Genomic DNA, 51,678 nt, shown 5'->3' with positions numbered 1-51,678 from the left:
ACCCTCGCAAAATCCTCATAACCCTTTTGCTTGAAGGACTTTACGTGTTACGGCTCAATGTAATCAATACTTTACGAACAGCCGGCACCGAAGTCCGGACCTAAGTCCTTTGTTCGAAGGACTTTGCACAAAAAGCGGGGGGAGGGGGTACCCCTAGATCGCAGGCAGATCGAGCTGCTCCGAGCTGTGCTCATCAAGGAAGGGACGGAAGTGAGCCCGGCAGCGAGCCTCGTAAAGCCCGGCCGCTCCGACGACCACCAGCTCCTGACTCTGCCCCAGCCGCTGCGTGTGAATCGCCGGAGCGCCGCACGTCATGCACACCGCCGAGAGCTTCGTAACCTCATCCGCAATCGCCATCAGGTCCGGCACCGGGCCGAAGGGTTCGGCAGCGAAGGTTGTGTCGAGCCCCGCCATGACGATCCGCTTGCCCTGATGCACCAGCTCGACCGCGAGCGCAAGAATTGCCTCATCGAAGAACTGCACCTCGTCGATGCCGATGACGTCCACCTCGTCCATCCGCGGCCACAGCTCAGCCTTCAGGTGAGCCGTCGTCGCCACCGTCGTCGCGTCGTGAGTCTGCTCGCTGTGGCTGGCAATCGCGGTGCGATGGTAGCGCAGGTCGATGTCCGGCTTGTAGCAGGCCACGCGCTGGCGAGCGATGCGCGCCCGCTTCAGCCGCCGGATCAGCTCCTCGGACTTGCCCGAGAACATCGGCCCGGTAATCATCTCAATTCTGCCTGGAGTCGTCATCCGCCCATGGTAGCCGCGCCGCCGGTGGATTTTCCCGTGGATTTCCAGCCGGTCACTGAATCGGCTCGACGACGACCGCCGTCCCGTAAGCCAGTACCTCGGTCACGCCCTTCATCACCTCGTTCGCATCGTAGCGGAAGCCGATCACAGCATTGGCCCCGAGCTGCGAGGCGTGCAAGGTCATCATGGCAAACGAGTCCTGCCTGGTCTTCTCACAGAGCTGCGTGAACAGTGTGATGTCGCCGCCGACCAGCGTCTGGAGCCCTGCGCCGATGGTTGCAAAGACATTCCGCGAGCGCACCACAATCCCGCGCACGACGCCCAGATTATGCACGATGCGGTAGCCCGGAAGCTCAAAGGCCGTGGTAGTAAACGCAGGGTTGATGGTCAGGGGCGGGGGCGGATAGGTAGACATAAGACGCACATCTCCTTCGGGTCTGGCGAGCACCCGGATTCTATCCTCTACGCGCCAGCGAGGCTATCAGTTCCGTGACCGCTCCCGAGTCGATCGTTCTTGCCGCGAGCGAGACGCCGTCTGCGAGGTCCGTCGCGAGGTCGGAGGCGACCAGCACAGCGGCAGCATTCAGCAGCACGATGTCGCGGCGCGCGCCCGGCTCGCCGCTGAAGACGGCAGTGAGAATCGCTGCATTGGTCCCGGCGTCGCCGCCCGTGAGTGCGTCGAGCGGCGCGCGCGTGAGCCCCGCCGCCTCCGGCGTGATGGTCGAGAGCGTGACTTTGCCGTTGCGAACTTCGGCAAGATGCGTGGGGCCGGAGATGGAGATCTCGTCGAGCCCCTGACCTGTCTCGCTCTGGCCGTGGACGACAAAAGCATGACGAGTCTCAAGCAGCGCCATCGCCTCCGCCACAAGCTGGACAACGTGCGGAGCGTAGACGCCCATCACCTGCGCCGGGGCCCCCGCAGGATTCGTCAGCGGACCGAGCAGGTTGAAGACCGTGCGAACGCCGAGTGCCCGGCGCACCGGCATCACAGCCTTCATTGCAGGATGCAGACTGGGCGCGTGCAGAAACGCAAAACGATGAGTGCGCAGCGCGGCGGAGGCTTCGGCTGGCGTGTGGCCAACCGGAATGCCGAGGGCTTCAAGCACATCGGCCGAGCCGCAGATGGAAGTGATGGCCCGGTTGCCGTGCTTGGCAACGGTGGCTCCGGCTGCTGCGGCGACGAGCGCGGCTGCGGTCGAGATGTTGAAGGTGCGGCTGTGATCGCCGCCGGTGCCGCAGGTATCGACCAGCTTCAAACGCTCGGCCGGTTCGAGCGGGATAGGAACGACGGCGGCGCGCATGACATCGACAAAGCCCGCAAGTTCCGCAGGAGTCTCGCCACGGGCGGCAAGCGCACCGACCAGCGCAGCGATCTCGATATCGGTCAGCTCACCCGCAACGATGCTCTGCATGAGCGCGCGGGCCTGGTCGCGCGTGAGCGCGGCGCGGCCTTCGATGATCTGTTTCAGATGAGGCTGAAGAGGCATTGTCACAAGGGTAGCAGGTGAGACACAGGATTCGGATTGAGTTGTCCGGAAGTGTTTATGAGACCGTCACAGAATTTTTATTCGAGCGCAACGATCGGCGCCTAGGGTGAACAGCAGTCAATCCAAATTTCAGTTCAGCGAGGATGGCATGTTCGTGTGCCGTTTCGGTATGAGCTCCATCTCGTCTGAAGAAGGAGCTTCAAGATGCGCCTGGTGCGCTATGCAATGGCCATGATGATGCTGTTCGCGATGGTTGCGCCGACGTGGGCGCAGACGGGTACGGGACTGCTTTCCGGCCTTATTACCGACACGCAGGGAAGGGCGTTACAAGGGGCGAAGGTGACAGCGGACCCGGGCGGGTCGATGGCATTGTCGGATGCGCAAGGCCAGTTCACGATGAACGGGCTGGGCGCGGGCAATTACACGGTCTCGATCACCTATGCGGGATTCACTCCGTACAAGAAGACGGTGACGGTGGAGGCGGGCCGGGCAGTCCGGCTGGACGCTTCGCTGAACGTGGCTTCGAGCGCGCAGCATGTTGAGGTGTACGCGGGGCGCGAGGGCGGCGAGGTGGAAGCGATCAATCGGACGTTCAATGCGGACAACATTATCAATGTGCTGCCTGCCGATGTAATCAAGAGCCTGCCGAATGCGAATGTCGCGGACGCGATTGGCCGCCTGCCGAGCGTGACGCTGGAGCGTGATGAGGGCGAGGGAAAGTATGTCCAGGTGCGCGGCACTGAACCGCGGCTGACAAATGTGACAATCGACGGTGTCAATATTGCGTCGGCGGAGACGGTGCGGCAGATCAAACTGGATATTATTCCGGCAGACCTGGTGGAGTCGGTGCAGATCAATAAGACGCTACAGGCGAATATGCCGGGCGATGGAATTGGCGGCTCGGTGGACCTGCGGACGAAGAGCGCGGGCGACAGGCCGACGGTGGCGCTGGAGTCGACGGGTGGATATACGCCGATTATCGGCGGCAGGCCGGCGTATCAGTTCGATGGGACGGTGGGCAGGCGGTTTCTGGAAGGCAACCGGCTGGGACTGCTGTTCGGCGCGTCCAATGATTGGAACGGGCGCGGGATCAATGACGTTGAACCAGGGCCGGTGCTTCTGGGCGGATACGATCAGCGGGATTATCAGTACTACCGCACGCGCAGAGGATTTGCGGGTACGGTGGACTACAAGTTCAGCGACACTTCCAACATTTATCTGAAGGGACTGTATTCGCGGTTCTATAACTACGGCAATGCGTGGGACTATAACCTGGCGACGGGGATGACGTCTGCAGGACAGCCGGATGGCACAGGAAGCGTTACGTTCGGGGCGCAGATCCGGCGTCCGATCCAGGATCTGGGAAGCCTGCAGGCAGGTGGGCGGCATGTGATCACGCGGTCGCTGCTGGCGTGGGACGTGGAGAGCTCGATTGGCAGGACGCGGGACAATGGTTATTCCAATGCCAAGTTCAATCCGGGAGCGAACTCGCCGTTGAATGGCGGAATACAGTTTGTGCTGGACACATCGAATCCGCTGATTCCGAAGCTGAAGGCGCAGAATGTCGCGAATATCTTCGACCCGACACAGCTCTTCTTTGCGGGACAGAGAATCAACAACTACTACAATCCCGAGGTGGATCTCGGATTTGGAGCGTCACTGGCAACGAGTTACACGGCCGGCGGTCATGCGGGCACGATAGAGTTCGGCGGCCGATTCCGGAACGCGCATAAATTCGCCAACCTAAACGAAGCGTTCACGGTGCCGACGGCGAGTGCAAACGATCCTTCGCTGGCGATGACGAACTTCCTGGGCGGGTTTACCGACCCGAACTACTATGGCGGCAGCTACAGGTTTGGGCCTGTTGTGGACTATGACAAGGTGAAGGCATTCCGGGCGGTCACATCGGACCCGAACAACCCGAATATTCAGACGAACAACTTCAACCTGATCGAGAAGGTTTCGGCAGGGTATCTGATGAACACGATCGACCTCAACAGGTTCCGGATTGTCGCGGGCCTGCGCTTTGAGAACACAAGCGAGAAGGACAATGGCACTACCGTGCCGGGTGCGCCGCCGGTGGCGAAGAGCGGATCGTACCTTGACGTGTTGCCGAGCGCGTCGGTGCGCTACACGATTACGCCGACGAGCGGCCTGCGGTTGGTGTATGGGCGAGGATTATCGCGGCCGGACTTTGCGGACCTGGTATCGTTTGCGACCGTCTCGCCGGGTGGCGTGCGGACGACGTCGAGCATCGGCAACCCGAACCTGAAGGCGGAGCACGCCGATAACGTTGACCTGCTGTATGAGCGGAATTTGAACCCGATTGGACTGCTACAGGCGGGCGTGTTCTACAAACACCTGAGCGACCCGATTATTCCACTGAATACGACGTTGTCAGATGGAACGATCCAGACCCAGCCGCAGAATGCCGGAAGTGCGTATGTGTATGGGTTCGAGATTGCGTTTCAGCAGCATTTTACGCGGCTGCCCGGGTTGTTGCGCGGCACCGGGCTTTCGGCGAACTATGGGTATAGTGCGTCGCAGTTGACCTTTCCGCCAGCGACCAATCCGGATGGCTCGGATTCTGGAGTTGGGCGGACGGACAGGCCAGACCTGCTGCGGCAGGCGCCTCATACGTGGAACATCAGCCCTACTTATGACAAGCGAAATCTGTCGGTGCGGTTGGGTTTGAGCTATAACGCGGCGAACATCTTTGCCTATAACTACAACGATGGCAATGCCGGTGCCTTCAATCCGGCGGATGGCTCAGGTGGCGGCATCAAGGGACCGAACGGCGATTTGTATCTGTATTCGCACCTGCAGGTGGACATGCAGGGCACCTACAGGCTGCCGAGGGGATTCTCTGTCGTGGGCTATGCGCTGAACCTCAACAATGAGGTCTTCGGCTTCTACCAGGGCAGCACGATTTATCCAATTCAGCGGGAGTTCTATCGGCAGACGGTTGGCGGCGGGATTCGGTGGTCGCCTTCGCGCGAGAGGTAGTGGCGAATCTTAATGAATTGGTATAGCCCGTAGCACTTACTCACGAAAGGGAAGAGGCGCCGGAGACGTGCTCTGGCGCTTCTTCACGTGTGGGGCGGCCAGGGCGCAGGGTAGATGGGGCGTCGAGATTCCTTAGGAGTGGATGAAAGTTTCCTTACGATAAGCGATAACCGCACGGTTGTGCGGGATTTCATTGCGGGCGGTTGTTTTTGTTCGCTACACTTCTTGGGCAGCAGTTTTCCAAAAAAGATTATCCCCTATGAAAATTCACGAGTATCAGGCTAAAGAGATTCTGCGGAAGTATGGTGTGCCGGTTCCGGGCGGCGAGATGGTTTCGACGCTGGAGGAGGCCGACAGGGCCGCCAAGGACCTTTTCGATAAAGGCAATCCGGCGTTGGTGGTCAAGGCACAGATCCATGCGGGCGGGCGCGGCAAGGGCGGCGGCGTGAAGGTGACGAAGTCGCTGGCCGATGCGCAGGTCGCGGCGAAGGCGATTCTGGGGATGCAACTGGTGACGCACCAGACCGGGCCACAGGGCCAGAAGGTGCAGCGGCTCCTGATCGAGGAAGGCTCGGCGATTGACCGCGAGCTTTATCTGGGTATTGTGCTCGACCGCGCGGCGGCGAAGCTGGTGTTTATGGCCTCGCAGGCGGGCGGCATGGAGATCGAAGAGGTTGCCCATGCGACTCCCGAGAAGATTTACAAGGAATACATCGACCCGGCGGTCGGATTGCAGCCCTATCAGGCGCGCAAGCTCGCGTTCAAGCTGGGTCTGAAGCCGACGCAGATTAACGACGCCGTGAAGTTCATGATGGGACTGTATCGCGCGTTCATCGAGACGGACTCGACGCTGATGGAGATCAATCCCTTCATCACGACGAAGGACGACAAGCTGCTTGCGCTCGACTGCAAGATCAACTTCGACGACAACGCGATGTTCCGCCATAAAGACCTGAAGGAGCTGCGCGACCTGTCTGAAGAGGATCCGCTCGAGGTCGAGGCGTCGAAGTTTGCGCTGAACTACATCAAGCTGGATGGTTCGATCGCCTGCATGGTGAACGGCGCTGGTCTGGCCATGGCGACGATGGACATCATTCAGTACTCGGGCGGCGCTGCGGCGAACTTTCTGGACGTAGGTGGCGGCGCGAATCAGGAGCAGATTGAGAATGCCTTTGGCATTCTGCTGAGCGACCCGCACGTGAAGGCGATCTTCATCAACATCTTTGGCGGCATTCTGCGCGTGGATGTGCTGGCGACGGCAGTCGTCGCGGCGGCGAAGAAGCTGGGCGTGACGCTGCCAATCATTCTGCGTCTGGAAGGAACGAACGTCGAGGAAGGTCGCAAGATTCTTGCCGAATCGGGTTTGAAGTTTTTGGTCGGCGCAACGATGAAAGAAGCTGCCGATATGGCGGTCGCAGCCGCGAAAGGTGGTAAGTAATGGCAGTTTTGGTTGACAAGAATACGCGGCTGATTGTGCAGGGCATCACCGGGCGCGAGGGGACGTTTCACGCGAAGGGTTGCGCGGAGTATGGAACGAAGGTCGTGGGCGGTGTGACTCCCGGCAAGGGCGGCACGACGCATGAGGGCTGGCCTGTGTTCAACACAGTCGAGGAGGCGGTGAAAGAGACGGGCGCGAATGTGAGCGTGATCTTTGTGCCGCCGCCGTTTGCCGCCGATGGCATTCAGGAGGCCGTCGCCGCCGAGGTGCCGCTGGTCATCTGCATCACCGAGGGGATTCCTGTGCTGGACATGGTGAAGACCTGGGAGGTGGTGAAGGGCTCGAAGTCACGGCTGATTGGGCCGAACTGCCCGGGCGTCATCTCGCCGGGCAAGGCGAAGGTCGGGATTATGCCGGGACGGATTCACAAGGAAGGCTCGGTCGGGATTGTGTCGAAGTCCGGCACGCTGACCTACGAGGCGGTGTATCAGCTTACGCAGCGTGGGATCGGGCAGTCGACCGCGATTGGCATTGGCGGCGACCCGATCATCGGGACGACGCACATCGATGCGCTGAAGCTGCTGAACGAAGACCCGGAGACCGAGGCGATCATCATGATCGGCGAGATCGGCGGCTCGGCGGAAGAGGCCGCGGCGAAGTACATCCAACAGCATGTGAGGAAGCCGGTGGTCGGGTTCATCGCCGGACAGACGGCTCCTCCGGGACGCAGGATGGGACATGCGGGGGCCATTATCTCGGGCGGTGAAGGAACGGCTGCCGAGAAGATGAAGGCGATGGCTGCGGCTGGCATCACGGTGGTCAAATCGCCGGCGGAGATTGGCGACGCGATGGCGAAGGTGCTGGGGAAGACGTAGGTCGATCAGCGGCGCTGGGTGCGGTAGAAGAACCCGGCGGCGAGGAAGACCATGGCTACGCAGAAGGCCAGGCGAGCATGAAGCTGGTCATGGTAGCGAAGGCTGATGAAGCCATCGACCAGCCATGCCGCGCAGCCCACGAACCATATCCAAAGCGTCTTGCGCATCAGCCTGCCTGTCCCCACCGTAGAACGGCCCGGGCAAGTGGGAAAGGCCACTTAAGGGTCATTGTTCTACACTAGTAAGAAAGATTCTTACAGGGAGACATACGTTGTCACAACGCACATTCAGCATCATTAAGCCGGATGCGGTCCGGAAGGGCCATGCCGGGGCCATCCTCGCAGAGATTGAAAAGGCGGGGTTTAGGATCGTTGCCATCAAACGGGCTTCCATCTCAAAGGCGCAGGCCGAGGGCTTCTATCACGTTCACGCGGCGCGGCCGTTTTTCGGAGAACTGACTGAGTTCATGTCAAGCGGGCCCATCTTTCCGATGGTTCTGGAGAAGGAAAACGCCATCGCCGACCTGCGCAAGCTGATGGGCGCGACCAACCCGGCACAGGCCGAGGAAGGGACGATCCGCAAGAAGTTTGCGGCGTCGATTGGCGAGAACGCGATTCACGGTTCGGACGCCGAGGACACCGCGGCGTTTGAGATCGGGTACTTCTTCGCGGGTTACGAACTGAAGTAGCTCTGAGTAGTAGATAAACAGGGGCGGTCATGGCGGTTGGTCCTTACGGTCAACTTCATGTCTGCCCCTGTTGTGATTTCGTGGGAGGCATCGATGGCGGTTGATGTTGTGGCAAAACGTGCGGCGTTTCGGGCGCTGCATCGTGAAGGGTGCTTTGTGCTGCCGAATCCCTGGGACGTGGGCAGCGCGGTGCGGCTGGCGCGGATGGGGTTCAAGGCGCTGGCTTCGACCAGCTCCGGTGCTGCGTGGTCGATGGGGCGCGAGGATGGGGACTTGTTGCGGGACGAGGTGCTGGCACACCTGCGGACGCTCTGCGCGGCGACGGACCTGCCGGTGAATGCTGATTTTGAAGCGGGGTTTGCGGACGACCCGACGGGCGTGTCGGCGAATGTTTTGCTTGCGGTGGAGACCGGTGTGGCTGGGCTTTCGATTGAAGATCGCACCGGCAGCGAGCTTTACGAGCCTGCCCTGGCGATCGAGCGGATTCGCGCGGCGCGAGAGGCGATTGATGGATCGGGTGATGACGTTCTGCTGGTGGCGCGCACAGAAGGATTTTTGATTGGCCACACTCAACTGGATAGGACGATTGCCCGGCTAACTGCGTATGCCGAAGCGGGTGCGGATTGCCTGTATGCTCCGGGCGTCAACGACATTGCTGCGATTCGTGAGATTGTGACCGCCGTCGCGCCGAAGCCCGTGAACGTATTGCTCATTCGTCCGGAGATGCGAGTCGCGGAGTTGGCTGCTGCCGGAGTACGGAGGGTGAGCATTGGCGGCGGACTGGCGGCTGCGGCGTGGAAGGGGTTCGATCAGGCGGCAAAGATGCTGATTGAGGAAGGCCGGATACCGGCGCGAAATTGAAGAGCGGTGCCCACCCATCGTATGAAACCGCGATGGATGGGCACCGCGCAGTTGCGCCGATACAGGAGAAGCTGCAGATTTCTTCGACTTCGCTCAGAGTGCGGAATGGAAATGCAAAAAAGATACAGGCAATGACTACGAGGCAGGAGTTTCTTGCTCCTACCCCGTGCTCGTTCAAAGCGTGTCTATTTGGTGAAGAGCTTCAGGTCGATGGAGTCGCCCATCAGGTTGTAGCCGGAGTCGCCTGGGTGGAGATGATCGCTCGATCCTGCGGCCTCAGAGAAGACCTGCGGGTTTGCTGCGTCCTGCGTGACTTTGTCGAAGTCGATGAAGCCGTCAAGCACGTTCGTGGTGCGAATCCACTGGTTGACGGCCTCGCGCATCTTTTCTCCGGCGGGTGAGGAGTAGCCGCAGCCCATATATGGAGTGAGCGTTGCGCCGAAGACTTTGATGCCGTGAGTGTGCGCGCGGATAGCAAGTTGGGTCAGCCCGGCGATGAGGTCGTCGGCGCTGACAACGTCGTAGGGTCGGTGCGGGTCCTCGGCGTGGCCAATGTCGTTGATGCTTTCAAGGATGACGAGGTACTTGACGCCGGCCTGCGCAAGTACGTCGCGGTCGAAGCGTGCCAGCGCGCTGGGGCCAGTGTTGTCGTGCAGGACGCGGTTGCCGCCGATGCCTTCATTCAGCACGCCGAGGTCGGCGGTCTTCTTATCGGCCTGCAGGCGGCGGGCGAGCACATCGGGCCAGCGGTCGTTGCCGTCGCGGGTGCTGTGCGCTCCGTCGGTGATGCTGTCGCCGAAGGCCACGATGGCTGCGCTCTTCGCGCGTGCCATCACGTCAACGCCTTTGAGGAACGGCCACGAGTAGATTTTTTCGTTGGACTCAAGTGTCTTGTCGCTGACAGCGTTGCCTGGAGCTACAAAGCTGGTCTGGTCGGCGAAGGTGTGCAGCGAGACCTGGCGCATGGGCTGTTGCGGCACAAAGAGGCTGATGGCGAGATCGCTGAGCGCGGTGACTTTCAGGCTGACGGGATCGCTGACGGCCAGCGCGCCGGGAGGAATGGTGATGGAGGCGCGTCCGCTGAAGGTGAGAGGGCTGGCCGTGTCGATGGCGTCGCCGCCTTTGCTGGGCGCAATGCTGGCCGCGCCGATGGTGAGCGGATCAAGGCCGAACTCGTTGGTGACGATGATGCGCACCGATGGGCCTCCGACCGAGATGTGAACGATCTCGCGGAAGGTAGTGTCGGCTGAGCCGAATTTGTCGGCGCTGTTGCGCAGTGCGACCGGCGAGGTGGCCCAGGTGCCGACCCAGTGGTCAGGCTGCGAGGCGGCGAAGAGGCCGGGATTGAAGCAGAAGAGGCTGAGAAGTAGAAGTGCAAGGCAGGGAAGGGTTCTTGAACGCAGGCTCATGTCCATCCTTATGGCGATAATTTCGATGCACCATGGTATACGTTTTCGGCCTGGGCTTACAGTTGACGTATAGTGGCGGGGAAGCTCTTTCGCGCGCAATCCGGCAGTGAAGCGCGTTAGCGCCGCGCGAAGAAATGCCGAAAAGGACAGAGGAAAACATGACGATGCGATGGCTACAGGTTATGCTTCTTAGCATGACTACCGTGATTGCAGCACAAGGTTCCGTAACGAAGGCGCACTTTGGCACCACTCCTGATGGTAAGAACGTGGACATCTACACGTTGAAGGCGGAGGGCATCGAGGCGCGGATTATGACATATGGCGCGCGCGTGGTTTCGATTGAGACGCCGGACCGCAATGGAAAGATGGCGGATGTGGTGCTGGGCTACCACGGACTCGACGGCTATCTGGACGATGCGAAGGGCTCAAACACGTACTTCGGCGCGATCGTTGGACGCTATGGCAACCGCATTGCGCACGGCCAGTTCCGCATCGGCGGCAAGACCTACCAGGTGCCGAAGAATGATCACGGCATCAATGCGCTGCATGGCGGTACGGTGGGCTTCGACAAGCTGGTGTGGCAGGGCAAGGAGATTCCCGGCGGCGTCGAGATGACGCTGGTCAGCCCGGACGGCGATCAGGGTTTTCCCGGCACGCTGACGGCGCATGTGCGCTACACCGTGCATCACGACGCGCTGCGCATTGACTATAGCGTCTCTTCCGACAAGCCGACGGTCGTGAACCTGACGAACCACTCGTACTTCAATCTGGCCGGCGACCAGGGGACGATCCTCGATGAAGAGTTGATGATTCCTGCCGATCAGTTCACGCCCGTGGATTCGGGCTTGATTCCGACCGGCATGCTTGCTCCGGTCGAAGGAACGCCATTCGACTTCCGCAAGCCGACCGTGATTGGCGCGCGCATCAACGACGATAATGCGCAGTTGAAGATTGCTGGAGGGTATGACTTCAACTGGGTGCTGCGCGGCAAGACGGGCGAGATGAAGACTGCGGCGCGTGTCTACGACCCGACGAGCGGCCGCGTGCTGACCGTGACGACGACCGAGCCGGGCGTGCAGTTCTACACAGGCAACTTCCTGAATGGCTCGAAGTATGGAAAGGACCAGCAGGGGTATCCGAAGAATGGTGCGCTGTGCCTGGAAACGCAGCACTTCCCCGATTCGCCGAACCATGCCAACTTTCCTTCCACGGAGTTGATGCCGGGAATCACGAGGCACAGCACGACCACCTTTACTTTTTCTACCCGCGCGAAGTAAGGTGTTGCGCGGCGCAGCTTCGGTTGCGCCGCGCAAGGACTCTTCGGGATGAATAAGGTTGTTCACTCTGCCGATGAAGCGGTTGCCGACATTGCCCCCGGCTCGACGATCATGCTGGGCGGCTTCGGGTTGTGCGGGATTCCGGAGAACCTGATTGCGGCGCTGGTGAAGCGGCGCATCACGGGGCTCCATACCATCAGCAACAACATGGGCGTGGATGGCTTCGGCATGGGATTGATGCTCGAAGCCGGAATGATCGTCTCGCACATTGGCAGCTATGTGGGCGAGAACCGCAGGCTCGAACAGCTCGTGCTCAACAATCAACTGGACCTGACGCTGGTTCCGCAGGGGACGCTCGCTGAGCGAATTCGAGCGGGTGGTGCGGGGATTCCGGCGTTCTATACTCCGACCGGTCTCGGGACGGTGGTTGCCGATGGGAAAGAGACGCGAACGTTCGGCGACAGAACGTATGTGCTGGAGCAGGCACTGCGCGCCGATGCCGCGCTGATCAAGGCATGGCGCGGCGACCGCTACGGCAACCTCGTCTATCGCATGACGGCCAGGAACTTCAATCCGGCGATGGCGACTGCCGCCGACCTGACGATCGCCGAAGTTGAGGAACTGGTCGAGCCGGGTGAACTTGATCCGGATCGCATCGTCACGCCGGGAATTTATGTAGACCGTATCATTCAGGGTGAGAAGTATGTGAAGCCCATCGAGTCGAAGTTTATCCAGGCATTGAATCAAGCACGAGGCGGGGCATGAGCGGCAAAGAGCGCATCGCGCGGCGGATTGCGCGCGAGGTCAAGGACGGCTTCTACGTCAACCTGGGCATTGGCCTGCCGACGATGATTGCGGCCTACGTACCTGCAGGTGTGAACGTGATGTTTCAGTCGGAGAATGGAATGCTAGGTGTTGGGCCTCCGCCTGCCGAGGGCGAGGCTGACCCCGACCTGGTCAACGCAGGCAAGCAGCCGGTGACGAAGCTGCCGGGTTGCGCATTCTTTGCGAGCCACGAGTCGTTTGCGATGATTCGCGGGGGACACATGGACCTGAGCGTACTCGGCGCCATGCAGGTCGATGAGCAGGGCGATCTGGCGAACTGGACAATTCCCGGCAAGATGGTGAAGGGCATGGGTGGCGCGATGGACCTGGTGGCGGGCGCGCGGCGCGTAGTCGTCGCTATGGAACACCAGACGAAAGACGGCGGAGCGAAGATTCTGAAGCAATGCACGCTGCCTTTGACTGGAAGGCGAGTTGTACATGACATTGTGACGGAGTTTGGCTGGTTCCGCGTAACATCCGAGGGCTTGTTGCTGACGGAGATTGCCGAGGGGGTCTCCGTTGACGATGTGCGGTCGCGCACGGAGGCGTCATTCCGGGTTGCTCCCGATATGCGCATCATGGCGTAGTCATGTTTCGTTGAGGTACAAACTGGACGATATGCAAGGGGCACGTGAAGACGCGCTGGACATCTTTCTGTATGCACTCGAAGCATCGCGCGTTGGTCCGGCGATGGAGCGGCATGTGCGCTTTGGCAACGGTGTCATGGAGGTTGGCGAGCAAAGCTACAGGTTGGGCGAGTACGAGCGTCTGGCTCTGATTACGATTGGCAAAGCTGCCGGGTCGATGACGTCTGCATTTCTCCGGCAGGCCAGCACGGATGCGGAGCGGTTCGAGGGCATCGTTGCAGGGCAGGGGGGTGCAGGGCCGTTGCCTGCACGGTTTCGAGAATATTACGGCGGGCATCCTCGTCCGAATGAGGCGTCGCTAGCTGCTGCGGAGGATATGCTGCGAACGCTTCATGCACTGACCGAGCGTGACCTTGTCGTTTTTCTGATAAGCGGCGGCGGCTCCGCGATGGTCGAGCGATTTCTTCTGACCACTTCGCTGGACACGATTGCCGCAACACACCGTGCGCTGGTGGAAAGCGGCGCTCCGATTGCTGAGATCAATGCGGTCCGCAAGCATCTCTCGGCCGTGAAGGGTGGCAGGCTCGCTGCGGCAGCGGCACCGGCCGAGCAGGTGACGATCTTCGTCTCGGATGTCCCGGCGGGAGAACTGGACGCGCTCTCGTCGGGGCCGACGATGCCGGACCGCAGTACAACGTTCGATGTCGAGCGCATTGTGGAGAAGTACGACCTGTGCGCGGCTCTGCCTGCTGCGGTCACGGCAATGTTGACAACGGATGCATTGGTCGAAACGCCAAAGCCTGGCGATGCGGCCTTCGCGTGTTCGCAGTGGAGCGTGCTGCTGGACAGCATGTGGCTTGAAAATGCAGCTGCCATGCGCGCCAGAGAGCTTGGGTGGCATGTGGAGGTGGACAACACTTGCGACGACTGGCCTGCTGAACGCGCGGCTTCGCATCTGCTGCGCCGGGTAAGAGAGATGCGACGCGAACGCGGCAAGGCGTGCCTGATCTCGGCTGGCGAAGTTACGGTTCGCGTGCCTGCCGGTGCTGCTGGAAAGGGCGGACGCAATCAGCACTTCGCCCTGCTTTGCGCTGAGCAGATTACGGGAGAGGCAATTACGGTGCTGAGCGGAGGAAGCGACGGCATCGATGGCAACAGCGATGCCGTCGGTGCCGTGGTGGATAGCACAACAGTGGAGCGTGCAGCAGCAGTGAGATTTCCTGTAGGGAAGGCACTCGCGGAGTTCGACTCGTACACGCTGCTCTCGCGGCTTGGAGACACGATGACAACCGGGCCGACAGGCAACAATCTGAGGGATCTGCGGGTGCTGCTTGCGCCCTAAGGCTGACGGGATGCCTTGACACCGGTGCAGATGGCAGCGTAAAAATCTCCCATCTATATTTGGGAAATAAGTTACCCATTGGAATTTAAGCGCAGCAATGTCTGCGGGAAAGCGGCTTATGCGATCGATCAACTCATGCGTAACGGCATTTTTGGTTCTATCCACCTCGGCGTTTTCAGCAGCAGGTTTTGCGCAGGCCCCGCCGCCTGCACGTGCTGAGAAGCCGCCAGCTGCTGTCGTTGCGGGGATTCCGGTGAACTACGACGAGGCGAAGGTAGGCACATATACGCTGCCCGATCCGCTGGTACTGGAGAACGGCAAGCCAGTGCGCGATGCGAAGACCTGGTACAGCAAGCGGCGTCCCGAGATTGTGAAGCTGTTTGAAGAAAACCAGTATGGCCGCAGCCCGGGCCGGCCGAAGGACATGAGCTTCGACGTTTTCGATAAGGGGACGCCCGCGTTTGATGGCAAGGCCATTCGCAAGCAGGTGACGATCTATTTTTCAAAAGACAAGACTGGACCGAAGATGGACCTGCTGGTCTATGTCCCGACTGCCGCGCACAAACCGGTTCCCCTGCTGCTGAACATCTCGTTTACTGCGAACTCAAACACGGTAGACGATCCGGGAGTGAAGCCTGGCGAGGTGTGGAACCCGAAGCTGCATAAGCGCGTTCCGGCAGTGAAGGGCAGAGGCTTTGGCAGGATGAATGTCTTGCCCTTGCTGGATGCGGGCTTTGGCGTAGCCACGTTCTACTACGGCGATGTTGATCCGGACGATCCCGAGGGGCTTCCTTATGGCGTGCGTGCTCTTTACATGAAGCCGGGGCAGACGGAGCGCGCGCCGGATGCGTGGGGTTCGATTGCTGCATGGGCATGGGGCATGAGCCGCGCGATGGATTATCTGGAGACGGACAAAGATGTCGATGCGAAGCGCGTAGCGATTACAGGCATCTCGCGGCTGGGTAAGACGGTGATGTGGGCTGGCGCGCACGACACGCGCTTTGCCATGGTGATTGCGAGTTGTTCGGGTGAGGGCGGGGCCGCATTGAGCAGACGAGACTACGGTGAGACGATTGCGCATCTTACCGCGCCTACGCGCTATCCGTATCAGTTCGCGCGCAACTATGCGAAGTACGCGCAGCATGTAGACCAGTTGCCCGTGGATGCGAACATGCTGGTCGCGCTGATCGCTCCACGTCCTCTGCTGTTGCAGACTGGCAACAAGGATTACTGGTCCGACCCGAAGGGCGAGTTTCTTGCCGAGGTTGCGGCTGGACCGGTGTACAAACTGCTGGGCAAGGATGGACTCGACACCGACCAGTGGCCGCCTGCGGGGACACCCATTCTGCACGATCTGGGCTACTTCATGCACGAGGGCGGGCATGGCATGGTGCCCTCTGACTGGAACATCTACCTGGACTTTATGAAGATGCATCTGAAGCCGGGACAGTAGCTGCTGGATTGCAGCGGCTCAGTGTTGGCCGCGATTGCACTTTGCGCAAGTACAAATTCAGTCGGGAGAGAGGCCATGACGAAGTGGCGGAGCTTGATTGTGCCCGTAGCAGTGTGGACGATTGCGGGTGTGCTGTCGTGTCCCGCGCAGCAGCAGACGCCTCACGATGTGCTGGAGCAGGGATTTGCGCATCCGCCTGATTCAGCCAAGCCGCGTACCTGGTGGCATTGGACCAACGGTAATGTCACGCTCGATGGCATCACGAAAGACCTTGAATGGATGCACCGCGTGGGCATCGGGGGATTTCAACTGGTCGATGTGTCCGCCGGCGGTGGACAGACGGTTGACAAGAAGATCTACTTCGGCACGCCGGAGTGGTACGGCGCGGTGCGTCATGCAGCGGAAGAGGGCAAGCGGCTCGGGCTGGAGATGTCCATCTTCAGCTCGCCGGGCTGGAGCGAAGCGGGTGGCCCGTGGGTCAAGCCGGAAGAGGCGATGAAGCGGCTGGTGTGGAGCGAAACAACTTTCGAGGGAGCGCGAAAGATTCACGCGGTACTTCCGATGCCGCCGTCGAACGAAGGGCCGATTCGAGATTTGAGCGTAGGCGGAGCGCGTCGCGGAGCGGGTGCTGCGCAGCCTCCATCGTTCTACCGGGACAGCGTCGTGGTAGCCTATCGCACGCCGCCGGATGCAGCGGATGTGGCGAGTCTGCATCCGAGGGTGACGACGAACGAAGGCCCGATTGACGCAACACCTTTGATGGATGACAACCTGAATACGTCGGTGACGGTGCGTGCGCCAGCCGACGGCTCACCGGCGTGGTTGCAGTTTGAGTTCGCACAGCCCTTCACGGCGCGCGCGCTCTCGCTCGGAAGTCACGGAGGCATTCCTGTAGGCCGCATCCTTGCAAGCAACGATGGCAAGAGCTTCCGCCCCCTTGCAGTGATGCCCGGCCCGCAGGGTTATCACGGTGCGCAGGTGCGCACATTTGCATTTCCTTCGACGACGGCGCGTTTCTTTCGCGTGGAGTTGTCAGGCGCACCTTTGCGGCCGGCCGCTGTGATTGAAGGCGGCCCGGTGTTGCCCGCTCCGGAGTTCACGATCACTGAGGCGATGCTTTACTCGGACGCACGCGTGAATCGATGGGAAGATAAGGGTTCCTTTGGCAGCCTCATGGATGTGTACGACGTTGTTCCAACACCACCTTCCGACCCGAACGCAGAGATTGATCGTGGCAGCGTAATCGACCTGACTGCAAAGATGGCGAAGGACGGCACGCTCGACTGGGACGCGCCTGCCGGACGCTGGACGGTGCTGCGTATGGGCTATGCGCTGACCGGAGCGACAAACCATCCGGCGGTTGCATCAGGAGCAGGTTACGAGGTAGACAAGCTGAACGCGCAGTATGTGAAGCGATACTTCGACGGTTATATGGACCCGATTCTGAAGGGCCTGGGGCCGCTCGCGGGCAGCGAATTGCGCTACATGACCATGGACAGTTGGGAAGCCGGAATGCAGAACTGGACCGACGACATGATCGCGGAGTTCCGGCGGCGCCGCGGTTACGATCCAACGCCGTACCTTCCTGTGCTGGCTGGGCATGTTGTCGGCAGTAATGACCTCAGCGACCGCTTTCTATGGGACTTTCGCCGCACGCTGGCCGATTTGTTTGCCGACGATTTCTACGGCACGATGGAGCAGGAACTGAAGCAGCATGGCATGGGGTCTTACGCGGAAGCGTCAGGTGTGGCGTTGGAGATCCCTGAAGACACGCTGCTTAACAAAAGCCACATCGACGTTCCGATGGCGGAGTTCTGGGTCCATGCACTGCATCCGGAGTCGATGTACTACGTCGATGTGCGCGGCGCTGCTTCAGCCGGTCACGTATACGGCAAGCCAATCATTGCGGCCGAGGCCTTCACCGGGGGAGGCTACGAGTCGCCCTACACGCTCAAGAAGGTTGCCGACTACTGGTTTGCGCAGGGAATCAACCGGCTGGTGTTTCACACTTCCGCTCAGCAGCCAACGGACTCGAAGCCCGGCAACACGATGGTGGGTACACACATCAATCGCAACATCACGTGGGCCGAAGAAGCAGCCCCGTTGATGACCTACATCGCGCGCACCTCGTTCCTGTTGCAGCAGGGACGCTATGTTGCCGATCTGGCCTATCTGCTGCCGGAGGGCGCGCCTTCGACGATGCCATTCTGGGGCGCGGGACTACTGCCTGCTCCGCCCGCGGGCTACAACTACGACTACGTCAACACGGATGTGCTGCTGCACGGCATCTCCGTTGCGGATGATGGCCGGATTACGTTGCCGGATGGCATGAGCTATCGTGCGCTGGTACTGCCTCCAACGCGATGGATGACTCCCGATGTGCTGCGGAAGATTCACGATCTGGTGGAAGCAGGAGCGACGGTCGTTGGCCCGCGCCCGGTATCGTCACCAAGCCTGGCCAGCTACTCGCAGGCGGATATGCACGCGCTAACGAGCGATCTGTGGGGAGACACCGATGGCGTCACGAAGACGCAACAACAGTTCGGCAAGGGCATGGTGGTGTGGGGAGAGTCGCTTGATGCGGTGCTGGCAAAGCTCGATGTCCGACGCGACTTCGATGCCGGTGCACTGCTCGATCACAATATCGCGTGGATTCATCGCCGCGCGGGCGATGCGGACCTGTACTTTGTCGTCAACGAGAAGGATGCCGCCGAAGATGTTGTGGCACGGTTTCGCGTCAGCGGAAAGGCTGCAGAGCTTTGGCATCCAGATACCGGCGCGATGGAGCCAATTAGCTATCGCTTCGGCGAAGGTGTGACTTCTGTTCCTCTGCATCTGAGTGCTCGCGAGTCGGTCTTTGTGGTCTTCCGCCAGAAGACGGAAACAGCGACACGCATGCTCAATCCGCCGGTGAGCACTTCGGTGTTGAGTGTGGCTGGTCCATGGAGCGTCGGTTTCGAACCCGGTCTGGGGGCTCCGTCCGGCGTTATCTCGATGGAGAAGCTGCGCTCGTGGACCGGGGATGCGCGCGAGGGGGTGAAGTATTTCTCCGGAACGGCCATCTACACCAAAGCCTTTCGTGTTCCGGCAATGGCGAAAGGAAGACGATTCGTGCTCGATCTAGGGGAGGTGGGAGATCTGGCGCAGGTGCGGCTGAATGGAAAGGACCTGGGAACGTTGTGGAAGCCGCCGTATCGAATCGATGTGACGGAGACGCTGAAGCCTGGGACGAACGAACTGCGCATTGCCGTGACGAATGAGTGGACGAACCGGCTGATTGGCGATCGTCTGCTGCCGCCGGACAAGCGCATCCTCGCGTCCGGGCCGCCTGTCTTTGCGCGTCGTCCAGCGACGCCCAGCGCCCGGCCGCAACCACCGTCCGTTCCGCCAGCGACTGTACCCGACTGGCGCAACGATGGCTTGTCTCCGCGGATTGGAGGCGCGCACATGGGAGGTTTTTCCATCCTGCCGCAGCAACCGCTCGACTCCGGGCTCATGGGGCCGGTCAGGATCATTGCTGTGACAAATCAGAACTAGCTGGCTTGTTCGTGACGAGTACGCGGTCATGAATCAACGATGAAAGGTAAATGAGTGATGAACATCTTGAACAACACACTGCGCATCGTCAGCACGGCCCTGGGGACTACGATTTGTGCAGGAATCCTTCTTGCATCTCACCCCGCGATGGCGCAGGAGGCTCAGGCAACTCAGGTGAAGTCTGCTGCAATCAATACGGACCCTGCGCTCAGCGAGCGTTTGCACGCGCAGGAGGCCCGTCTGCATTTGCCTGTACCGGCGAATCCGAAGCTGCCGACGCTGTGGCTTGTTGGCGATTCGACGGTGCGCAACGGGCACGGCGATGGTGCAGGAGGGCAGTGGGGATGGGGCGAGCCGCTGGTTTCGTTCTTTGATCCGTCGAAGATCAACGTGGTCAACCGCGCCATTGGTGGGCTGAGCAGTCGCAACTTCATCACTGAAGGACATTGGGCTGAAGACCTTGCGATGATGAAACCGGGCGATGTCGTGCTGATTCAGTTTGGCCACAACGATGGCGGCCCGCTCGACGACCCGGCCCGCGCGCGTGGTTCCATCCCCGGCACGGGCGACGAGACGAAGGAAGTGGACAACCCGGTTCTGAAGATGCACGAGACCGTCCATACCTACGGCTGGTATTTGCGCAAGTATGTGGATGACGCAAAGGCGAAAGGCGTGACGCCAATCATCTGCACACTCATTCCGAGAAAGATATGGAAGGACGGAAAAATTGTTCGCAACGACAATACCTACGCCGGATGGGCGCGCGAGGTAGCGGCTGAAGAGAAGGTTGGACTCATTGACCTGAACAAGCGCATCGCGGACCGGTACGATGCGATGGGCGAAGCCGCGGTTGAGCCACTCTTCGCTGACCCGCACACCCACACATCATGGGCGGGCGCTGAACTGAATGCAGAGGTTGTCGTCGAGGGATTGAAGGCGTTGCCACATGATCCCGTGGCGGAAGACTTTTCAGCGAAGGGGAATGCTCTCGTGGCGAAGTAAGAGAGAAGTTACTTGCAGGCGCTCCGATCAACGACTGATGACCACAGCAGCACTGCGTCGATCGGAGCGTGGCGTTGCTCAGTGAGATTGTCGAACGCGCGGTTGTCAACCGAAAGCAGCGCATACCGCGCACGTGCAATGAACTCATCCGACATCGCCCAGTCAGTATTCGCTGCCACCACTGTGTTTGAGAAGTACTCGTAGCACGGCGAGGAACTCTTTGCAGTAGTACCCTATTTGTTCCGAGCGTCCTCGTATCAGATGGTGAAAACGCGATGAGTTTATCGCCGCTCGTGGCGAAGCCCATTGTTACGCCTGTGTGCCCTTTATGGCATCTGAAATCAGAAGAACATCTGTTGCTGCCCTAAAGAGAACCATTCTCTGCGGAATTCCGGTGTCTGTATTCAGAATCGCGATGCGATTGTTACAGGCCACGCCAAGCGTCTTCCCGCTGTATCCATCGCGATACCATCCGCATCCATCTCGGATAGTGAATCTTCGTCAACTGCCTTATAACTCTGCGTCTGCAATCCGGGCAAAGCGACGGCAAGCAATGTGGCCGTGGGCAACCATCCTCTTGTTGAGCGAACCGTGCAAGGCTTATGTTCATCCACGGGTGGAATGTAGAACGGAGCATTGAAGGCCCTGGGGCGCGTGCGTGACGCGCTCCAGGGAGTGATCACGAGCGTTTGAACAAAGCAGACGCATCAGGCAGTTGCGCCCGCATCTCAGAGCCAATCGAGTTTGCGATGTCTTCCAACGAGGATTTGTCGTCACCCGCCTTGTAGTTGAAAACAACTCCAACGGCCCCAATCGTTTTGTTCGAACGGTCCTTAAGTGCAAACTCGACCTCAAAGCGGTCTCCCTTGGGCGGGACCTCAAGGTTCGGCTTTCCCGTGTGAATACAGCGCATGTCGTCTTCATCGCCAAGCTTCCCGATGCGTCCGAAGTTGGAAGCGATGATTACATTCCTGTGCCCCGGTGGTGTTGCATGAATGGCCAACAGAATGACTTCTGGGTGCTTTGCCAATGCCTCATCTACAAGCTTCTGCGCGAACGGGGCAGGGCTGGTATAAGCAGGATCCATCTCCCTTGCTTCGACTTTGCGCATCCCTGCGACGGCTTCTGTGCGCGTCGTCTGTGATACAAGTCCCAGGCTAAATGCGCAGAACAGCGACGACGTTAAAACAATATGGTGAATTGGTTTCATCAGTCCCTCCGGAAGCCACTATCGTATGCGGGTATGAGAGAGGTTTGAAGCAAAGATGAAGTCTTGTTCTTTCTCACTTCGGGCCGTCCCACCCGAGTTTGCCCATCTCTTCTGCATCGAATTCCGTATCGTGGTCAATTACCTGGGCAGCAGAACCAGCAGAGTCAGGCCAAAGGTTGCCAGCGAGATCAGGAATGTAATCACCATAAAACCCATCATGCGTCGCATCGTAATTCCCGCGATGGCCAGAATCGGCAGAGCGAAGAACGGCTGCAACATATTCGCCACAGACTCTCCCATGGCAACGGCAAGAGTTGTTCCGGCCAGAGAAGCATGAAGATGTTGTGCAGCCGGTACTGCAAATGGTCCCTGGACTGCCCAATGTCCGCCGCCGGAAGGCACAAAAAGCGTAATGACCAGGGAAGTCAGATACGTATAAAACGGCAGTGTATGCGCCGAAGACAACCGGATAAATATCTTTGACAGGACAGCCGCCAGACCAGTGGTTGTCATAATGCCCATCAAGCCGCCGTAGAGTGGATACTGCAAAATCAGTGGGCCGGAGATGCGAGCTGCATGTTTGATGGCCGTAATGTAAGCCAGTGGTCTCCAGTGCAAAATCAGCCCCAGTAGAAACAACACCATGATGACGAGGTTCAGGTCGATTGCGCCACCCGTATGGTGTAGGTCTACAGCGACGGCGAAGAAGCCGAATGCAGCAAGAGCAATATTGAGAACCCATGCATTGTCGAGCTTTGCTCCCGGGGTCTTTCGGGTTTCTGCCGTACTTCGTAGCTGGTCCTCCGCCCGCAGTCTCTCTGGGTCCGCATACACTGAGCGCTCGGCCTTTGGGCCGAGATAACGAAAGGTAATTGGAAGGACGACCAACAGAAAAGCGATGGGGAGGAGATTGGTTTTGGTGAAGACGGTCTCAGTAAGCGGTAAGCCGCGGCCTGTCACCTTTTCGACAATATTGAGCGTAGAGCCGTGCGTGGCTTGCGAGAGCAGGATCGAGCCGGAGAGCCCTTCCGTCGAGATGACAAACCCGCTGTATGCCGCGGCGACCAGCCATCCGAAGTCCACGCGCACGCGCTTGGCGACCTCACGTGCCAGCAGAGCTGCCGTTACCAGACCAAGTCCCCAGTTCAACCATGAGGCCACCATGCCAACCAGCAGGGTCAATGAGATGGCGGACATCGGCGTCGTGGCTGTACCGGCCAGTTTGGCAAGGCATCTATGAATGATGGGTGAGGTTGCAAGTGCGTAGCCTGCGACCAACATGATCACCATCTGAAAAGCAAAGGTGAAGATGGTGAAAACTCCTCCGTACCAGGCGCTGACAATGGTCGAAGGTGTTGCGTTGGGTGCAAACTTCCATGCCAGTGCGGCCCCAAGAAACGTTAGCAGGACCGCGAAGATATATGGGTCCGGCATGATCTTCTCGAACAGAAAAACAAACGTCGAGGTAATACGCCCCAGCAGCGTTTGCTCTGCATCGTGGGATGCTTCGACCATGTCGATCATGTTCGCTCCTGATATGCCACAGTTCAGACCATTGCCTGTACGCGGAATAGTAGACGGTCGGTGCCTTGCGGAACCTGAACCATGCATGAAGTTCGATTCATAGGGATTGTCTATAGACGCGGAGCCTGACTATTTGCGTGCGCATAGACAAATGGTGCGGCGCTTATTGCCTGTGCCAGCGGAAATTCAACGGTGACGACTGTCCCGCTGCCCTCGCTGCTCGTAACGGAGATGTCGGCGTTATGCGCGTTGCAGATTGCCTTTACGATGGAAAGCCCAAGACCCATGCCGCCGGTGCTGCGCGAGCGCGCTTTGTCCGCGCGATAGAAGCGGTCAAAGATGAAGGGAAGCGACGTTTCGGGGATGCCAGGTCCGTTGTCAGCCACCTGTAGCACCGCATGATTTCCCCGAGCCATCACACAGACCCGCACCGTGCCTCCAGACTGGTTGTACTTCATCGCATTATCTACCAGGTTAACGATCACCTGTTTCAGCCGGGTCGGGTTGCCGTTGACTACGACGCAATCCATCGATTCTCCGACGAGAGTGAGGTCGCGCTCCTCGGCCAACAGCTGCATCTGCTCGATGGTACTTGCGGCAAGCCGGTCAAGTTGCACAGAGACGGTTTCCATTTGCTCTCCGCTGTCCAGGTACGCAACAGCCATCAGGCTCTGGACAATCTGCGACATGCGATCGATCTCCTCCAGTGCGCTGCCGATTCCATCCATTGCGGCGACGGTTAACCCAGGCTCCTGAATCGCCTGTTCAAGTTCGCCGCGAATAATGGTGAGCGGCGTTCGCAGTTCGTGCGAGGCGTCGGCAGAGAAGCGATGGTTGTGGTCGAGCGCCTCTTCAAGCCGGTCGATCATACGGTTGAGCGAATTGGCAAGGCGTTGCAGTTCATCGCCCGTGGCGGGTACCGGTAGCCGTTCGCCCATGTGCCCGCGCCCGATGTTCTCTGCTTGTTCCGTCAGCACGGAAACGGGTTTCAAAGGCCTTGTAAAGAGGACATACCCTGCTAGCGCGGCAAGGAATAGCACACACGGGCAGACAGCAAGGAGCACCAGAAAGAGACTATGCAAAACGCGGTTCATCGCATTCAGCGCTGCGCCGGTGATGACGACGAACTTTTCTCCATCGGGCGCAGTGTAGTGATCAACATACTCCAGCACATCGACGCCGGAGTTTGTACGGAACCGCGAGAAGCCCTGAAAGTCATCTGCTGGAAGAGAGACGGAAGCGATTTTCAGCGCCGAGTCACGAAGGTCGGTGGAACGATAAGCTTCGGTTCCGGCATGAAGAATGCGGACAAAATAATCAGCGCTGCCGGAAAAGCTCTCTCGCGTTTCACCCACCGCCCACGATTCGCCCTTACGCCCCCACTGAGAGAGGAACATCGTCTCGATGCTCAGCGACATGGATCGCAGTGTTCGTTGCACGGAGAGGGTGAGGAACTGCCGCACGCCTACGTAAACAGCGATGCTTGAGATGGTCAGTGCGATGGCGAGAAAGCCGGCTGACCAGGCAGTTACGCGAAATCGGAGCGAGACGAATTTCATGCTTCCTGTGTGCCGCGGATCATGTAGCCGGTACCGCGGATAGTGCGGATTAACTTAAGGTTGAAGCCGTCATCGACTTTGCTGCGCAAGTGGCGAACGTATACGTCCACGATGTTCGTAATCCCGTCGAAGCTCTGATCCCAGACGTGCTCGATGATCATGTTGCGCGAGAGCACCCGTTCCGGGTTCTGCATCAAATATTCGAGTAACGAATATTCCTTGGCCGTGAGGTCGATGCGCCGGGAACCGCGCTTGACCTGCTGCGTCAGGCGGTCCAGTTCCAGGTCGCCTACGCGGAGCGTGCTGGAGCGGTTCACTGGCCCCCGCCTCAGAAGCGCCTTCACGCGGACCATCAGTTCTGCGAATGCGAACGGCTTGGTGAGGTAATCGTCCGCTCCTAGATCGAAGAGCTTCACCTTCTCCTGGACCGTGTCGCGCGCGGTCAACACAAGCACCGGCACGAATGAGTTGCGCCTGCGCACGCGCATGAGGAACTCTTCTCCGGAAAGACCAGGCAGCATCAGGTCAAGAATGATCAGGTCATACGGAAATGTTTCGGCGTATTCAAGCCCACCCAGTCCGTCGGAGATGACGTCCACTGCGTAGCGTTCAGCAACCAGCCCTCGCTTCACGAACGCGGAGAGCTTGGGCTCGTCTTCAAGCATCAGGATACGCATAGTGTCTTGGCCTTGCGACAGGCATCGGGTGCGATCTGCGCTGTGCTCATAAAGTTATTCCCGTCCGGTGGAATGAAGCAAAGCTGAAGCTTAAATGAAAAACCGTACATTCTCCGACCTTTGTAGCCCGCGATTATAAATACTTTTTTATCGAGGCTTCAAACCGAGCTCACGGCGCAAACGCAACGTAGTGTTCTGTACCTTTCAAAGGAAGAGACATGACAACTTTGCGCCAAACAATCGCCCTCCTGACACTGTTCACCGCTGGACTCAGCCTTGCCGGGGGCCAGGTAACTCCATCGGTCAAACTCGTGAAGTCCATCCCTTTGGCGGGCTATACGGGCGACTTCGACCACTTTGCCGTAGACGCTGATCGCGGCCGGCTTCTGCTTGCCGCAGAAGACCACGCAACGGTTGAGGTGTTCGACCTGAGAACCCTTGCGCATCTCAGGACGATCGCAGGCTTCGGGGCGCCTCATTCCATCCTTGCGCGTCCGGGATCGAAAACCGTGATTATCACCGATAGCGGGTCGCAGATGTCCACGATACGCGACGCCAATACGCTGGCGATTGAGAAGAAGATTGTGCTGACGCCAGGGGCCGACTCAGCGATGTATGACAGAGCTGCGAACGTCTACTACATCGTTACGGGCGGCAAAGATGTCAACATGCAGACTGCGGAGCTTGATGCGATCAACCCGGACACTGGCGCGAAGCTGGGCTCAGTTGTCTTCCACGACAATCATGTTGAAGCGTTCGACATCGATCCGACCAGTAACAAGCTGTACATCAACCTTACTCAGACAAATAAGCTGGCCGTGGTCGATCGCAAGGCGATGAAGGTTCTGGCAGTTTGGCCTGTGCCGGAGGCACAGCAGAATGCGATGGTCGCACTCGACCCGCAGCAACACCGGTTGTATGTCGTCTGTCGTGCGCCGGGCAAGGTGGTTGTTCTGAGTTCCGACGATGGACATCTCATCGGCACTCAGCCTGCACCGCTCCGCGCCGACCAGGTGCAGTACGATGCTTCCGCGCATCTGCTCTACGTCCCAGGCGGCGAAGGGTGGATGGGTATCTACGATACATCCGACGCCAATCATCTGAAGCTGATTGAGAAGGTCCCGACGGCTCCTGGAGCAAAGACAGGACTGCTGCTGCCTCGTCAGCATCGCCTCTTCCTCGCCGCTTCTCCTGGAGAAACCAAGGCCGTTGCCAAGGTGCTGGTTTTTGATGTGAAGTAGCTCGGATATTGTATTGATTCGTTTTAGCTGACCCCATCCGCAGTCGACCGCGTTATCCTTGTTGAGATATTTGTCTCGATCGAAACAGATCGATGCATTCTGTCTACAAGGAGACGCTGTCTGATGATTAGCCGTTGTTTTGCGAGAGCTGTCCTGTTTGCTTTATCGCTTTCTTCAGTTCTCTACGCCGAAGTCAGACTCCCGCAGATACTCAGCGACCATGCCGTCTTCGAGCGCAACGCGCCGATTCACATCTGGGGTTGGGCTACACCGAATGCGCGCGTCACCATCCGCTTCGACAAGCAGACACGCACGGCCGTGGCCGATGAGGCGGGCGAGTGGAGCGCGTGGCTGATGCCTGAGACAGCAGGCGGCCCGTACACGCTCACGGTCGAAGGCGACGGCGCGACGCTCACGCGCAGCGACATCCTGGTAGGCGACGTGTGGCTCGCCTCCGGGCAGAGCAACATGCAGTTCCCGCTCAGAGGTTTCAGCAACGCTCCGCTTCGCAACGGAGCAGAGGAGATTGCCCACGCAAACCACGCGAAGATCCGCCTGCTGCGCGTGCCGGATACTGGCGCGGATTATCCGCAGGCCGATGTCAACGCGAGCTGGACGGCGTGTACTCCCGAGACTGCCGCGGATTTTTCAGCCGTAGCCTACTTCTTTGGCCGCGAGATCTCCGAGAAGGAAGACGTCCCCGTGGGCCTGATCGACTCTACGTGGGGTGGCACGCCTGCGGACTCATGGGTCTCGATGGACATGCTTGGCACGGACGCAAATCTTCTTCCCGCATTTCACGCGCGCGCCATCTTTGCCGATGAGGAGGTGCGCAGTCAGGAGCTGGATGTGCTGGACAAGGCGGCCAAAGCCGCCGGTAAGCCTGTCTCGATCAGAGACTGGCACCCGAACCAGATCTCATGGCGGCCGGCGGCGCTCTATAACGGCATGATTGCGCCGCTGACGCCGTACACGATCAAGGGCTTCCTCTGGTATCAGGGCGAGACGAACAGCGGCGTGGATCGCTACCTGAACTATTCCGTGCTGTTTCCTGCGCTCATCTCCGACTGGCGCGAGCACTTTGCTCAGGGCGACCTGCCGTTTCTCTACGCACAGATCTCGTCGTTCATCTCTCCGAAGGAGTATTGGGGCGTCGTCCGCGATGCGCAGCGCCGCGCACTCTCGCTGCGCAACACGGCCATGGCGGTCACGATTGACGTAGGCAATCCGAACAACGTTCATCCATCCGACAAGCAGACGGTCGGTGCGCGGATGGCGCTGGCGGCGCGTGCGATGGTTTACGGAGAGAAAGTTGCGTACCAGTCACCATCGTTCCGGCAGGTGACACGCGAACCCGGCGCGCTGCGTGTATGGTTCGATCACGCCCAGGGGCTGACCTCGCGTGGAACGTTGAATGACTTCGAGATTGCTGGCGCAGACCACAAGTTCGTTGCCGCGACCGCAAAAATTGATGGTGAAACCGTAGTCGTCTCAGCCTCGGGTGTTGAGCGACCGGTGTATGTTCGTTATGCGTGGGACAATGCGGCGAAGGGGTCGCTTTACAATGCGGCTGGCCTGCCTGCCGGCACGTTTACCTCGGAAGCCGCGCCCGCATTCTAAGCAATCTTGTGGAGAGGAAGTTGGAGCACCGAGTGGGAATCGAACCCACGAATACTGGTTTTGCAGACCAGCGCGTTAGCCACTTCGCCATCGGTGCCCGTCGTCGAAGGCCGCCCACCAGCGGTCATCAGTAGACTTGGCAGGCCTGTCCTTGCGCTACAAGGCGAAGAACAGGCCCGTTCATTTTGATTCTACCTACTTCGGTTGCGCAGCGGTGCGGATGTACGGCTTCACCGTCTTGAAGCCGGGGAAGAGCTTCGCCGCGTCCTCGTTTGAGACCGCGCCCGAGATGATGATGTCGTCGCCCACGTTCCAGTTCGCAGGGGTCGAGACCTTGTGCTTCGCGGTCAACTGGATCGAGTCCAGCGCGCGCAGAATCTCATTGAAGTTGCGGCCCGTGCTCATCGGGTAGATGAGTTGCAGCTTGATCTGCTTGTCCGGTCCGATGATGAACACGGTGCGGACAGCGGCGTTGTTGGCCGGAGTGCGGCCCTCGGACGTGTTGCCTGCATCGGCTGGCAGCATGTCGTACAGCTTGGCAACCTTCAGCTCCGGGTCGCCGATCATCGGGTAGCCCACCTTGTGGCCGGTGACGTCCTCGATGTCCTTGGCCCATTTCGAGTGGCTCTCAACTGGATCCACGCTCAGGCCCAGAATCTTGGTGCCGCGCTTCTTGAACTCAGGCTCCAGCCCGGCCATCGTGCCCAGCTCGGTCGTGCACACGGGAGTGAAGTCCTTCGGGTGCGAGAACAGGATCGCCCATCCATCTCCAATCCACTCATGAAAATGGATCGGTCCCTGGGTCGTATCTGCGGTGAAATCAGGTGCTACATCGTTTATGCGCAATGACATATCAGCTTCCTCTTTCTTCGGTCTTTGGTATCACTTCACACGACATAAAAAACCCACCCGGCATCTCTCTGGGTGGGTCCTGTACTGCTCGAATCGAAAACTGCCAGCTCGGATTCGCTCAGACGCGCGCCCACGTCCCGCTACAGCAACAGAAGCAGGTCGTGGTGTTCGTGTTGAGCGTCATCGTCATGGCTGAATCTTTGTACCGCAGCCAGCCTTTGGCTAGCATGGAAGCAGTTTGCCCCATTGCGGTGTACCTAAAACCATACGTCCCGGGAGCTTTCATGTCAAATACTGCCGAATCTGCTGCTTCCGCGCAGTTCTGTGCGCACCAGGCTTATGACTATGCACTGGTTGATGTTTTCGCGGAGCGGCCGCTCGAAGGCAATCAGCTTGCCGTCTTCAGCGATGCGCGCGGCCTCTCGACCGAAGAGATGCAGTCGCTCGCGCGCGAGATCAACCTCTCGGAGACTACGTTCATCCTGCCGCGCGATACCGCAACTGAGCGCGAACGCGGCGTTCAGGTTCGCATCTTCACCGTCGCCGAGGAACTGCGCTTCGCCGGACACCCGACACTTGGCACCGCATCATGGCTCTATTGGAACCACCCCACGCTACGAGGAGTAGAAGAAATTACGCTCGATCTTCCCGTCGGCCCCATTCCTGTTCGCTTCCTTCCTCCGCAACCAGAGGAGCCAGGCGTCTTCGCTACCATGAGGCAGAACGATGCGGTCTTCGGTAATGTGCATGACAACCGCGTCGCGCTCGCCGCTGCGCTCGGTCTCACCATCGACGACCTCGATCCTCATCTTCCGGCGCAAACCGTTTCGACGGGAATGCCGTTCTGCATTGTGCCGTTGAAGTCGCTTGATGTTGCGGCACGCCTCGCCATCCCGCAGCACGCTGCTCGCGCGTACATCGAACGGAGTGACGCAAAATTCTTTCACTGCATCACGCGGGCTGCACGCGACTCAGGCGCCGACTGGCACGCGAGAATGCAGTTTTACAACGGAGAAGATCCCGCCACCGGTTCCGCCTCCGGCTGCGCAATCTCCTGGCTGGTGCGTCATGGACTCGCTGCGAGCGGCCAGACAACCATCATCGAACAGGGAATTGAAATGCGCAGACCCAGCCGCATTCACGTAAGTGCGACACTCGAAGACGACCAGGTCACAAAAGTGTGCGTGGGAGGTCGCACCATTCCCGTTGCAAACGGACGATTTTTCCTGCAGTGATGCACGCGATTTCAACAGGCGCGGATTATGAATCTCCAATGAATTCGCGCCGTTCTCAATCAGCGGTGGATGAGCAAGCTCTAATTTGGTGCATCTTCGCCCTAAATTCGCCGTTGCCATTTGCGGCAACTCTTCATACTCTTGGCAAGCGTTGACGACGGCTCGGCAGTCTCGTTGCCCTGTCGCCGGAACGATGTGCTTTCGCCAGTATTACCTACAATTTGAGTAGAGAGACGTCCGGCTGCCCGCAGACGCCGCTCCAAGCGCAACCTTCGCTGCCCGCATACGCAGCCGGGCCGGTTTCTTTTTGTTCCGGAACCTGGCCACGCTGTATCGGCGGCAGGCGGGTTTCCCCTGCGCTACGGGGTCGCATGGCAACCTGCAACGGCAGAGGTCATCTCTCGTACCCCGCGGTCCGGCTGCCATGTGCGCCGTCACCGGTGGAGCTGTTCCCGCCTGGGAGCGGACAGGAGAGGCTTGTCTCTCACGTCTATGCCCTTTCGGAACAGACGACCCACCATGCGCCGGAGAACCCACTCGCCGGCCGAACCGCGGGATAGACGTGAACTGCGCCAGTCCGGCACCAACCGGTCCGGCCAATCCCGCCACGATCCGGCAAGCGTCGTGGAGAAGCGAGCAATCAATGAGGCCCAAGAAGACCATTCTCTGCGTAGACGCCAACGAGCAGGCACTCTCTGTCCGCACCTTTCTGCTTGAGACGCGAGGCTACCGCGTCATCGCAGCGACGGGCGCGCACGATGCTCTCGAAGTGGTTGAACGGTCCGTGCCCGGGTCAATCGACCTTCTTCTCGCGGACCTCATCATGCCCCAGATGGACGGTAACGAACTGGTGCGCCGCGCCAAACAACTCCACCCCGGCCTGCCGTCGATGATCGTCTCCGGCACAGTCAATGCTTACGACCGCGCGCTTCACGCCGACGTCTTTCTGCCCAAAGGCGCCTGTTCATCTGCCGAGATGATCGAGCGCATCCGCGTCCTGGTGGCGCGTAAGCGCGGCCCGAAGAAGGTTATTCCTTCGTCCCTGACACAGAAGCCTGAGGCCGCAGCCTATGCGCAGGCCGCTGCATCATAAAGCTGTCGCGATGTAGATGTTGTTCACTGCACAACTTCCAGCGGGCGATCTATTTTGGCATAGTCGTAGGCTTCTTCGGTCACAGTGGGGACTTCAACGAAATTCTCCGTAAGCGGAGGCGATTGTATCTGCCACTCGAGCCCAGTCGCGCGCCACGGATTCGCACCCGCGACCTTACCGTATTTCAGTGACCAGATGAGATAGATCGCAGGAAGAATATAGCCAAGTGCGAGTACGGATGCGCCCGCCGTGGAGAGGACGTTCAGCACCTGAAACTCCGGCGGATAGGTGTGATAGCGTCGCGGCATCCCCAGGTAGCCAAGAATAAATTGCGGGAAGAAGGTCAGGTTGAAGCCAATGAACAAAATGGCGGCAGCCAGCTTCCCCATCGGCTCCGGATACATTCTGCCTGTCATCTTGGGCCACCAGAAGTGCAGACCCGCCATGTAGGCGCTCACCATGCCGCCAACCATCACGTAATGGAAGTGGGCCACGATGAAGTACGTCTCCGTTAGGTGAATGTCCATGCCCAGCGTGGCGAGCATCACCCCGGTCAGGCCGCCCAGCGTGAAGAGTCCGATAAATCCCAACGCGTACAACATGGGCGTGGCAAACGTGATCGAGCCTTTGTGCATGGTCGCGGACCAGTTGAAGACTTTGATTGCAGAAGGTATCGCGACCAACATGCTGAACAGCGAAAACACCAGCGCCGAATAGTTCGAGATACCCATGATGAACATGTGATGGGCCCAGACGAAGAAGCTGAACAGCGCAATCGCGACTGACGAAAACGCGACCGCGGTATAGCCGAACACGCGCTTTCTGCAAAAGCACGCGACCACTTCCGACAGCACACCCATTCCCGGCAGAATCATTACGTAGACCGCCGGGTGAGAATAAAACCAGAACAGGTGTTGAAACAGAAGCGGGTCGCCTCCCAGTTTTGGATCGAAGACGCCGATGCCGATCGTGCGCTCAAGGACGACCAGCACAAGCGTGATTGCAATCACGGGAGTGGCAAGCACAAAGATGATCGAGGTGGCGTAGTACGACCAGATGAACAGTGGCAGGCGGAACCATGTCAGGCCGGGCGCACGCATCCGGTGAATGGTGACGATGAAGTTGACCCCGGTCAGAATGGATGAGAAGCCCGCGATAAATATCCCCATCGCGGCGCCGACCACGTGGGTGCTCAGATAATGCGTGCTCAGCGGAGTGGTGAACGTCCATCCTGTGTCCACGCCCCCCACGATCATGACATACAACTCGAAACAGCCGCCGAGCATGAACAGATACCAGCTGAAGAGATTGAGACGGGGAAACGCTACATCTTTTGCGCCAACCATCAGCGGTATTAGAAAGTTTCCCAGCACCGCCGGCGCAACTGGCACCAGGAAAAAGAACACCATGATGATGCCATGGGTCGAAAACAGCTTGTTGTATGTGTCGGCCGCGACCAGTTCGCCGCCGGGAGTCAGCAACTCCAGGCGTATCAGCGCTGCAGCCGTGCCGCCGATGCAGAAAAAGAACGTTGTCGCCAGCATGTAAAGGATGGCGATTCGTTTATGGTCGAGCGTCAACAGCCATGACTTCAGGCCATAGCTCTCGCTCAGGTAGTTTCTTGCTGGAATCGACTGTTCTAAGGCTGGCGCAGTAGCCATCACACCCCCGGTTGGGTGATGTCCTAATGTTGAGCTTCTTATCGTGACGAGCTATTCGCTGAGATGTAAATGTTGAATTTAGCGTCTCTGGCTTTCGGATGCAGCCTACGCTTTGGTGGTTGCACATGCTATGACCTGAGTCATAACGCGGAGCTATGCTTCGACCAGCCCATACTTCCGCTGCCACTGTATCTTCAGCCGCTCCCACACAGCCGCGCGTTCTACTTTCGAGATCGTCAGGTCGGTCTGCGAGACAAACTGCGCGGCCTCATGCTTGGCCAACTCCAGCATGGCGCGGTCGCGCAGCAGGTTGGCTACGCGAAACTCCGGCATCCCAGCCTGGCGCGTTCCGAAGAACTCTCCCGGCCCGCGCAGTTGCAAATCAAGTTCGGCCAGGTCGAACCCGTTTTGGGTCGTTACCATCGCATTCAGACGTGCCTCGGCCTGTTCACTCACGCGGCCACCGGTCATCAGGATGCAGTAGCTCTTCGCCGCACCGCGCCCCACACGCCCGCGAAGCTGATGCATCTGCGCCAGCCCGAACCGCTCTGCGTGTTCAATCACCATGATGGACGCATTCGGCACATCCACGCCGACCTCAACGACCGTCGTAGCGACCAGCACATCAATCTCTCCGCGCTGAAACCGCCGCATCACCACTTCCTTGTCATCCGCGCTGAGACGACCGTGCAGCAACCCCAGCCGCAGTCCCGCCAGCGCGCCCGTGCGCAACTGCTCATACATGTCCGTGGCAGCACGCAGAGCGGGTTTTGGCGCGAACAAAGCCGGCGTCTTCACGGCCTTTGTCTTTGCGTTTCTTTTTGTATTTCCATTCCGCGGCGGAGCGTAGGAATCTGCTTTTTCCGCCGATGCGCTCTCTTCATCCTTTGGAAAGTCCAGCTCTGGCTGGTCGTCTCGCGCGCCTTCAATCACGGGATAGACGATGTACGCCTGCCGCCCTTCGGCAACTTGCTTGCGCACAAAGCTCCAGACATCCTCCGCGCGCTCTTCGGGGGTGCGCCGCGTCACGACAGGGGTCCTTCCTGGCGGCAGTTCGTCGATCACGCTTGCGTCGAGATCGCCGTAAAGCGTCAGTGCGAGCGTTCGCGGAATCGGCGTGGCCGTCATCACCAGCACATCCGGATCGAGTGCCGTGTCCTTCTTCATCAGCCTGAACCGCTGCTCGACGCCGAAGCGATGCTGCTCATCTACAATCACCAGCCCCAGGTTGGCGAAGTCCACTTTGTCTTCAATCAGCGCGTGCGTGCCAATCGCCAGGTCCGTCTCTCCGCGAAAGACCCTACCCCGCGCCTCGCGTTTTGCCGCGTCGTCCAGCGACCCAGTCAGCAGCGTGACGCGATACGGCCTGCCCGTGCGTGGTGAGACCGCCTCGCCCAACAGCTTGCGCGCCGAAAGATAATGCTGCGTCGCCAGAATCTCGGTCGGGGCCATCATCGCCGCCTGATAGCCGTTCTCAATCGCCACCAGCGCCGCCTGCATAGCGACGATGGTCTTTCCCGAGCCGACATCGCCCTGTAGCAGACGCCGCATCGGGCGAGGCTTGCGCATATCGTCCACAATCTCGCCCAGCACGCGCTTCTGCGCTGCCGTGGGATGAAACGGCAGCACCTGCTTGAGCGCCTCGCGGACTCCGGGACCAGTTGCGAATGCCGTACCCTCCCGCTCGCGCATCCGACGCCGCTTCAGCTCCAGTCCAAGCTCCAGATAGAACAGTTCCTCGAAGATAAGCCTGCGATGCCCCGGCGTCGTCACCGACATCAGTTCCACCATCGGCGTTCCGGCTTCGGGAAAATGCACGGCTCGCAGCGCAGCCAGTCGTCCGGGCAATCCCAGCCGTTCCAGCATCCCCGCAGGCAACGTCTCTAACGTCGCATCCTCTTCATTTCCATTCAGCGTTCTATTTGTATTTCCACTCCGCAGCGGAGCGGAGGAATCTGCTTTTCTCTCCGAAGTTTCCAGATCCTCGAAGATCGACCAGATCACACGACGCAGCCACTTCGAGCTGAGCTTTGCGCCGCGCGTCGTCGTGCCGCCCAGCGACTCATACACCGGCACAATCCGCCCCACTTCAAGCGAAGCGAACTCCGCCTCCGGCCCGCCATGTTCGGGCAGAATCTCCCATTGCGGCTGAATCATCTTCAGCTTGCCCGCGCTCGAGCGCGAGGCGTCGAGCCTTCCGTAAAGCGCCACCATCTGGCCCACGCGAAATGTGTCTCGCAGATAGCTCCCGTGAAACCACATGCACTTTACCGAGCTGAGCCCCTGCCCCACGGTCATCTCGAACAGCGGCATCCGCTTCGTGTAGAGCAACGCAGACCCGCGCACCTCGCCGATGACCGAAGCCACCGTCCCCGCCTGCAACTGGCCAATCGGGATAGGATTCAGACGGTCTTCATAGCGAAAAGGAAGATGGTACAGCAAGTCTTCGACGGTCTCGACGCCGCGTTTGGCCAGCTCCGCCGCCACGCGCTCCCCAATGCGCTTCACCAGCCTGATCGGTGTAGAAAGTTCAAGCACAACCCGATGCTATCAAGCTCCGCGTCGGACAACTATTTCGCGGCCGGTTGCGAGGCGAGCCATTTGTTGAAGGAGACCGTGAAGGAAAAGAGCTGCTTTTTGCCGTCGAGGGTGTGGACTTCCTTGACATAGAGTGAGGCGTTTTTGAGCGGCGGGTCATCGAGGCCGCGCACGTCATAGAAGAGATAGCCGCCGAGGGTCGAGTGCGCGTTGACCACCGTGCCCTGAAAGCCGAAGTCGTCCTCATCCTGAGTGATTTTTTTATCGACCGGCGCATGGTGGATCGTGATGGGCGTCATTGGAATGTGGGTACCGGCAACGCTCTTAAGCGTGAACAGGCGGCGGTTGATGTCCTCTTCTGTGGCGGCGGGGATGACCTGGTTCGAGGCCGAAATGAGCTGGATGCGTGCGTCGTTGAGCGAAAGTGCCGTGTCGCCGTCGTTGGTAAAGACAACTCGGATGGGGATAAACCCATGCTGGATATAGGGCAGACGGAAGAAGTCGCAGTCCTTGGGGTCGTTGCAAGGGTCGGCGGCCACAGTGACTTTCTCGTTGGGGTGCGTGTCGAATGCAGCGTACTGAGCGGCAGGCTTGGCGGGCGGGGCCTTCTTTTCGCGGGCCTGCAACGGCGTTGCGGCGAGCGCGAGGACGGCGGCGAGGAGCAGAATCGTGCGGATCGTGTAGGACTTCATGGCCAGGTTGATTATCATCTTGGCTGACGCATGAGGCAAAGCGAGGTTAGCCGAGGGTGATGATGCTGGCGTATAGCGTGCTGCTGGCGGCGGTGCTGGTGGTGGGCGCTCCGTACTGGCTGGTGCGCATGGCGACGAGCGGGCGGTATCGCGCCGGGCTGCTGGGACGGTTGGGGTTTGTGCCCCGCGCCGTGCGGGAGGCTGTGGCCGGCCGGCAGGTCGTCTGGATCCACGCGGTGTCAGTAGGCGAGGTCATGGCCGCGACCTCGCTGGTGCGCGAGCTGCGGGCGGCGCTGCCTGGGTGGGTGGTGGCCGTCTCGACGACAACGGCAACGGGGCAAAAACTCGCACGGGAAAGATTTCGAGATGCTCCGGTGTTTTATCTGCCGCTGGATTTTAAGTTTGCCGTCAGGCGGTATCTGGCGGCGCTGCGGCCGCGAATGGTCGTCCTGATGGAGAGCGAGCTTTGGCCGCGCCTGATCCAGCAGTGCGAGCAGGACGGGATTGCGCTGGCGGTGGTGAACGCGCGCGTCTCGGACCGGTCGCTCCCCAGGTATTTGTGGCTGCGAAAGCTGTGGCGGCCGCTGTTGGATCGGGTGTCGCTCTACCTGGCGCAGAGCGCGGAGAACGCCGAGCGGCTCGAGCGCATTGGCGCTCTGGCAGATCGGGTGCGGGTGGCAGGCAATCTGAAGTACGACATCCGCGTCAGCGGCGAAAGCGATCTGACGGCGATGCTGCGCAAGCGGCTTCCTGAAGGTTCGCCGGTGCTCGTCTGCGGAAGCACGCTGGAAGGCGAAGAGCGGATGTTGCTGGAGGCATGGCCTCACATGCTCGCGGCAGAGCCAAACTCCGTGATGGTCTTGGCTCCGCGACATCCGGATCGCTTTGCGGCGGTCTGGGCGCAGGTCGCGGAGAGCGGATTTTCCTGCGTCCGGGCAAGTGAATTTCTCGCAGATCCAACCGATATGCACGGAGGGAGTATCTTTCTTCTCGACACGATTGGCGATCTGGCCTCGATGTACTCACTCGGCACTGCGGCATTTGTGGGCGGAAGCCTGGTGGCCAAGGGTGGGCACAACCCGCTGGAGCCGGCGCGATTTGGCGTTCCAGTCGTTATGGGGCCTTCGTTTGAGAACTTCCGCGAGATCGTAGCCGAGATGCGGGTCGAGGACGCAATACGAGTGGTCTCGCCCGCAACTCTGGGCGACACGCTGGTTGCGCTGCTCAATGACAACAGCGAAGCGCAGGCGATGGGCGAGCGCGGACGCCGGGTGTTTGAGGCCGAGTCCGGCGCAACGGCGCGCACCATGGAGGCATTGATGACGTTGTTGAACGAGAGGGCGGTGAACGCGCAATGAAGATTCGCAGACCGCTGCTCCTGCCGTTTGCGCCCGTCTACCGGGCTGCGCTGGCGCTGAAGACGCAGATGTTCCGCTGGGGCTGGCTCAACCGCGAGCGGTTGGAGAGCCCCGTCATCAGCGTGGGAAGCGTTTCGGCTGGCGGCGCAGGCAAGACCCCCGTGGTGCTGATGCTGGCGACGATGTTGCGTCACCGTGGCTATGCGGTGCGAATCCTGACACGCGGATATGGCCGCAGCGCGACCACGGTCGAGCGTGTCGAGCCGTTTGACGACCCCGGCTGGCACGGCGATGAGCCGGTGCTCCTCGCACAGCGATCGGGTGTACCCGTGTTTGTCGGCGCCGAGCGGTACAAGGCGGGATTGCTGGCCGAGCAGAGCGAGCCTTCGGAGAAGACGATGGTGCATCTGCTCGACGACGGCTTTCAGCACCGGCAACTGGCGCGGGACGTCGATATTGTCCTGTTGACGAAGGAGGATGTGGAGGACAGACTGCTGCCTGCCGGAAACCTGCGCGAGCCGCTCACTACCGTCGCCAAAGCAGACGTGCTCATTCTGCGCGAAGAAGAGGTGGATGCGCTGCACGGGTTTGTGGAGGACATGACACGTGGTGGAAGCGGGCCCGCGGTGTGGGTCATCCGCCGAACGCTGAGTCTGGGTGAAGGTGGTGAAGTCGCACTGCCGACCATGCCGCTGGCATTTTGCGGCATCGCCCGGCCGGAGAGCTTCGAGAAGATGCTCAAGGGGCAAGGATACGAGCCAACCGCGATGGTCGTATTCCCCGACCACCATCCATACAGCGAACGCGATGTGCAGGCTCTGCTCGATCGGGCGCGAGCGTGTGGAGCAAATGGATTCGTGACCACGGAGAAAGACGCGGTGAAGCTGGCCCCGCCGATGCGCGAACGGCTGGAGGCCATCGGGCCAATCGTCGTAGCGCGGCTGAACGTCGAGTTGCTGGAAGAGAAAGACGCGCTGGTGCAACTGGTGACGATGGTGGGCGGACTCGATCGGCGTCGGCGCTGATGCGCATGAGAAAATGGCAGATTGACGACACTATCCCAACTTGCTGACGCTGGACCGCCGCCTCGTGTGCTGATCGTGCGCATGGGCGCGATGGGCGACGTGCTCCATGCCATGCCTGCCGTGACGGCGCTGCGCGAGTTGCGGCCCGATGCGTCGATCGGCTGGGTCATCGAGCCGCGCTGGCTGCCGCTCTTGCGAACAAGCGACGCGGACACGCGCGGCGATGCAATGCCTCTGGTGGATACGACGTATCTGGCGGCCTCGCGTGAATGGAAGCGGCATCCTCTCTCTCCCGAGACGTTGGCGAGCATCGCCGTGCTCAAGCGCGTGCTGTGCGCGGAACACTTCGACCTCTGTGTAGACATGCAGGGCCTGATTCGTACAGCCGTCGTTGGGAAGATGGCAGGCGCTCAAAAGTTTGTCGGTCGCGCGATGCCGCGCGAGGCCCCGGCGCGCTGGCTGTATGGCGAGCGCGTACAGACAACGGCCCCGCATGTGATCGAGCAGGGATGCGAATTACTCGGTGCGGCCGCAGGCGCGGCGTTGAAACCCGCATCGATCCGCCTGCCGGTCGATGAAGCAGCCGAGGCCTCGCTGACAAAAAAACTTGGGGGCGATGTGCCGTTCGTTTTTCTTGCTCCCACGGCCGGGTGGGGCGCGAAGGAGTGGCCTGCCAGCCGGTATGGTGCCGTGGCGTCAGAGCTGGCGCGTGCAGGATTTCGTGTGCTGGTCAACGCATCTTCGCATGAAGACGCAACAGCTCAGGCTGTCGTTCAGGCAAGCGGCGGCGCGGCTTCTGCGATACCGTGCACAATGCCGGAGCTGATTGCACTCGCCCGGCGTACCGCGCTGGTCATTGCGGGCGACACCGGCCCACTGCATCTTGCGGCGGCGTTTGGCAGACCGGTCGTCGGACTCTACGGGCCTACCGATCCGGCGCGCACCGGGCCGTATGCAACGCAGTCGCGCGTGCTGCGGCACGCCTCAAGCGAGACCAACCACTCACGCCACTCTTCCACTGAAGCCGGGTTGATGCAGATTACGGTGGACGAGGTGGTCGAGGCAGCATTCGAGCTTTTGCGGGGCGGAGAGGATAGAGTAGTCGAGTGAGCGAACGGACAAAATGGCAGAAGATCGCCCGGCGCATCCGCGTGCCGTTGGGATTCGTATTTGCTGTTGTGTTTCTGTGGCTGGCGCGGCCCACGTGGCAGACGATGCTCGTGAGCCTCGTGCTCGTAGCGCCGGGCGTCTGGCTGCGCGGCTACGCGGCGGGCTATGTGCGCAAAAACGCCGAGCTGACCCGCACCGGTCCCTACGCCCATACGCGCAACCCGCTCTATCTGGGGTCGATGATGATCGCTTTCGGGTTTGCACTCGCAGCGTGGAGCTGGATCATTCTCCTCGCGCTGGCGATTCTGTTTGCGGCAATCTATCTGCCGACCATCCGTTCGGAAGAGGCCTTTTTGCGCGAACACTTTGCAGGATTCGACGAGTATGCGAGCAAGGTACCGCGTCTTCTGCCCCGGTTGACGGCCGCGAAGACCACCGACGAAGCGGGAAGCTTTTCGCGGAAGCTTTATCTGCATCACCGCGAGTACAATGCCTGTATGGGAGCCATCGCCATCTATGCGGCGCTGGCGGCGCGGCTGCTGTTTTTGAAATGGTAGCGACCCACAACTCCAAACCTGCGAGCGGCCCTCTGTCCACGCATAAACCGATTCTGTTCTCCATCGTGATTGTCCTGCTGACGGCACTGCCGGGCGGGAGACACATCTCCGCGCAGCAACAGATGCAGCCGCAGGTGCAGCGGCCCAGCCAGATTCCCGTCTTGCAACCTCCTCCCCAGGGCTTTACCTATCCCGAACGGCAGACGCTGATCTACAGCGTGGACTGGCGCGTATTCACGGCGGGTACGGCGGTCTTTCACCTGGAGCGGCAGGGCGACGTGCAGAAGATTACCGCCTCGGGCGACTCCGTTGGCGCCGTGACCATGCTCTTTCCCGTCGTCGATAGCTTCCAGGCCGGGTTCAACACAAAGACCGGCTGCTCGACCGGCTTCAGTAAACAGTTGCTCGAAGGTCGCCGCCGCGTTTCAAGCGATCTCACCTTCGACTACGCTGCGGGCAAGCAGCATCAAGTGGAACGCAACCTGGTCAAAGGCACGCAGAAGGAGCAGACGGCCTCGATTCCTGCCTGCGTTACCGATTCGCTCTCTGCCATCTTCTACGCAGCCTCACAGCCGATGATCGTCGGGCAGAGCTTCAAGTTCCCGCTGGCCGACTCCATGCGCACCGTCACCGTCACGATGAAGGTCGAAGCCAGGGAAGAGATCAAGACGCCAGCCGGCACATTCCAGACCATCCGCGTGCAGCCTACCGCCGATGAGGGCGTCGTCAAAAACCGAGGCAATATCTGGATCTGGTATACCGACGACGCACGCCACATGCCGGTGCAGATGCGGGCTCGGCTGTTTTGGGGAACCATTACAGCCCACCTGCAATCGTATGATGCGAAGTGAACGGGGGCCCTATGACAGCATTGCCGAAAGATCCTGAAGAGTTTGTGACCGTGAAGGAATTCATTGAGCCGATCGAAGCGCAGATGGCCAAGAGCGTGCTCGAATCCGCTGGCGTGGAGTGTTTTCTTCTGAGCGAGAACACAAACAGCCTGCTCAGCGCCGCTTTCTACGCACAGTTGCAGGTGCATAAGAAAGACGAGGCCGATGCCCTCGCAATTCTCGATGCGCCTGACGAAGATGTCGTTGACCCGCAGGTAGACAACGATGAGTAATCCTCGAAAGTCGCGTGCGGTCGTGTGCCTGTCGGGCGGCATGGACTCCTGCGTATGCGCGGCCCTGGCAGCACGAGACCACGAAGTCTACGCGGTCCACTTCGGCTACGGCCAGCGAACCGAAGCCCGAGAGCTGCACTCGGCTGAGGCCGTCGCCCATCTGGTTGGCGTCAGGGAATTCATGCACCTGAAGATGGACCTGTTCCGCAGAATCGGCGGCTCGGCCCTGACCGACCCTGGGATTGCCGTACCTCAGGCCCCCGTCGAGGAAGCGGCGATTGGCGCAGAAATCCCGGTGACGTATGTGCCCTTCCGCAACGCGCACTTTCTTTCGGCAGGGGTAAGCTGGGCCGAAGTCCTGGGGGCAAAAAAAGTCTTCATCGGCGCGGTCGAGCAGGATAGCTCCGGATACCCCGACTGCCGCCCAGCCTACTACGACGCCTTCAACCGCCTCATCGAGACAGGCACAAAAGACGGAGACATCCGCGTCGTAACTCCCCTGATTGCTATGCGTAAAAGCGAAATCGTGCGGCTGGGAGTTGAACTAGGCGCGCCATTCCATGTAAGTTGGTCTTGCTATTCCGGCGAGGACGAGGCCTGCGGCCTATGCGAGAGCTGTGTATTGCGCCTGAGGGCGTTCCGCGAGGCGGGTTCATCGGACCCGATTCCGTATGCGGCCCGGTAACGCCGCTGGTTGCATCAAAGTTTTTGTTTTTGTGAACGGCAGTTTTGAAGGTTTTAGACACGAGCCCCGCTGGATGGGGCAGGAGAAGAGAGCATGAAACGGACTGAATGGAAGGTAGGCGGCACACTGGTTGCATGTCTGCTGACAATCTTTGCGCTGGCGCTGCCGGCAAACGTGAAGGCGCAGTCGGGAACGGCGAGCATACACGGCCACGTGAACAACCCCGCGGGCCAGGCCCTCAACTCTGGCGACGTCAAGCTGACCACGGACCGAACATCCCAGACCAACGATCGCAAGTATGCCTACACCTTCGCAATCGATGCAAACGGCGACTACAAGGGCTCGGGCATTGCTCCGGGAAACTATGTCGTGGTGGTCTTTCAGGGCGCCAAGAGCATCGACTTCAACGACAATGTGAACCTCGCAGCGAATGACGACAAGGTCGTGAACTTCGATATGTCGCGTGCTGAGTACGTCGCCAAAATGACTCCCGAGGAGCGGAAGCAGCTTGAGGAGTACAAGAAGAAGAATGCTGAAGTGATGGCCGCCAACTCGCAGATCAAGAACCTGAACGCAGAACTGATTCAGGCGCGTGCCGACACGAAGGCCGGTAACTTCGACGAAGCCATCAAACTGATGCAGAACGCTACGACCGCCAAGCCCGACGAGCCAATCCTGTGGATTGCTCTCGGAGATGCACAGCTCGGCAGCGCGGATGCCGCGGCCAAAGCAGCGCGAGCGGCCGGCACTCCGTCTACTGATCCATCCATCCAGCAGAAGTACGGTGACGCGGCGGCCTCCTACAAGAAAGGCATCGACCTGAACGCAGCCTCGAAGAAGCCCAGCGTGGAGACGGCTGCGGTGGCCTACAACCAGCTTGGCCAGGCCTACGGCAAGCAGGGCGACGCCAAGAATGCGTCCGACGCCTACGAATCCGCCGCAAAGGCGCAGCCGGCCAGCGCGGGCATGTACTACTACAACGAAGCCGCCACGTTCTACAACGCCGGCAAACTGGATGAGGCTGCGGCAGCCGCAGACAAGGCGATTGCGGTCGATCCGAATCGGGCGGATACCTACTTCATCAAGGGACAGGCGCTGATTCCAAAGGCGACCGTGGACCCGAAGACGCAGAAGATTGTGCCGCCGCCGGGATGTGTCGAGGCGTATCAGAAGTATCTGGCACTTGCGCCGGACGGCCCCCACGCAGCGGATGTGAAGGGCATTCTGCAAGGCATCGGCCAGACCATCGAGTCCAGCTATAAGGCAGGCAGAAAGAAGAAGTAGGCACATACGCAGGAAGGCTCCGGGCTGAATGCCCGGGGCCTTTTTTGCTTGAGGGGAAGCATGAGCGAATACGTTGCCAGCTTCGACGAGGCGCAGGAGATGGTGCAGCGCGAAGCGTCGCACGCTGGATGCATGAAAGCCGAATCGAGGTCCCTGCTCGATTGCGCGGGCCGCGTGCTGGCAGAAGACCTCGTGGCCGACCGCGATCAGCCTCCATTTCCGCGCTCGGCCCGGGACGGCTTTGCCGTTCGCTTCGCCGAGGCCGCCGCCGGGGCAAACCTCACCGTCGTGGGGCTGATTCGAGCTGGTGAGGTGTGGAGCGGCGCACCTTTGGCAAGCGGCACAGCGATTGAGATCATGACCGGTGCACCCGTGCCTGAGGGAGCCGACGCCGTCGTGATGGTGGAGCACATCGAGCACCCGACCCCGAACCAAATCTGTCTGATAGCTGGACGCTCGGTGCGGGAGGGAGAGAACATCGTGCCGCGCGGGTGCGAGGCATGCGCTGGCGAGGCGGTACTCGGCGCAGGCACTGTGCTCGGTGCTGCCGAGATCGCTCTGGCGGCTGCCTGCGGACGCACGACACTCACAGTGTTCCGCAAACCAAAAGTGGCGATCGTTGCCACAGGTGACGAACTCGTGGAACTGGACGCCGTACCCGAGCCCCACCAGATTCGCAACTCGAACAGCTACGCGCTGGCTGCGCTGGTGGCCGAATCAGGAGGCGAAGCAGTCCGGCTGCCCATCGCCCCAGACCGGCGAGAGGCGGTTGAGGAAGCAATTCGCCAGGCAGGAGAATGCGACCTCCTGCTGCTTTCGGGCGGCGTCTCGATGGGCAAGTACGACCTGGTCGAGGAGGTGCTGCTCGCGCTCGGCGCGGAGTTCTTCTTCACCGGCGTGAAGATGCAGCCGGGCAAGCCTGTAGTCTTTGGCCGTTTTGCCAAAAGCGAAGCGGCAACGGCACAGTACTTCTTCGGGCTGCCTGGAAATCCGGTCTCGACGCAGGTGACGTTCCACTGCTTTGTAGCGCCCCTGCTCCGGGCGATGCAAGGCGCAACGGTGTACGGGCCGCAATTCGCGCAGGCGACGCTTGGCGAAGACATCGCAGGAAAACCGGGCCTGATGCGGGTGTTGCCTGCCTGGCTCAGGGCGAGCCGCGCGAAGCCCGAGGTGAAGCTGGTCCCATGGCAGGGCTCGGGTGATCTGGTGTCGAACGCCCATGCGAACTGCTACGCCGTACTGCCGCCGGACCGCGAACGGTTTGCCGCAGGAGATGTGATTACGGTGCTCTTGCGATAGGCTCTTTGCATGGAGAAGCTCTCTCACTACGATGAAGCCGGCGAAGCCCACATGGTGGACGTAAGCAGCAAAACCGCGACGCGGCGCGAGGCAGTAGCCCGCGCATTTGTTGAGCTGTCAGAAGCCGTTCTCGCCGCCCTGCCTCGCAACCCAAAGGGCAACCCGCTTGAGGTCGCTCGGTTTGCGGGTATTCAGGCCGCGAAGAAGACGGCCGACCTGATTCCGATGTGCCATCCGCTGGCCCTGAGCTTCGTGGATGTCACAGCGCGAGTGGTTGCCGATGGCGTGGAAATCGAGTCGACCGCAGCCACCGTGGCCGGGACCGGCGTCGAGATGGAGGCAATGGTAGCCGCATCCGTCGCCGCGCTCACGGTCTACGACATGACCAAGGCGCTCGACAAGGGAATCCGCATCCGCGAGGTCGCGCTGGTGCGCAAGAGCGGTGGCAAAAGCGGCGACTACTCGCGCAAATAAATCTGTTCAAAAAATCGACCCTGAGATACCCTCATCGCACCCCGTTATGCGAGTTCTCTCAGCCGCCGAAGCCATCACGCCAGCCATCGACCGCGCCAAGGCGCTGCTCCAGCCATTTGTTTTAGGGCGATGGCTCAAACTCGGCCTCGTCGCCCTGATTGCCGAGATGAGTGGGCAGTTCGCCTTCCCGCCTGTCGGAGGGAGCCAACCGCGGCATCACTTCGATATGCCCTTATCCGGCGCGGTGGGGGAGGCGGCCATACTCGGAATCGCGCTGATTGTCGTCCTCGGCCTTATCGTGTCGCTGGTGCTGTTCTACCTGGGGTCGCGGATGCAACTGGTCCTGATGGACCTCGTCGCCACGCGCACCACGCTGGTCGCGCCTGCATGGCATCGCACAGCATCAAGAACCTGGCGCTGGATTGGCCTCAAGGTCGTATTTTTTATCGCAGCTTGCGCGGTGATAGGTGCTCTCGGTGCCGTATCGATCATTTTCTTCATTCGCTTGATGCCCGCTGGCAATCACCAACCGCCTTCGGCTGCTTTCTTCGGCAGCTTCGCCCTCTTCTTCGTGGCAATCTTGCTGGCTGTGTTCCTTGTAGTGACTGTATTCTGGTTCCTACGCGACTTTGTGCTCCCCTTCATCCTCTTCGGGGATGCGCGCCCGGGCGACGCTCTGCGCAACGCAATCGACATTGCCCGCCGCGAACCCGGCGGCGTGTTCTTCTACTTCTTCATGAAATTCGTTCTCATGCTCGTCGCCGGAATCGCCGGTGAACTATGCTTCGTACTTGCAGTGCTTGCCTTTGGCATTCCAACCGGAGCCATCGGAACGGCGATGTGGTTCCTGCTGCGCCACTCCGGCTTTGTGGTCAGGACTCTTATGTACGGAGGCTTCGCCCTGCTTGGCGTCATCTTTCTGACTGGGATGGTCTGTTCCATCCTGTGTATCTCGGCAGTCGTACTCATCTTCTACCAGAGCTACGCGCTCTACTTCCTCGGAGGCCGCTACCCGCAGCTTGGCAACCTGCTCGAACCGCCGCCTCCGCCGATGATGGCTCCGGAGCCTTTGCTGAATCCATCGTGATGCACGGACTTCACTCCGCCTTCTTCTTTTTCCGCGCCTTCACCTTGAACCATATCGGCGAGCCGATGAATCCGAAGCTCTCCCGAATCTGATTTGCCAGAAAACGCTCAAACGCAAAGTGCAGCTTCACGTCCTTGTCGGTGAAGAGCACAAACGTGGGCGGAGCGACCGCAGCCTGCGTCATGTAGTAAATCCTGACGCGTCTATTCATCGGCACGCTGGCGCGCTGAAAGTCCACGCGCTCCAGAAAACGGTTCATCTGGCCGGTCGTGACGCGCTTGCGGCGCTCGCGTGCCACTAACTCCACCTTCTTGAAGACCTGATCAATGTTCTTGCCATCGGCGGCGGAAATGAACAGCAGCGGCGCATAGTCCAGATACTTCAGTGCGTCGCGCACCTGCTGTTCGTAGACCTTCTGGTTCGCCGGAGGCTTACCGTCGAAGAGGCGCATCCCGTCCGCGCCGGTCTTCGTCATCAGGTCCCATTTGTTCACGACGATAATGACGCTGCGCCCGCTCTCATGCGCATAACCGCCAATGTTGGCGTCCAACGCAGCCACGCCTTCGGTCGCGTCGATGACCAGAAGCGACACATCCGCTGCTTCCAGATGTTTGCGCGCCATGATGACCGAGAGCTTCTCCGCCATCAGCTTCGTCTTGCCTTTGCGCCGAATGCCAGCGGTATCGACAAACCGGAACGTATGACCACCACGCTCGACCACCTCATCCACAGCATCGCGCGTCGTTCCGGCAATCGGCGACACGATAGCGCGGCTCGTTCCGGTCAACGCGTTCAGCAGCGTGCTCTTGCCAACATTCGGACGCCCGATGATGGCAATCTTTGTCTCGCGGCTCTCGTATTCGCCATGCGAACGCAGCCGACGGACGCGCTTCGCGGCAGGATCGACCGAAAAGTCGGGGCCATCCTCATCTTCAGCGGCCTCATCATTGCCTGTCAGCATCGTCTCCGGCTCTTCGAGGTCCACTTCGGGCAATACGGCAAACACAGCGTCGAGTAAATCGCCGATGCCAGATCCGTGTTCCGCCGAAATAGGCAGCACGTTGCGAAAACCCAGACGGCGGAAGTTCTCCGCACCGGCCAGCATCGCATCGGTGTCCATCTTGTTGACCGCCAGAAACACCGGCTTGCCGCCCCGCAGCAGCAGACGCGCCAGCTCCATGTCGGGCGAAGCCAACTCCGTCCTGCCATCCACGACCATCACAATCGCGTCGGCCTCGTCGAGCGCCACCTGCGCCTGGCGGAAGATCTCCGCCGGAATCAGCGCCTCGTCATCTGGAATAACGCCGCCCGTATCGACGATGCGCGCGTCGCGATTCATCCATTCAATCTCGCCATAAATGCGGTCACGCGTAATTCCCGGCTCGTCGCCCACGATGGAGCGCCGCGACCCGGTCAGCCGATTGAACAGCGTGGACTTGCCCACGTTGGGCCGCCCACAGACTGCAATCAGCGGCAGTTCACGCGCATCTGCACGCTCAGTCGCGGTCGCCATCTGCGAAGCCAGCAACTCCACCTCGCGCCAGTCCCGCTCTTCGGAGGCAGTAGAAGAGTTGGCCGCAAAGCCGTCAGGAGTTGTCATCCGCCCGCGCTGCGGGAAGCCCCGTTTTTCTCCAGCCTGCCCACGGTCTCCACCAAGCGTCACCCGCCGCTCTTTATCAGGAGACTTCTTGCCCGCCCGTGCGGCCTTCTCCGCCGCCGCACGTTTGGTCGAAAGCACCTTCCGTTTGCGGGGATCGACTGCCCCTGTCGTAGGAGCGATCTTCGGCGCGCGCCCCTTCTTAGGCCGCGTACTCGCCTGCCTGTGCTTCTTGCCTAGCCTTTTTTTGCCGTCTCGTTGGGCCACGGAACGTCCAGCTTTCTGCCGCGCACCATTCGGTGGCCTGGCGAACTACGCTAAATCTTCGCTACCGTGTCTATTATAGAAACAGCGCGGCTCTCTTCATTGCCAGAAGTTGCACAAACTTACCTTGTCTACCGATGTGTCCATCTCGATTGTGCCCGTCCCGCAGGAGAAGCTGCCGAATCTTCACGATTTCTTCTCCCCCGGCGGCATCCTCTCACAGTCGGCGTTGGCGTTTGAACATCGCAAAGGGCAGTACGAGATGGCCCGGGCCATCGAGAAGGCATTCAAGGAGAAGCGCCACCTGATCGTCGAAGCGGGCACCGGCACCGGCAAAACACTTGCCTACCTGCTCCCCGCGCTACGCCTCGCCCGCGAAAAGCAGCAGCGCGTCATCATCTCCACCGGCACAAAGAACCTTCAGGAGCAGCTCTACTTCAAGGACGTGCCGTTTCTGGAATCACTGCTCGGCCCACTGAAGGTCTGCTACATGAAAGGCCGCGCCAACTATCTCTGTCGCCACAAACTCTACGCGCTGCGCGACAATCCTTTGCTGAACGGTCTCGAAGAGATCGACCAGTTCCACCACATTGCGCAATGGGAGAAGACGACCGAAACCGGCGACCGTGCCGAGATCGACGCCCTACCCGAGTCGTCCGCCTTGTGGCAGAAGCTGGATGCGCGCACCGAGGCGTGCCTGGGTCAAACCTGCCCTGACTGGGAGCAGTGCTTTGTCACCGCCATGCGGCGCAAGGCGCTCGAGTCCGACATCATCATCGTCAACCACCACCTCTTCTTTGCCGACCTCGCGATCAAGCAGGAGGCTGCAGGCGCGCCCGACGCAGGCATCCTGCCCGAGGCCGCTGCGGTCGTCTTCGACGAGGCGCACGAACTGGAAGAAGTCGCCTCGAACTACTTCGGACTGGGCCTCGGAACGCAGCGATTCGACGAGCTGGTACGCGACGTGGAGTTGATGCTGAAGGCCAAGCACGTCAGCACAATGGCCATCGAAAGCGCCTGCGCCACGCTCAAGGAGCGTGCGCGCATGTTCTTCGGCGTGCTTCCGATGGAGACCGCAGGCCCAGGCAGAATGCCGTTCACCAACCGCGAGGCGTTTCTCGAAGAGAGCGGCGACTACTACACCAGCGTCCTCAATGCGCTCACACGTCTCGAAGGCGAACTGGAGCACCTGAAGAACGTCGAAGAGGCTCCTGGCCTGCGCCGACGTGCTGCCGAGATCCGCGCACATCTCGCATTTCTCCTCGAATCGCCCGACCGCAACACTGTCTTCTGGATCGAACGCCGCGCCGCCGGAGGAGTCCGCAGTCTGGCGCGCGGCCACGCTCATCCGGCCTTCCACACGCACCTGCAAGCCACACCCATCGATGTTTCGGAGCTCCTGACGACGACGCTCTTCGACTCCTACAGTTCAGTCATCCTCACCTCTGCAACGCTCACAGTCTCCGGCGGCTTCGAGCACATCCGCAGCCGCCTCGGCCTGGCCAGCGCACGCGAGCTGGTCGTGCCCAGCCACTTCAACTACGGCAGCCAGGCCCTGCTCTACCTGCCGCCAAACATCCCCGATCCACGCGAGCCAGACTTCTTCGAGCAGGCCGTCGAACGCATCCGCCGCGTGCTCGAAATCACCAAAGGCCGTGCCTTCTGCCTCTTCACCAGCTATGCGCAGATGCGCAGCGTCCACGACCGCTTGCTCGCCGAACTGCCTTATCCATTGCTGCTGCACGGCACCGCACCGCGCCACGTTCTGCTCCAGCAGTTTCGGGAGACCCCCAACGCCGTCCTCTTCGGCACATCGAGCTTCTGGCAGGGCGTCGATGTGCAGGGCGAGCAGCTCAGTTGCGTCATCATCGACCGCCTGCCCTTCGCCGTCCCCACCGACCCAGTCGTCGAGGCGCGCATGAAGGCCATCGAAGAAATGGGTGGCAAGCCCTTCTTCGACTACCAGGTGCCCAACGCGGTCATCACACTCAAACAAGGCTTCGGCCGCCTCATTCGTTCACTCACGGACCGCGGTGTGCTCATGCTGCTCGACTCGCGTATCCAGCGCCAGCGATACGGACGCATCTTTCTGGAGAGCCTGCCGCCCTACAGGCTCACGCAGGAGATCGCCGACGTGGAGCAGTTCTTCAGCACATCTGAGAAAATCTAGTTATCGCATGGGACGCAATCTTTACATTCTCGCCGGTACGCTGCTGCTCTGTGCAATGATTGCCTTCGGTGCTTCCTACACCAACATTGCGCAGCAGCCGGGCAGCCCGGGGGACGTTTCGCTATGGCGCACCATGGGACTGGGGCTGTTCGTCGTCAGTATGGTCGTGGCGCTTGCGGCCATCCTGACCTCGCTATTCGAGCAGGCCGAGCGCCGCGCTGACGAAGAGCGCCGCAAACGCCGCAAGCGATAGATTTGTTGGAAAACAGTACAATAGAAGAGGAAAAGTGAAGCCGTGCCTGCCGGTTCCCCATCTAAATCTGAGACAAGCGCGCAGTGCCGCACTGAAAGTGAAGGTGTCCCTTACCCATGTTTGAAGTCACTGTAGAAGCCGGGTTCTCCTCCGGCCACTACCTCCGCAACTATCGAGGCAAGTGCGAGAACCCGCACGGCCACAACTACAAGGTCTTCGTGACCCTGGTCGGAGAAGAACTGGACGAGACCGGCCTGCTCCTCGACTTCAAGCTGCTCAAGCAGGTCATGCGCCCGACAGTCGAATACCTCGACCACTTCATGATTAACGACCTTGCGCCCTTCGACAAAGAACTCAATCCGAGTGCCGAAAATCTCGCCCGCTACTTTTATCAGCAGACCAGCGCGCAGGTGCGTGAGATGACCGCCGGGCGCGTCCGCGTGAAAGACTGCACACTCTACGAAACCGACACCAGCTTCGCGCGCTACTACGAATAGCCCTCATGCACCTCATCGAACTCTACAAATCCGTACAGGGAGAATCCTCCTTCGCCGGGCTGCCGTGCATCTTCGTGCGCCTAACGGGGTGCAACCTCCGCTGCGCCTGGTGTGACTCCGAGTACACCTTCACCGGCGGCAAGGCGTTTACGCTCGACGAGATCGAAGCGCAGATCAAGGCGCTCGCACCCTGCACTCTCATCGAGTTCACGGGCGGCGAGCCGATGCTGCAGGCAAAGGAACTACTCCCGTTGATGGAGCGACTGCTCGCCCAGAGCTACACCCTGATGATCGAAACCTCAGGCGAGCGCCTGCTGGCCGAGGTTCCCAAGGCAGTCCATAAAATCGTGGACGTGAAGTGTCCGGGCGCAGGAGCTGCGGCAAACACCTTCCGCCTCGAAAATCTCGACACCCTCACGCGCAACGACGAGGTGAAGTTCGTCCTCTCCGACCGCA

Annotated in this window: 46 protein-coding genes and 1 tRNA gene; 31 read left to right on the top strand and 16 right to left on the bottom strand. The window is 60.1% G+C overall.

All coding sequences use genetic code 11. The features are described from left to right. Nucleotides 1-153: 153 nt before the first annotated feature. The 3 genes from VFU66_RS04875 to trpD are packed head-to-tail and all read right to left on the bottom strand — an operon-like array spanning nt 154 to nt 2,237. A complete protein-coding gene (locus VFU66_RS04875; protein ID WP_326445117.1) occupies nt 154-750 on the bottom strand; it encodes a thymidine kinase in 597 nt (198 codons plus the stop codon). 52 nt (nt 751-802) lie between these two features. Further along, nucleotides 803-1,165: a YbjQ family protein gene (locus VFU66_RS04870; protein WP_326445116.1), complete on the bottom strand. Its 363-nt coding sequence runs from the start codon at nt 1,163-1,165 to the stop codon at nt 803-805. Nucleotides 1,166-1,205: 40 nt separating this feature from the next. Then, the gene (gene trpD / locus VFU66_RS04865; RefSeq protein ID WP_326445115.1) at nt 1,206-2,237 is read right to left on the bottom strand and encodes an anthranilate phosphoribosyltransferase; all 1,032 of its coding nucleotides are present in this window, start codon (nt 2,235-2,237) and stop codon (nt 1,206-1,208) included. Between the two features lie 204 nt (nt 2,238-2,441). On the opposite strand from trpD, the gene VFU66_RS04860 reads away from it, so the two are divergent. From VFU66_RS04860 to sucD, 3 genes are all read left to right on the top strand, one after another. Then, on the top strand, nt 2,442-5,243 hold the full coding sequence (locus VFU66_RS04860) for a TonB-dependent receptor (protein WP_326445114.1): 2,802 nt from the start codon (nt 2,442-2,444) through the stop codon (nt 5,241-5,243). A 259-nt stretch (nt 5,244-5,502) separates the two neighbouring features. Then, nucleotides 5,503-6,681: an ADP-forming succinate--CoA ligase subunit beta gene (gene sucC, locus VFU66_RS04855; RefSeq protein ID WP_326445113.1), complete on the top strand. Its 1,179-nt coding sequence runs from the start codon at nt 5,503-5,505 to the stop codon at nt 6,679-6,681. Next, nucleotides 6,681-7,556 carry a succinate--CoA ligase subunit alpha gene (gene sucD, locus VFU66_RS04850; protein WP_326445112.1) on the top strand — a complete coding sequence of 292 codons (876 nt, stop codon included), beginning with the start codon at nt 6,681-6,683 and terminating at the stop codon, nt 7,554-7,556. Before sucC ends, sucD begins: the two co-directional genes overlap by 1 nt. Before the next feature lie 5 nt (nt 7,557-7,561). Here sucD and VFU66_RS04845 read toward each other — a convergent pair whose 3' ends face one another. Next, complete coding sequence (locus VFU66_RS04845; RefSeq protein WP_326445111.1) at nt 7,562-7,723, bottom strand: hypothetical protein; 162 nt, start codon at nt 7,721-7,723, stop codon at nt 7,562-7,564. 104 nt (nt 7,724-7,827) lie between these two features. Between VFU66_RS04845 and ndk the strand changes: the two genes are divergently transcribed. Further along, entirely contained in the window at nt 7,828-8,244 is a 417-nt protein-coding gene (ndk, locus tag VFU66_RS04840; RefSeq protein WP_326445110.1) for a nucleoside-diphosphate kinase, read from the top strand. A gap of 93 nt (nt 8,245-8,337) precedes the next feature. Next, nucleotides 8,338-9,105 (top strand): isocitrate lyase/PEP mutase family protein, encoded by a 768-nt coding sequence (locus tag VFU66_RS04835; protein WP_326445109.1) that lies wholly within the window; start codon nt 8,338-8,340, stop codon nt 9,103-9,105. A 185-nt stretch (nt 9,106-9,290) separates the two neighbouring features. Here the strand turns inward: VFU66_RS04835 and VFU66_RS04830 are convergent, their stop codons facing one another. After that, nucleotides 9,291-10,514 (bottom strand): SGNH/GDSL hydrolase family protein, encoded by a 1,224-nt coding sequence (locus VFU66_RS04830; RefSeq protein ID WP_326445108.1) that lies wholly within the window; start codon nt 10,512-10,514, stop codon nt 9,291-9,293. Nucleotides 10,515-10,708: 194 nt separating this feature from the next. On the opposite strand from VFU66_RS04830, the gene VFU66_RS04825 reads away from it, so the two are divergent. The 7 genes from VFU66_RS04825 to VFU66_RS04795 all read left to right on the top strand — a co-directional run bounded on the left by VFU66_RS04825 (nt 10,709) and on the right by VFU66_RS04795 (nt 20,537). Next, complete coding sequence (locus VFU66_RS04825) at nt 10,709-11,791, top strand: aldose epimerase family protein (RefSeq protein ID WP_326445107.1); 1,083 nt, start codon at nt 10,709-10,711, stop codon at nt 11,789-11,791. A gap of 48 nt (nt 11,792-11,839) precedes the next feature. After that, nucleotides 11,840-12,556: a CoA transferase subunit A gene (locus VFU66_RS04820; protein ID WP_326445106.1), complete on the top strand. Its 717-nt coding sequence runs from the start codon at nt 11,840-11,842 to the stop codon at nt 12,554-12,556. Then, the gene (locus VFU66_RS04815; protein ID WP_326445105.1) at nt 12,553-13,203 is read left to right on the top strand and encodes a CoA transferase subunit B; all 651 of its coding nucleotides are present in this window, start codon (nt 12,553-12,555) and stop codon (nt 13,201-13,203) included. The genes VFU66_RS04820 and VFU66_RS04815 overlap by 4 nt, the downstream gene beginning before the upstream one ends. 31 nt (nt 13,204-13,234) lie before the next feature. Further along, a complete protein-coding gene (locus VFU66_RS04810) occupies nt 13,235-14,545 on the top strand; it encodes a glycerate kinase type-2 family protein (RefSeq protein WP_326445104.1) in 1,311 nt (436 codons plus the stop codon). Nucleotides 14,546-14,696: 151 nt separating this feature from the next. Then, nucleotides 14,697-15,998 (top strand): alpha/beta hydrolase family protein, encoded by a 1,302-nt coding sequence (locus VFU66_RS04805; protein ID WP_326445103.1) that lies wholly within the window; start codon nt 14,697-14,699, stop codon nt 15,996-15,998. A gap of 75 nt (nt 15,999-16,073) precedes the next feature. Continuing rightward, on the top strand, nt 16,074-19,535 hold the full coding sequence (locus tag VFU66_RS04800; protein WP_326445102.1) for a glycosyl hydrolase: 3,462 nt from the start codon (nt 16,074-16,076) through the stop codon (nt 19,533-19,535). Between the two features lie 57 nt (nt 19,536-19,592). After that, nucleotides 19,593-20,537: a rhamnogalacturonan acetylesterase gene (locus VFU66_RS04795; protein ID WP_326445101.1), complete on the top strand. Its 945-nt coding sequence runs from the start codon at nt 19,593-19,595 to the stop codon at nt 20,535-20,537. An 8-nt stretch (nt 20,538-20,545) separates the two neighbouring features. Here the strand turns inward: VFU66_RS04795 and VFU66_RS04790 are convergent, their stop codons facing one another. The 5 genes from VFU66_RS04790 to VFU66_RS04770 all read right to left on the bottom strand — a co-directional run bounded on the left by VFU66_RS04790 (nt 20,546) and on the right by VFU66_RS04770 (nt 25,507). Then, nucleotides 20,546-20,716: a hypothetical protein gene (locus VFU66_RS04790; RefSeq protein ID WP_326445100.1), complete on the bottom strand. Its 171-nt coding sequence runs from the start codon at nt 20,714-20,716 to the stop codon at nt 20,546-20,548. 500 nt (nt 20,717-21,216) lie between these two features. Continuing rightward, on the bottom strand, nt 21,217-21,747 hold the full coding sequence (locus VFU66_RS04785) for a hypothetical protein (protein WP_326445099.1): 531 nt from the start codon (nt 21,745-21,747) through the stop codon (nt 21,217-21,219). Nucleotides 21,748-21,885: 138 nt separating this feature from the next. Beyond that, complete coding sequence (locus tag VFU66_RS04780; RefSeq protein ID WP_326445098.1) at nt 21,886-23,271, bottom strand: short-chain fatty acid transporter; 1,386 nt, start codon at nt 23,269-23,271, stop codon at nt 21,886-21,888. 110 nt (nt 23,272-23,381) lie between these two features. Beyond that, nucleotides 23,382-24,830, bottom strand: a complete 1,449-nt coding sequence (locus VFU66_RS04775) for a sensor histidine kinase (protein ID WP_326445097.1) — start codon at nt 24,828-24,830, stop codon at nt 23,382-23,384. Further along, a complete protein-coding gene (locus VFU66_RS04770) occupies nt 24,827-25,507 on the bottom strand; it encodes a winged helix-turn-helix domain-containing protein (protein WP_326445096.1) in 681 nt (226 codons plus the stop codon). The genes VFU66_RS04775 and VFU66_RS04770 overlap by 4 nt, the downstream gene beginning before the upstream one ends. Nucleotides 25,508-25,725: 218 nt before the next feature. Here VFU66_RS04770 and VFU66_RS04765 point away from each other — a divergent pair, with 218 nt between their 5' ends. After that, complete coding sequence (locus tag VFU66_RS04765) at nt 25,726-26,748, top strand: YncE family protein (protein WP_326445095.1); 1,023 nt, start codon at nt 25,726-25,728, stop codon at nt 26,746-26,748. Nucleotides 26,749-26,871: 123 nt separating this feature from the next. After that, nucleotides 26,872-28,368: a sialate O-acetylesterase gene (locus tag VFU66_RS04760; protein WP_326445094.1), complete on the top strand. Its 1,497-nt coding sequence runs from the start codon at nt 26,872-26,874 to the stop codon at nt 28,366-28,368. 21 nt (nt 28,369-28,389) lie between these two features. Here the strand turns inward: VFU66_RS04760 and VFU66_RS04755 are convergent. Together VFU66_RS04755 and VFU66_RS04750 are read right to left on the bottom strand one after the other, a co-directional pair. Then, nucleotides 28,390-28,465 (bottom strand) — tRNA-Cys (locus VFU66_RS04755). 98 nt (nt 28,466-28,563) lie between these two features. Continuing rightward, nucleotides 28,564-29,220 (bottom strand): peroxiredoxin, encoded by a 657-nt coding sequence (locus VFU66_RS04750; RefSeq protein ID WP_326445093.1) that lies wholly within the window; start codon nt 29,218-29,220, stop codon nt 28,564-28,566. 284 nt (nt 29,221-29,504) lie between these two features. Between VFU66_RS04750 and VFU66_RS04745 the strand changes: the two genes are divergently transcribed. Together VFU66_RS04745 and VFU66_RS04740 are read left to right on the top strand one after the other, a co-directional pair. Next, the gene (locus tag VFU66_RS04745; protein WP_326445092.1) at nt 29,505-30,455 is read left to right on the top strand and encodes a PhzF family protein; all 951 of its coding nucleotides are present in this window, start codon (nt 29,505-29,507) and stop codon (nt 30,453-30,455) included. A gap of 643 nt (nt 30,456-31,098) precedes the next feature. Further along, a complete protein-coding gene (locus VFU66_RS04740; protein WP_326445091.1) occupies nt 31,099-31,548 on the top strand; it encodes a response regulator in 450 nt (149 codons plus the stop codon). Nucleotides 31,549-31,571: 23 nt separating this feature from the next. On the opposite strand, the gene VFU66_RS04735 is transcribed toward VFU66_RS04740, so the two are convergent. The 3 genes from VFU66_RS04735 to VFU66_RS04725 all read right to left on the bottom strand — a co-directional run bounded on the left by VFU66_RS04735 (nt 31,572) and on the right by VFU66_RS04725 (nt 36,457). After that, nucleotides 31,572-33,209, bottom strand: a complete 1,638-nt coding sequence (locus VFU66_RS04735; protein WP_326445090.1) for a cytochrome c oxidase subunit I — start codon at nt 33,207-33,209, stop codon at nt 31,572-31,574. 153 nt (nt 33,210-33,362) lie between these two features. Beyond that, nucleotides 33,363-35,747 (bottom strand): ATP-dependent DNA helicase RecG, encoded by a 2,385-nt coding sequence (gene recG, locus VFU66_RS04730; protein ID WP_326445089.1) that lies wholly within the window; start codon nt 35,745-35,747, stop codon nt 33,363-33,365. Nucleotides 35,748-35,779: 32 nt separating this feature from the next. Further along, nucleotides 35,780-36,457, bottom strand: coding sequence for a hypothetical protein (locus tag VFU66_RS04725; RefSeq protein WP_326445088.1), 678 nt, complete (start codon nt 36,455-36,457; stop codon nt 35,780-35,782). Nucleotides 36,458-36,498: 41 nt separating this feature from the next. Here VFU66_RS04725 and VFU66_RS04720 point away from each other — a divergent pair, with 41 nt between their 5' ends. The 11 genes from VFU66_RS04720 (at nt 36,499) to VFU66_RS04670 (ending at nt 46,441) form a co-directional block, all read left to right on the top strand. Next, a complete protein-coding gene (locus tag VFU66_RS04720; protein ID WP_326445087.1) occupies nt 36,499-37,797 on the top strand; it encodes a 3-deoxy-D-manno-octulosonic acid transferase in 1,299 nt (432 codons plus the stop codon). Further along, nucleotides 37,794-38,822: a tetraacyldisaccharide 4'-kinase gene (gene lpxK / locus VFU66_RS04715; protein WP_326445086.1), complete on the top strand. Its 1,029-nt coding sequence runs from the start codon at nt 37,794-37,796 to the stop codon at nt 38,820-38,822. The genes VFU66_RS04720 and lpxK overlap by 4 nt, the downstream gene beginning before the upstream one ends. A 21-nt stretch (nt 38,823-38,843) precedes the next feature. Further along, nucleotides 38,844-39,932 carry a lipopolysaccharide heptosyltransferase I gene (gene waaC / locus VFU66_RS04710; protein WP_326445085.1) on the top strand — a complete coding sequence of 363 codons (1,089 nt, stop codon included), beginning with the start codon at nt 38,844-38,846 and terminating at the stop codon, nt 39,930-39,932. Next, nucleotides 39,929-40,489, top strand: coding sequence for a methyltransferase family protein (locus tag VFU66_RS04705; RefSeq protein ID WP_326445084.1), 561 nt, complete (start codon nt 39,929-39,931; stop codon nt 40,487-40,489). Before waaC ends, VFU66_RS04705 begins: the two co-directional genes overlap by 4 nt. Nucleotides 40,490-40,611: 122 nt before the next feature. Beyond that, nucleotides 40,612-41,340, top strand: coding sequence for a DUF3108 domain-containing protein (locus tag VFU66_RS04700; RefSeq protein ID WP_326445118.1), 729 nt, complete (start codon nt 40,612-40,614; stop codon nt 41,338-41,340). Between the two features lie 11 nt (nt 41,341-41,351). Then, nucleotides 41,352-41,612: a putative signal transducing protein gene (locus tag VFU66_RS04695; RefSeq protein ID WP_326445083.1), complete on the top strand. Its 261-nt coding sequence runs from the start codon at nt 41,352-41,354 to the stop codon at nt 41,610-41,612. Continuing rightward, nucleotides 41,605-42,297: a 7-cyano-7-deazaguanine synthase QueC gene (queC, locus tag VFU66_RS04690; RefSeq protein WP_326445082.1), complete on the top strand. Its 693-nt coding sequence runs from the start codon at nt 41,605-41,607 to the stop codon at nt 42,295-42,297. Before VFU66_RS04695 ends, queC begins: the two co-directional genes overlap by 8 nt. 93 nt (nt 42,298-42,390) lie before the next feature. Then, complete coding sequence (locus tag VFU66_RS04685; RefSeq protein WP_326445081.1) at nt 42,391-43,581, top strand: tetratricopeptide repeat protein; 1,191 nt, start codon at nt 42,391-42,393, stop codon at nt 43,579-43,581. 60 nt (nt 43,582-43,641) lie between these two features. Continuing rightward, a complete protein-coding gene (locus tag VFU66_RS04680; RefSeq protein WP_326445080.1) occupies nt 43,642-44,880 on the top strand; it encodes a molybdopterin molybdotransferase MoeA in 1,239 nt (412 codons plus the stop codon). Nucleotides 44,881-44,889: 9 nt separating this feature from the next. Next, nucleotides 44,890-45,354 carry a cyclic pyranopterin monophosphate synthase MoaC gene (moaC, locus tag VFU66_RS04675; protein ID WP_326445079.1) on the top strand — a complete coding sequence of 155 codons (465 nt, stop codon included), beginning with the start codon at nt 44,890-44,892 and terminating at the stop codon, nt 45,352-45,354. Nucleotides 45,355-45,400: 46 nt separating this feature from the next. Next, nucleotides 45,401-46,441: a DUF7544 domain-containing protein gene (locus VFU66_RS04670; protein WP_326445078.1), complete on the top strand. Its 1,041-nt coding sequence runs from the start codon at nt 45,401-45,403 to the stop codon at nt 46,439-46,441. 10 nt (nt 46,442-46,451) lie between these two features. On the opposite strand, the gene der is transcribed toward VFU66_RS04670, so the two are convergent. Further along, nucleotides 46,452-48,305 carry a ribosome biogenesis GTPase Der gene (der, locus tag VFU66_RS04665; RefSeq protein WP_326445077.1) on the bottom strand — a complete coding sequence of 618 codons (1,854 nt, stop codon included), beginning with the start codon at nt 48,303-48,305 and terminating at the stop codon, nt 46,452-46,454. 124 nt (nt 48,306-48,429) lie between these two features. Here der and yoaA point away from each other — a divergent pair, with 124 nt between their 5' ends. From yoaA to VFU66_RS04645, 4 genes are all read left to right on the top strand, one after another. Continuing rightward, complete coding sequence (gene yoaA / locus VFU66_RS04660) at nt 48,430-50,472, top strand: DNA repair helicase YoaA (RefSeq protein WP_326445076.1); 2,043 nt, start codon at nt 48,430-48,432, stop codon at nt 50,470-50,472. A 7-nt stretch (nt 50,473-50,479) separates the two neighbouring features. Beyond that, on the top strand, nt 50,480-50,725 hold the full coding sequence (locus VFU66_RS04655) for a hypothetical protein (RefSeq protein WP_326445075.1): 246 nt from the start codon (nt 50,480-50,482) through the stop codon (nt 50,723-50,725). A 116-nt stretch (nt 50,726-50,841) separates the two neighbouring features. Further along, entirely contained in the window at nt 50,842-51,222 is a 381-nt protein-coding gene (gene queD, locus VFU66_RS04650) for a 6-carboxytetrahydropterin synthase QueD (RefSeq protein WP_326445074.1), read from the top strand. A 5-nt stretch (nt 51,223-51,227) separates the two neighbouring features. Further along, nucleotides 51,228-51,678 (top strand): 7-carboxy-7-deazaguanine synthase QueE (locus VFU66_RS04645; protein ID WP_326445073.1); only part of this gene is annotated, 451 nt, incomplete at its 3' end.

The organism is Edaphobacter sp., assembly GCF_035763405.1.
GTDB lineage: Bacteria > Acidobacteriota > Terriglobia > Terriglobales > Acidobacteriaceae > Edaphobacter.
The sequence above is the reverse complement of the archived record's forward strand: the minus strand, read 5'-3'. Positions and strand labels throughout refer to the sequence as shown.

Coding starts and splice junctions, on each gene's coding strand:
- VFU66_RS04875 (WP_326445117.1), bottom strand. CDS start 750: ATGACGACTCCAGGCAGAATTGAGATGATTACCGGGCCGATGTTCTCG.
- VFU66_RS04870 (WP_326445116.1), bottom strand. CDS start 1,165: ATGTCTACCTATCCGCCCCCGCCCCTGACCATCAACCCTGCGTTTACT.
- trpD (WP_326445115.1), bottom strand. CDS start 2,237: ATGCCTCTTCAGCCTCATCTGAAACAGATCATCGAAGGCCGCGCCGCG.
- VFU66_RS04860 (WP_326445114.1), top strand. CDS start 2,442: ATGCGCCTGGTGCGCTATGCAATGGCCATGATGATGCTGTTCGCGATG.
- sucC (WP_326445113.1), top strand. CDS start 5,503: ATGAAAATTCACGAGTATCAGGCTAAAGAGATTCTGCGGAAGTATGGT.
- sucD (WP_326445112.1), top strand. CDS start 6,681: ATGGCAGTTTTGGTTGACAAGAATACGCGGCTGATTGTGCAGGGCATC.
- VFU66_RS04845 (WP_326445111.1), bottom strand. CDS start 7,723: ATGCGCAAGACGCTTTGGATATGGTTCGTGGGCTGCGCGGCATGGCTG.
- VFU66_RS04835 (WP_326445109.1), top strand. CDS start 8,338: ATGGCGGTTGATGTTGTGGCAAAACGTGCGGCGTTTCGGGCGCTGCAT.
- VFU66_RS04830 (WP_326445108.1), bottom strand. CDS start 10,514: ATGAGCCTGCGTTCAAGAACCCTTCCCTGCCTTGCACTTCTACTTCTC.
- VFU66_RS04825 (WP_326445107.1), top strand. CDS start 10,709: ATGACTACCGTGATTGCAGCACAAGGTTCCGTAACGAAGGCGCACTTT.
- VFU66_RS04820 (WP_326445106.1), top strand. CDS start 11,840: ATGAATAAGGTTGTTCACTCTGCCGATGAAGCGGTTGCCGACATTGCC.
- VFU66_RS04815 (WP_326445105.1), top strand. CDS start 12,553: ATGAGCGGCAAAGAGCGCATCGCGCGGCGGATTGCGCGCGAGGTCAAG.
- VFU66_RS04810 (WP_326445104.1), top strand. CDS start 13,235: ATGCAAGGGGCACGTGAAGACGCGCTGGACATCTTTCTGTATGCACTC.
- VFU66_RS04800 (WP_326445102.1), top strand. CDS start 16,074: ATGACGAAGTGGCGGAGCTTGATTGTGCCCGTAGCAGTGTGGACGATT.
- VFU66_RS04795 (WP_326445101.1), top strand. CDS start 19,593: ATGAACATCTTGAACAACACACTGCGCATCGTCAGCACGGCCCTGGGG.
- VFU66_RS04785 (WP_326445099.1), bottom strand. CDS start 21,747: ATGAAACCAATTCACCATATTGTTTTAACGTCGTCGCTGTTCTGCGCA.
- VFU66_RS04780 (WP_326445098.1), bottom strand. CDS start 23,271: ATGATCGACATGGTCGAAGCATCCCACGATGCAGAGCAAACGCTGCTG.
- VFU66_RS04775 (WP_326445097.1), bottom strand. CDS start 24,830: ATGAAATTCGTCTCGCTCCGATTTCGCGTAACTGCCTGGTCAGCCGGC.
- VFU66_RS04770 (WP_326445096.1), bottom strand. CDS start 25,507: ATGCGTATCCTGATGCTTGAAGACGAGCCCAAGCTCTCCGCGTTCGTG.
- VFU66_RS04765 (WP_326445095.1), top strand. CDS start 25,726: ATGACAACTTTGCGCCAAACAATCGCCCTCCTGACACTGTTCACCGCT.
- VFU66_RS04760 (WP_326445094.1), top strand. CDS start 26,872: ATGATTAGCCGTTGTTTTGCGAGAGCTGTCCTGTTTGCTTTATCGCTT.
- VFU66_RS04750 (WP_326445093.1), bottom strand. CDS start 29,220: ATGTCATTGCGCATAAACGATGTAGCACCTGATTTCACCGCAGATACG.
- VFU66_RS04745 (WP_326445092.1), top strand. CDS start 29,505: ATGTCAAATACTGCCGAATCTGCTGCTTCCGCGCAGTTCTGTGCGCAC.
- VFU66_RS04740 (WP_326445091.1), top strand. CDS start 31,099: ATGAGGCCCAAGAAGACCATTCTCTGCGTAGACGCCAACGAGCAGGCA.
- VFU66_RS04735 (WP_326445090.1), bottom strand. CDS start 33,209: ATGGCTACTGCGCCAGCCTTAGAACAGTCGATTCCAGCAAGAAACTAC.
- VFU66_RS04725 (WP_326445088.1), bottom strand. CDS start 36,457: ATGATAATCAACCTGGCCATGAAGTCCTACACGATCCGCACGATTCTG.
- VFU66_RS04720 (WP_326445087.1), top strand. CDS start 36,499: ATGATGCTGGCGTATAGCGTGCTGCTGGCGGCGGTGCTGGTGGTGGGC.
- lpxK (WP_326445086.1), top strand. CDS start 37,794: ATGAAGATTCGCAGACCGCTGCTCCTGCCGTTTGCGCCCGTCTACCGG.
- VFU66_RS04700 (WP_326445118.1), top strand. CDS start 40,612: ATGCAGCCGCAGGTGCAGCGGCCCAGCCAGATTCCCGTCTTGCAACCT.
- VFU66_RS04695 (WP_326445083.1), top strand. CDS start 41,352: ATGACAGCATTGCCGAAAGATCCTGAAGAGTTTGTGACCGTGAAGGAA.
- queC (WP_326445082.1), top strand. CDS start 41,605: ATGAGTAATCCTCGAAAGTCGCGTGCGGTCGTGTGCCTGTCGGGCGGC.
- VFU66_RS04685 (WP_326445081.1), top strand. CDS start 42,391: ATGAAACGGACTGAATGGAAGGTAGGCGGCACACTGGTTGCATGTCTG.
- VFU66_RS04680 (WP_326445080.1), top strand. CDS start 43,642: ATGAGCGAATACGTTGCCAGCTTCGACGAGGCGCAGGAGATGGTGCAG.
- moaC (WP_326445079.1), top strand. CDS start 44,890: ATGGAGAAGCTCTCTCACTACGATGAAGCCGGCGAAGCCCACATGGTG.
- VFU66_RS04670 (WP_326445078.1), top strand. CDS start 45,401: ATGCGAGTTCTCTCAGCCGCCGAAGCCATCACGCCAGCCATCGACCGC.
- VFU66_RS04655 (WP_326445075.1), top strand. CDS start 50,480: ATGGGACGCAATCTTTACATTCTCGCCGGTACGCTGCTGCTCTGTGCA.
- queD (WP_326445074.1), top strand. CDS start 50,842: ATGTTTGAAGTCACTGTAGAAGCCGGGTTCTCCTCCGGCCACTACCTC.